Annotated in this window: 49 protein-coding genes and 2 tRNA genes (1 of these 51 running past the window's edge); 33 read left to right on the top strand and 18 right to left on the bottom strand. The window is 73.5% G+C overall.

Annotation, left to right across the window (positions count from 1 at the left end; all coding sequences use genetic code 11):
• Positions 1–76 precede the first annotated feature (76 nt).
• Together ACWGSR_RS26850 and ACWGSR_RS26855 are read right to left on the bottom strand one after the other, a co-directional pair.
• A complete protein-coding gene (locus ACWGSR_RS26850) occupies positions 77–1651 on the bottom strand; it encodes an alpha/beta hydrolase (RefSeq protein ID WP_376328236.1) in 1575 nt (524 codons plus the stop codon).
• Positions 1652–1825: 174 nt separating this feature from the next.
• Positions 1826–4537, bottom strand: a complete 2712-nt coding sequence (locus ACWGSR_RS26855; protein WP_453569680.1) for a flippase-like domain-containing protein — start codon at positions 4535–4537, stop codon at positions 1826–1828.
• A 230-nt stretch (positions 4538–4767) separates the two neighbouring features.
• Here ACWGSR_RS26855 and ACWGSR_RS26860 point away from each other — a divergent pair, with 230 nt between their 5' ends.
• The 6 genes from ACWGSR_RS26860 (at position 4768) to nudC (ending at position 15917) form a co-directional block, all read left to right on the top strand.
• The gene (locus ACWGSR_RS26860; protein ID WP_453569683.1) at positions 4768–5193 is read left to right on the top strand and encodes an MGMT family protein; all 426 of its coding nucleotides are present in this window, start codon (positions 4768–4770) and stop codon (positions 5191–5193) included.
• A gap of 185 nt (positions 5194–5378) precedes the next feature.
• On the top strand, positions 5379–8870 hold the full coding sequence (locus tag ACWGSR_RS26865; RefSeq protein ID WP_453569686.1) for an ATP-dependent helicase: 3492 nt from the start codon (positions 5379–5381) through the stop codon (positions 8868–8870).
• Between the two features lie 125 nt (positions 8871–8995).
• Entirely contained in the window at positions 8996–9790 is a 795-nt protein-coding gene (locus tag ACWGSR_RS26870; protein ID WP_453569689.1) for a hypothetical protein, read from the top strand.
• A 158-nt stretch (positions 9791–9948) separates the two neighbouring features.
• On the top strand, positions 9949–13422 hold the full coding sequence (locus ACWGSR_RS26875) for an ATP-dependent helicase (protein ID WP_453569692.1): 3474 nt from the start codon (positions 9949–9951) through the stop codon (positions 13420–13422).
• Positions 13423–13432: 10 nt separating this feature from the next.
• Positions 13433–14851, top strand: a complete 1419-nt coding sequence (locus ACWGSR_RS26880) for a dipeptidase (protein ID WP_376243129.1) — start codon at positions 13433–13435, stop codon at positions 14849–14851.
• A gap of 154 nt (positions 14852–15005) precedes the next feature.
• The gene (nudC, locus tag ACWGSR_RS26885) at positions 15006–15917 is read left to right on the top strand and encodes an NAD(+) diphosphatase (RefSeq protein ID WP_376243147.1); all 912 of its coding nucleotides are present in this window, start codon (positions 15006–15008) and stop codon (positions 15915–15917) included.
• Between the two features lie 96 nt (positions 15918–16013).
• Here nudC and ACWGSR_RS26890 read toward each other — a convergent pair whose 3' ends face one another.
• A complete protein-coding gene (locus ACWGSR_RS26890) occupies positions 16014–16409 on the bottom strand; it encodes a MerR family transcriptional regulator (RefSeq protein WP_376243127.1) in 396 nt (131 codons plus the stop codon).
• A gap of 66 nt (positions 16410–16475) precedes the next feature.
• Here ACWGSR_RS26890 and ACWGSR_RS26895 point away from each other — a divergent pair, with 66 nt between their 5' ends.
• Positions 16476–17645, top strand: coding sequence for an alkene reductase (locus tag ACWGSR_RS26895; RefSeq protein ID WP_453569696.1), 1170 nt, complete (start codon positions 16476–16478; stop codon positions 17643–17645).
• A gap of 47 nt (positions 17646–17692) precedes the next feature.
• On the opposite strand, the gene ACWGSR_RS26900 is transcribed toward ACWGSR_RS26895, so the two are convergent.
• Complete coding sequence (locus tag ACWGSR_RS26900; protein ID WP_366371716.1) at positions 17693–17935, bottom strand: mycoredoxin; 243 nt, start codon at positions 17933–17935, stop codon at positions 17693–17695.
• A 190-nt stretch (positions 17936–18125) separates the two neighbouring features.
• Between ACWGSR_RS26900 and ACWGSR_RS26905 the strand changes: the two genes are divergently transcribed.
• From ACWGSR_RS26905 to ACWGSR_RS26925, 5 genes are all read left to right on the top strand, one after another.
• On the top strand, positions 18126–20309 hold the full coding sequence (locus tag ACWGSR_RS26905) for an ATP-dependent DNA helicase UvrD2 (protein WP_453569699.1): 2184 nt from the start codon (positions 18126–18128) through the stop codon (positions 20307–20309).
• Between the two features lie 172 nt (positions 20310–20481).
• Positions 20482–20829, top strand: coding sequence for a hypothetical protein (locus tag ACWGSR_RS26910; RefSeq protein ID WP_376243120.1), 348 nt, complete (start codon positions 20482–20484; stop codon positions 20827–20829).
• A gap of 194 nt (positions 20830–21023) precedes the next feature.
• Entirely contained in the window at positions 21024–21392 is a 369-nt protein-coding gene (locus ACWGSR_RS26915; RefSeq protein WP_376243118.1) for a WhiB family transcriptional regulator, read from the top strand.
• Complete coding sequence (locus ACWGSR_RS26920) at positions 21389–21712, top strand: hypothetical protein (protein WP_383329622.1); 324 nt, start codon at positions 21389–21391, stop codon at positions 21710–21712. The genes ACWGSR_RS26915 and ACWGSR_RS26920 overlap by 4 nt, the downstream gene beginning before the upstream one ends.
• A gap of 107 nt (positions 21713–21819) precedes the next feature.
• Complete coding sequence (locus ACWGSR_RS26925; protein ID WP_366371725.1) at positions 21820–22002, top strand: hypothetical protein; 183 nt, start codon at positions 21820–21822, stop codon at positions 22000–22002.
• A 6-nt stretch (positions 22003–22008) separates the two neighbouring features.
• Here ACWGSR_RS26925 and ACWGSR_RS26930 read toward each other — a convergent pair whose 3' ends face one another.
• Complete coding sequence (locus ACWGSR_RS26930; RefSeq protein ID WP_453569704.1) at positions 22009–23382, bottom strand: ABC1 kinase family protein; 1374 nt, start codon at positions 23380–23382, stop codon at positions 22009–22011.
• Positions 23383–23424: 42 nt separating this feature from the next.
• Positions 23425–24651, bottom strand: a complete 1227-nt coding sequence (locus tag ACWGSR_RS26935; protein ID WP_453569707.1) for a TOMM precursor leader peptide-binding protein — start codon at positions 24649–24651, stop codon at positions 23425–23427.
• Positions 24652–24974: 323 nt separating this feature from the next.
• Here ACWGSR_RS26935 and ACWGSR_RS26940 point away from each other — a divergent pair, with 323 nt between their 5' ends.
• From ACWGSR_RS26940 to ACWGSR_RS26955, 4 genes are all read left to right on the top strand, one after another.
• Complete coding sequence (locus ACWGSR_RS26940; protein WP_376243110.1) at positions 24975–25586, top strand: M48 metallopeptidase family protein; 612 nt, start codon at positions 24975–24977, stop codon at positions 25584–25586.
• A gap of 132 nt (positions 25587–25718) precedes the next feature.
• Positions 25719–27356 (top strand): TerD family protein, encoded by a 1638-nt coding sequence (locus ACWGSR_RS26945; RefSeq protein ID WP_376243108.1) that lies wholly within the window; start codon positions 25719–25721, stop codon positions 27354–27356.
• A 14-nt stretch (positions 27357–27370) separates the two neighbouring features.
• A complete protein-coding gene (locus ACWGSR_RS26950; RefSeq protein ID WP_453569711.1) occupies positions 27371–28051 on the top strand; it encodes an AIM24 family protein in 681 nt (226 codons plus the stop codon).
• A gap of 19 nt (positions 28052–28070) precedes the next feature.
• Positions 28071–28826 carry an AIM24 family protein gene (locus tag ACWGSR_RS26955; RefSeq protein ID WP_376243104.1) on the top strand — a complete coding sequence of 252 codons (756 nt, stop codon included), beginning with the start codon at positions 28071–28073 and terminating at the stop codon, positions 28824–28826.
• A gap of 58 nt (positions 28827–28884) precedes the next feature.
• Here the strand turns inward: ACWGSR_RS26955 and ACWGSR_RS26960 are convergent, their stop codons facing one another.
• Positions 28885–29406, bottom strand: coding sequence for an NUDIX hydrolase (locus ACWGSR_RS26960; protein WP_383331557.1), 522 nt, complete (start codon positions 29404–29406; stop codon positions 28885–28887).
• On the bottom strand, positions 29403–30899 hold the full coding sequence (locus ACWGSR_RS26965) for a zinc-dependent metalloprotease (protein WP_453569716.1): 1497 nt from the start codon (positions 30897–30899) through the stop codon (positions 29403–29405). The genes ACWGSR_RS26960 and ACWGSR_RS26965 overlap by 4 nt, the downstream gene beginning before the upstream one ends.
• A gap of 214 nt (positions 30900–31113) precedes the next feature.
• Between ACWGSR_RS26965 and ACWGSR_RS26970 the strand changes: the two genes are divergently transcribed.
• From ACWGSR_RS26970 to ACWGSR_RS26985, 4 genes are all read left to right on the top strand, one after another.
• Positions 31114–32223, top strand: a complete 1110-nt coding sequence (locus ACWGSR_RS26970) for an SDR family oxidoreductase (protein WP_453569719.1) — start codon at positions 31114–31116, stop codon at positions 32221–32223.
• Positions 32224–32334: 111 nt separating this feature from the next.
• A complete protein-coding gene (locus ACWGSR_RS26975; RefSeq protein ID WP_453569722.1) occupies positions 32335–32796 on the top strand; it encodes a molybdenum cofactor biosynthesis protein MoaE in 462 nt (153 codons plus the stop codon).
• 201 nt (positions 32797–32997) lie between these two features.
• Positions 32998–33276 (top strand): hypothetical protein, encoded by a 279-nt coding sequence (locus tag ACWGSR_RS26980; protein WP_453569840.1) that lies wholly within the window; start codon positions 32998–33000, stop codon positions 33274–33276.
• A gap of 66 nt (positions 33277–33342) precedes the next feature.
• On the top strand, positions 33343–34431 hold the full coding sequence (locus tag ACWGSR_RS26985; RefSeq protein ID WP_376245126.1) for a YlbL family protein: 1089 nt from the start codon (positions 33343–33345) through the stop codon (positions 34429–34431).
• Positions 34432–34511: 80 nt separating this feature from the next.
• Here ACWGSR_RS26985 and ACWGSR_RS26990 read toward each other — a convergent pair whose 3' ends face one another.
• Complete coding sequence (locus tag ACWGSR_RS26990) at positions 34512–35063, bottom strand: PPA1309 family protein (protein WP_453569726.1); 552 nt, start codon at positions 35061–35063, stop codon at positions 34512–34514.
• A gap of 170 nt (positions 35064–35233) precedes the next feature.
• Between ACWGSR_RS26990 and ACWGSR_RS26995 the strand changes: the two genes are divergently transcribed.
• From ACWGSR_RS26995 to ACWGSR_RS27010, 4 genes are all read left to right on the top strand, one after another.
• Positions 35234–38140 carry a UPF0182 family membrane protein gene (locus ACWGSR_RS26995; protein WP_376245160.1) on the top strand — a complete coding sequence of 969 codons (2907 nt, stop codon included), beginning with the start codon at positions 35234–35236 and terminating at the stop codon, positions 38138–38140.
• 45 nt (positions 38141–38185) lie between these two features.
• Positions 38186–38259 (top strand) — tRNA-Met (locus ACWGSR_RS27000).
• 207 nt (positions 38260–38466) lie between these two features.
• Positions 38467–40431, top strand: a complete 1965-nt coding sequence (locus tag ACWGSR_RS27005; RefSeq protein WP_376245132.1) for a tetratricopeptide repeat protein — start codon at positions 38467–38469, stop codon at positions 40429–40431.
• Positions 40432–40505: 74 nt separating this feature from the next.
• A tRNA-Met gene (locus ACWGSR_RS27010) sits at positions 40506–40579 on the top strand.
• 111 nt (positions 40580–40690) lie between these two features.
• Here the strand turns inward: ACWGSR_RS27010 and ACWGSR_RS27015 are convergent.
• The 3 genes from ACWGSR_RS27015 to hisN form a co-directional block, all read right to left on the bottom strand.
• On the bottom strand, positions 40691–41110 hold the full coding sequence (locus ACWGSR_RS27015) for a Fur family transcriptional regulator (protein ID WP_121832781.1): 420 nt from the start codon (positions 41108–41110) through the stop codon (positions 40691–40693).
• 236 nt (positions 41111–41346) lie between these two features.
• Positions 41347–41736, bottom strand: coding sequence for a CBS domain-containing protein (locus ACWGSR_RS27020; protein ID WP_366371754.1), 390 nt, complete (start codon positions 41734–41736; stop codon positions 41347–41349).
• A gap of 147 nt (positions 41737–41883) precedes the next feature.
• Positions 41884–42696 carry a histidinol-phosphatase gene (gene hisN, locus ACWGSR_RS27025; protein ID WP_376245137.1) on the bottom strand — a complete coding sequence of 271 codons (813 nt, stop codon included), beginning with the start codon at positions 42694–42696 and terminating at the stop codon, positions 41884–41886.
• Between the two features lie 156 nt (positions 42697–42852).
• Between hisN and ACWGSR_RS27030 the strand changes: the two genes are divergently transcribed.
• Positions 42853–43515, top strand: a complete 663-nt coding sequence (locus ACWGSR_RS27030) for a TetR/AcrR family transcriptional regulator (protein ID WP_376245139.1) — start codon at positions 42853–42855, stop codon at positions 43513–43515.
• Here the strand turns inward: ACWGSR_RS27030 and ACWGSR_RS27035 are convergent.
• The 4 genes from ACWGSR_RS27035 to ACWGSR_RS27050 form a co-directional block, all read right to left on the bottom strand.
• A complete protein-coding gene (locus tag ACWGSR_RS27035) occupies positions 43407–43730 on the bottom strand; it encodes a DMT family transporter (protein WP_125658544.1) in 324 nt (107 codons plus the stop codon). The two genes, ACWGSR_RS27030 and ACWGSR_RS27035, sit on opposite strands and share 109 nt — an antisense overlap.
• Before the next feature lie 92 nt (positions 43731–43822).
• On the bottom strand, positions 43823–44836 hold the full coding sequence (rsgA, locus tag ACWGSR_RS27040) for a ribosome small subunit-dependent GTPase A (protein WP_453569731.1): 1014 nt from the start codon (positions 44834–44836) through the stop codon (positions 43823–43825).
• A gap of 3 nt (positions 44837–44839) precedes the next feature.
• Complete coding sequence (gene aroA, locus ACWGSR_RS27045) at positions 44840–46171, bottom strand: 3-phosphoshikimate 1-carboxyvinyltransferase (RefSeq protein ID WP_376245146.1); 1332 nt, start codon at positions 46169–46171, stop codon at positions 44840–44842.
• Positions 46172–46191: 20 nt separating this feature from the next.
• Positions 46192–46878: a M50 family metallopeptidase gene (locus ACWGSR_RS27050; protein ID WP_376245149.1), complete on the bottom strand. Its 687-nt coding sequence runs from the start codon at positions 46876–46878 to the stop codon at positions 46192–46194.
• Positions 46879–46928: 50 nt separating this feature from the next.
• Here ACWGSR_RS27050 and ACWGSR_RS27055 point away from each other — a divergent pair, with 50 nt between their 5' ends.
• From ACWGSR_RS27055 to def, 8 genes are all read left to right on the top strand, one after another.
• Positions 46929–47744, top strand: a complete 816-nt coding sequence (locus ACWGSR_RS27055) for an SOS response-associated peptidase (protein WP_453569736.1) — start codon at positions 46929–46931, stop codon at positions 47742–47744.
• Between the two features lie 28 nt (positions 47745–47772).
• A complete protein-coding gene (locus tag ACWGSR_RS27060) occupies positions 47773–48450 on the top strand; it encodes an alpha/beta hydrolase family protein (RefSeq protein ID WP_453569739.1) in 678 nt (225 codons plus the stop codon).
• Positions 48451–48733: 283 nt separating this feature from the next.
• Positions 48734–49390, top strand: a complete 657-nt coding sequence (locus tag ACWGSR_RS27065; RefSeq protein WP_030207302.1) for a sigma-70 family RNA polymerase sigma factor — start codon at positions 48734–48736, stop codon at positions 49388–49390.
• Positions 49387–49701 carry a mycothiol system anti-sigma-R factor gene (rsrA, locus tag ACWGSR_RS27070; RefSeq protein WP_376245158.1) on the top strand — a complete coding sequence of 105 codons (315 nt, stop codon included), beginning with the start codon at positions 49387–49389 and terminating at the stop codon, positions 49699–49701. Before ACWGSR_RS27065 ends, rsrA begins: the two co-directional genes overlap by 4 nt.
• A gap of 169 nt (positions 49702–49870) precedes the next feature.
• Entirely contained in the window at positions 49871–51244 is a 1374-nt protein-coding gene (locus ACWGSR_RS27075; RefSeq protein WP_453569822.1) for an HD-GYP domain-containing protein, read from the top strand.
• A complete protein-coding gene (locus ACWGSR_RS27080) occupies positions 51241–52521 on the top strand; it encodes an HD-GYP domain-containing protein (RefSeq protein ID WP_376247230.1) in 1281 nt (426 codons plus the stop codon). Before ACWGSR_RS27075 ends, ACWGSR_RS27080 begins: the two co-directional genes overlap by 4 nt.
• 79 nt (positions 52522–52600) lie before the next feature.
• Positions 52601–53581 (top strand): tetratricopeptide repeat protein, encoded by a 981-nt coding sequence (locus ACWGSR_RS27085; RefSeq protein ID WP_053646821.1) that lies wholly within the window; start codon positions 52601–52603, stop codon positions 53579–53581.
• A 67-nt stretch (positions 53582–53648) separates the two neighbouring features.
• On the top strand, positions 53649–54284 hold the full coding sequence (gene def / locus ACWGSR_RS27090; RefSeq protein WP_376247226.1) for a peptide deformylase: 636 nt from the start codon (positions 53649–53651) through the stop codon (positions 54282–54284).
• 72 nt (positions 54285–54356) lie between these two features.
• Here the strand turns inward: def and ACWGSR_RS27095 are convergent, their stop codons facing one another.
• Positions 54357–55370, bottom strand: coding sequence for a ribonucleotide-diphosphate reductase subunit beta (locus ACWGSR_RS27095; protein WP_376246287.1), 1014 nt, complete (start codon positions 55368–55370; stop codon positions 54357–54359).
• Positions 55370–57671, bottom strand: partial view of a ribonucleoside-diphosphate reductase subunit alpha gene (locus ACWGSR_RS27100; protein ID WP_453569745.1) — the 3' portion only. The gene runs 74 nt beyond the window's last position; the window shows 2302 of its 2376 coding nt (coding positions 75–2376); its start codon lies beyond the right edge, outside the window — the gene reads right to left on this strand; it ends in the stop codon at positions 55370–55372. Before ACWGSR_RS27100 ends, ACWGSR_RS27095 begins: the two co-directional genes overlap by 1 nt.

Consider the following 57671-nt stretch of genomic DNA (forward strand, 5'->3'; position numbering starts at 1 on the left):
GCCGGAAACCATCACGGTTTCCGGCCGGCCGGCATTGCGCTTTCGTATTCTCCTTTTCGCTTTTCGCGATTCCGCCCTACTTGCAGACGGTCCCGGACTTCGGCACCTTCCCGTCGAGCAGGTACGCGTCCACCGCCTTCTTCACGCACGCGCTGCCGCCGTTGTAGGCGCCGTGCCCCTCGCCCTCGTACGTCAGCTCCACGCCGACGCCCTTGCCGAGCGCGTTCACCATGGCCCGGGCGCCCTCGTACGGCGTGGCCGGGTCGCCGGTGTTGCCGACCACCAGGATCGGCGCCGAGCCGGGCGCCGAGACGTCCGGGTGCTCCCAGGTCCCCGGCACCGGCCACTGCGAGCAGCCCGCGAGCGACCAGCCCATGAAGTCGCCGAAGACCGGGGAGGCCTCGCGGAACTCGCCGAGCCGCTCCTTCGCCTGGCCGAGGGTGTAGCGCTCCTTGAAGTCCACGCAGTTGATGGCGGCGTTGGCGGCCTGGATGTTGCTGTACGAGCCGTTCTGGCTGCGCCCGTTCATCGAGTCGGAGAGCGAGAGCAGCAGCGCCCCGTCGCCGCCGTCGGCCGCGTCGAGCCCCTGCTCCAGATAGGTCCAGAACTCCTTCGAGTACAGGGCCTGCGCGATGCCGTTGGTGGCCTGCGTCTGGGTCAGCTTGCGGTCCCCGATGCCGGCGATCGGCTTCTTGTCGAGGGAGGCCAGGAGGTCGGTGATGAAGGTCTCGATCTCGGCGACGCTGGAGCCGGGCAGCGTGCACTCGTCGCCCCGGTCCACGCAGTCCTGGGCGAAGTTGTCCAGGGCCAGCTGGAAGCCCTTCGCCTGGCCGAGGGCGCCGTCCTCGACGCCCGCCTCCGGGTCGACGACGGCGTCGAAGAGGGCCCGGCCGACGTTCTTCGGGAAGAGGTGGGCGTAGACGCCGCCGAGCTCCGTGCCGTACGAGATGCCGAAGTAGTGCAGCTTCTCGTCGCCGAGGACCTGGCGCATCAGGTCCATGTCCCGGGCGGCGTTCTCGGTGCCTACGTGCGGCAGCGAGGGCCCGGAGTCCTTCTCGCAGCCGGCCGCGTACCTCTTCTGCGCGTCGGACAGGGTCCGCTCCTCGGCCGCGTCGTCGGGCGTGAAGTCGAGGGCGTAGTACGCGTCGAGCTCCTTGTCGCCGAGGCACTCGACGGGGTCGCTGCGGCCCACCCCGCGCGGGTCGAAGGAGACCAGGTCGTAGCGGCCGCGCAGGGTCTCGTAGTCCTCGGCGAAGCTGGGCAGGCCGGTGACGCCGGAGCCGCCGGGGCCGCCGAAGTTGAAGACGAGCGAGCCGATCCGGCGGGAGGCGTCCCGGGCGCGCGCCCGGATGAGGGCCAGCTCGATGGTCTCGCCCTCCGGCTTCGACCAGTCGAGCGGGGTCTGGAGGAAGGAGCACTCCCAGGAGCCGCCGCCGGGGAGCGCGGACGGCGCGGGCCCGCCGCCCTCGGCCGCGGACGGCGGCGGACAGGGCGCCCAGGACAGCTTCTGCGCGGTCAGCGCCGGGCGGCCGCTGGGGCCCGACTCCTTCGGCGGCTCCGTGGCGTCGTCCCCGCCGTCCGAGCACCCGGCGGCGAGCAGCACGGCGGTGACGGCGAGCAGGGCGGCGCGGCGGGCTGCGGAGGTCGGCATGGATCCATGGTGGGCCGTCGCCCGCGCGTTCGCGCGGGAAGCGGGCCAAGCGGGTGGCCCGGGCGCGTCGGACCGCCCGCGACGGCCTTCACGGGGCCTGGCTCACGGCCCCTCCCGCTTCCTCCCGGTCCTCACGGCGCCTGGCTCACGGCCCCTTCCGCTTCCTCCCGGTGCTCACAGCGCCTCGCGCTTCGTCAGCCAGTTGAAGCAGAGCCAGCCCGGCAGGACCGGCAGCCACAGGGTGAGGAGGCGGTAGAGGAGCACCGCCGGGGTCGCGACCTCCAGCGGGAGGTTCCCCACCGTCACCAGGCCGCCGATCAGCGCGCCCTCGACCGCGCCGACACCGCCCGGCGTCGGCGCCGCCGAGCCGAGCGCGTTGCCCGCGAGGAAGACGACGGCCACGCTCGCGTAGCTGATCGACTGGCTGTCGTGCCCGAAGGCCCGGATCGAGGCGTCCAGGCAGAACACGAACGCGCCCGTCAGCAGGAGCATCCCGCTGATGCCGGTCACCAGCTTCACCGGCCGCTGGAGCACGTCCAGCATGCGCGGCACCACGCCCGCGAAGAGCGAGCGCAGCCGGGTCGACACGAACTTGCGCATGAACGGGATCGCCGTCACCACCAGGACGAGGACCGCGACCGTGAGCAGCCCGGCGATCACCGTCCTCGACGGGGTGAAGGACTGCGACTTCTCCGTCCCCGTCAGATAGCCGAAGGAGAGCAGGAGCAGGATGTGCGCCCCGAGCCCGAAGAGCTGCGAGGCGCCGACGCTGGCCACCGCGAGACCCGGCCTGACCCCCGCCCGCTGGAGGAAGCGGGTGTTCAGGGCGACGCCGCCGACCGCCGCCGGGGCGACGATCTTCACGAACGAGCCGGCGACCTGCGCCACCACCGTCCGCCGGAACCCGACCCGCTCGGGCACGAAGCCGAGCAGGCTCATCGCCGCCGCGACGTAGCTCAGCGCCGAGAACAGCACCGCCGCCGCCACCCACCGCCAGTCCGCCTCGCTGATCGTCGACAGCGGGGTGCTGGCGATCTGCGAGAGCAGGAAGTACGCGGCGACCGCGCCCGCGATCAGACTGACCAGGGTCCGGGGCTTGATCCGCTCCAGGCGCACCGGCTCCACCGGGGCCTGCGGGCGGATCAGCAGCACCTGCTGCCGGATCTGGGCGAGCAGGTCCTCCTCGCGGGCCTCGTCGAGCGCCGTGTCCAGGGCCCGCTTCTCGGCCTTCTTGTCCGCCTTCTTCTCGGCCTTCTCCGCCTTGGTCCCGGCCTTGGCGACGGCCTTCGTCCCGGCCCTGGTGCTGCCGGCCCCGGCCGGTACGACCGCGTGGTCCGCGGCGGTGCCGACGGAGGCGGCGGCCTCGGCCTTGGCGAGCTCCCGCTCGCGCTTGGCCGCCTGGGAGGCCTCGAGGACGGCCTCCCGCTCCCGCGCCGACCGCTCCCGCGCCAGTTTCCGCAGCGTCGCGCGCGTGGAGCGGCTCAGCGCGATCGGCTGGAGCAGCGGCAGACAGTCCGCGACGGTGTCCGGGCCGAGCACCTCGACGGCCGCGGCGACCGCCCGCTCGGCCCCGACCCGCAGGCCGAGGGTGGTGAGGAGCTGTGCGACGTCCATCCGCAGGACCAGGTCGCCGGCCGCGATCTCACCGCCCCGCAGATCGGTGAGGACCACCCTGCCGGAACGATCCACCAGAATGGCGTCCCCGGTGAGCCTGCGGTGTGCGATCCGGCGCGACTGGAGCGCCTTCACCTGCCGCCAGGCGCTGCGGACCAGCTCGTCGGTGATCTCGTGGTCGTCCAGCGCGTCCAGGCTGCGGCCGCCGATGTGCTCGTACACGAGCATCACGGCGTCCGGGCCGAGCTCCGAGGTGGCGATCAGCTTCGGCGCGTTCGCCCCGGCCGCGATCGCCGCGTACGCGAGGAGCGCCTCCTGCTCCAGGGCCTGGCGCAGCGAGACGATGGAGCGGCGGGTGGTGATCGTCCGCAGGCTGATCCGCCGCCACGCGCGGTAGAAGAAGCCGTGCGCCTGCTGCTCCCGGTCGACCACGGTGACGTCGAGCGGCGGCCCGTCCTCCAGGGTCACGATGTACCGGCGGCCCCGGTCCCCGCTGTCGACGGAGTCGGGCACGCCCTCCGCGCGCAGCGCCGTCACCGGCCGGAAGCCGACCCGGCGCAGACCGGCGAGCAGGGTCTGCCCGGTGGGCCGCACGTTCGGGGAGCCGACCGCGTACAGCGTGCCGTACGCCACCGTCCAGCCGATGAGGACGGTCAGGACGATCGAGAGCGCCGTGGTGTACCCGGCCACCAGCATCGTGAACGCGTCGAGCAGCAGCACCGCCCACAGCGACACCCGCCAGCGGGGTCTGCGGGCCATCCCGACGGCGGTCATGTACGCGATCACGGGGGCGAGGTAGTTGTGCACCGGGTCGGTCAGACCGCCCCCGGACTGCGGCTGGGTCAGGGCGTCCCGGATCGTGCCGGGCGCGGCCTCGGCGACCCAGAGGTCGGTGGCGAGCGTGACGCCGTGCGCGAGGACGGCGGCGAGGACGCCGTCCGCGATCCGCAGGCCGTCGCGTTTGATCAGCCGCTCGATGGCGAAGGCGACGGGGACGAGGAGGACGGCGATGGAGGAGACGAGACCGGCGATCTTGACGAAGACGTCCGGGGCGCCGACGGCGCTCTCGTTGATGTCCTTCTCCAGGCCCGAGGTGGTGGCGTGGGCGAACGCCGCCACGGCGAGGACGAGCCCGATCGCGAGCAGGCCGCCGAGCAGCCGCATCAGGTCGGAGGGCCGGTGGACACGGGCCGCGAGCAGCGGCTCGTCGCCGGAGACCCGCTCGGGCACGTCGGCCCTGCCCTCCTCGGGAGGCTGCGTGTCCTGCCCCATCATCCTGTCCGTCTCTGCCTGCGCGCCGTGTCGTTCCCGTCCCCGTACGCGTTCTTCTACGTGTCGCTCGTGCCGCTCTTGATCTCGTATCACCAGTCACCGCCCGCACGATGGTGGCACGAAGAGCCGCCGGGCGGAGGCATCAGGGCCATGTCGGCGCCGTGAGGCAGGATGGGGCGGACGGGCCCGGAGGGGCCCGCGGGACGGGACGGACGAGGGTGGAGGGGCCCGTGGGAGAGGCCGGAGGAGTGCCGGGGGGACGGCCGGGGGACGCGGAGGAGCTGCCTCCGTACGCGGAGCGGGTGCTCGACGTCGCGGACGCGATCCCGCCGGGCCGCGTGATGACCTACGGCGACATCGCCGAGTGGCTGGGCGAGGGCGGACCGCGCCAAGTCGGCCGGGTGATGGCCCTGTACGGCGGGGCGGCGCCCTGGTGGCGCGTGGTCCGCGCGGACGGCACGCTGCTGCCCGGCGCCGAGCTCCGGGCCCTCGCCCACTACCGCGAGGAGGGCACGCCGCTGCGGCAGGCGGGCCCGGCCTCCGAGGGGCACGTGCCCAGGGTCGACATGCGGCGGGCGCGGTGGGACGGCGTGACGGGCGCGGACGGGGACGGCGGCGGTGACGGCGCCCCCGGAGGTGCCGGAACTCACACGTGAGGGCATCGGCCCAGGAGGCGCGGGCCGGGCGGGGCGGACGGGCCGGAAGCGGTCCGGGGAGCGGTACGGAGTACGGCTCGCCGCCGCCCCGCTTCGCGTAACGTCGTCGTTCGCGTCTTCCGGGGCGGCCACGGCACACGGCCGCCTCACCCGCACCACCACACCCACCAGGACCGGCGATCCACGTGAGCTCCTCCTCCACCACCCGGCGTACGCCGCCGCACCAGGGACAGCCGCACCCGGGTCCGGGACGGCAGCGGACCCCGGGCGCGTACCGACTGGTGCGCACCGCGCCGGCCCCGCTGGATCCCCCTCGACTGGACGCGGCCCAGCGGGAAGTGGTTGAGCACGACGGCGGACCCCTCCTCGTCCTCGCCGGACCCGGCACCGGCAAGACGACCACGCTCGTCGAGTCGGTCGCGGCCCGCATGGAGCGGGGCGCCGACCCCGAACGCCTCCTGGTCCTCACCTTCAGCCGCAAGGCCGCCGTCGAACTCCGCGACCGGATGGCGGCCCGGCTCGGCGGCCGCCGCCCCCCGCAGGCGACGACCTTCCACTCGTACTGCTACGCCCTGATCCGCGCCCACCAGGACGCCGGGCTCTTCGCGGAGCCCCTCCGTCTGCTCTCCGGACCCGAACAGGACCTCGCGGTGCGCGAGCTGCTCGCCGGACAGATCGAGCTGGAGAGGAACGGCCTCGGCGGGATCCGCTGGCCCGACGAGCTGCGCGCCTGCCTCACCACTCGGGGCTTCGCCGACGAGGTGCGGGCCGTCCTCGCGCGCTCGCGGGAACTGGGCCTCGAACCGGACGCCCTCGCCCGCTTCGCGGACCGGGTCGGCCGCCCCGACTGGAAGGCGGCGGCCGGCTTCCTCGCCGAGTACCTCGACGTCCTCGACCTCCAGGGCGTCCTCGACTACACGGAACTGGTCCACCGGGCCGTGCTGCTCGCCGGGAGCGTCACCCTGCCCCGGTACGACGCGGTGTACGTCGACGAGTACCAGGACACCGACCCGGCGCAGGTCCGGCTCCTGCACGCGCTCGCGGGCGGCGGCCGGAGCACGGTCGTCGCCCTCGGCGACCCGGACCAGTCCATCTACGCGTTCCGGGGCGCCGACGTGAACGGCATCCTCGACTTCCCCGACTCCTTCGGCGGCGACTCCTTCGGCGGCGCCGAGGTCCGCGTCCTCGGCACCTCCCGCCGCTCCGGCGCGCGGCTCCTCGCCGCGACCCGGGAGCTCGCCCGGCGGATGCCGGTGCCCCGGCTCCCCGCCGACCGGGTCCGCGCCCACCGGGAGCTGACGGCGGTACGGGACGGGGGCCTGGCGGAGGCGTACACCTACCCGACGGCCTCGGCGGAGTCGGAGAACATCGCCGACCTGCTGCGGCGCGCGCACCTGGAGGACGGCGTCCCCTGGCAGGACATGGCCGTCCTCACCCGCGCCGGCGCCTCCCTGCCCGCCCTCCGCCGCGCCCTCACCTCGGCGGGCGTCCCGGTCGAGACGGACGCGGCGGACACACCCCTCCGCCACGAACCGGCGGTGGCGCCGCTGCTCCTCGCGCTCCGGGCGGTGTCGGGGGCGGGGGCGGCCTCCGGGGCGGGTGATCAGGACGGCCGGGCTTCGGAGGGGGGTGTCGGTGCCGGTGTCGAGGCCGATGTCGATACCAGTGCTGATGCCGGTGCCGGTGCCGGTGCCGCTGCCGATGCAGGTGTCGGTGCCACCGCCGATGCCAGTGCTGACGCCGATGCCGTCGACGTCGAGGAGCCGTCGGTTCACGCCGGTGCCGGTCGGCACGGCGACGGCGGGTGGCTCGACACCGAGACCGCGCTCGCGCTGCTCGCCTCGCCGCTCGCCGGGGTCGACCCGGCCGACCTGCGGCGGCTCGGGCGGGCGCTGCGGGACGAGGAGCGGGCGGCGGGCAACAAGGTGCCGCCGCCCTCCGACGTGCTGCTCGCCCGCGCGCTCGCCGAGCCCGAGCGGCTCGTCGCGCACGACCCCGCGTACACCCACGGCGTGCAGCGGCTCGGCCGGCTCCTCCGGGACGCCCGGACGCTGCTCGCCGCCGGCGGCACCGCCGAGGAGGCCCTCTGGGAGCTCTGGAAGGGCACCCCCTGGTCCGGCCGGCTGGAGCGCGCGGCCCTGCGCGGCGGTCCCGCCGGGCGGAACGCCGACCGCGACCTCGACGCCGTCTGCGCCCTCTTCGAGACCGCCGCCCGTGCCGAGGAGCGCGTCGGCGGCCGGGGCGTCGTCAACTTCCTCGAAGAGCTCGACGCCCAGGACATCGCCGCCGACACCCTCACCCGCCGCCACACCCGCCCGGACGCCGTCCGGCTCATGACCGCGCACCGCTCCAAGGGCCTGGAGTGGAGCCTCGTCGTCGTCGCCGGGGTCCAGGAGGGCCTCTGGCCCGACCTGCGCCGCCGCGGCTCGCTCCTCGAAGCCGACCGCATCGGCCGCGACGGCCTGGCCGAACCCCTCACCCCCGGCGCCCTCCTCGCCGAGGAGCGCCGCCTCTTCTACGTCGCCGCCACGCGCGCGCGTGACCGGCTCGTCGTCACCGCCGTGAAGGCCGCCGCCGAGGACGGGGACCAGCCGTCCCGCTTCCTCACCGAATTCGGCGCCGAGCCGAAGGACGTCCCCGGCCGCCCGCGCCGCCCCCTCGCCGTCTCCGCCCTGGTCGCGGAGCTGCGCGCCACCACCGTCGACCCGGACGCCTCGCCCGCGCTCCGGGACGCCGCCGCCCACCGCCTCGCCCGGCTCGCCGCCCTCACCGACGACGAGGGCCAGCCGCTGGTCCCGGCCGCGCACCCGGACCGCTGGTGGGGCCTGTTCGAGCCGACGCGCGCCGCGGCCCCGCTCCGCGAGCGCGACCGGCCGGTCGCGCTCTCGCCCAGCTCCCTCGACAACCTCGTCAGCACCTGCTCCCTCCAGTGGTTCCTGGGCCGCGAGGTCAGGGCCGCGGAACCCGCCACCGTCGCCCAGGGCTTCGGCAACGTCGTCCACGTCCTCGCCGACGAGGTCGCCTCCGGCCGCACCCCGGCCGACCTCGACGTCCTCATGGCCCGCCTGGACTCCGTCTGGGACGCCCTCGCCTTCGACGCGCCCTGGAAGTCGGCCCAGGAGAAGCAGAACGCGCGCGTGGCGCTCGAACGCTTCCTGAGCTGGCACGTCATGGACCGCGCCGGCCGCACCCCCGCCGCCTCCGAGCACGACTTCGACGTGACCCTGGAGGCGGGGGAGTACGAGGTCCGCATCCGGGGCTCCATGGACCGCGTCGAGACCGACGCGCAGGGCCGCGCCTACGTCGTCGACTTCAAGACCGGCAAGTCGGCCCCCACCAAGGACGAGGTGGCCCGCCACCCGCAGCTCGCCGTCTACCAGCTCGCCGTCCGCGAGGGCGCCCTGGACGAGGTCTTCGACGGCCGCCGTCCGGAGCCGGGCGGCGCCGAGCTCGTACAACTGCGGCAGGCCGCGCCGAAGAAGGAGGGCGGCGACGCCCTGCCGAAGGTCCAGGCGCAGGAGGCCCTGTCCGGGGAGTGGGTCGGGGAGCTGCTGGCCGGCGCCGCCGGCCGGGTCCTCGACGAGCGCTTCACCCCCACCACCGGCCAGCACTGCGCGACCTGCTCCTTCCGCGCCTCGTGCAGCGCCCGGCCGGAGGGCCGGCACGTCGTGGAGTGAGGGTGCGGGAGGACGCCGGAGCGTCGCGTTCCGCACCCCGGCGCGTCCGCCGCCCCGCGCGCGTGCCACCCTCGGTGCGGTGCCGTACGGGGGCACGTGGTGAACCGAACAGGGGGAGCGCGCGCGTGAAGGCCGACCGGAAGCTCTGGACGCGGATGACGGCGGTGGCGGTCTGCGTGGCCGTCGCCGTGGGGGCCACGGGCTGCTCCCGGGGCGGGGGCGGGCAGGCCGCTCCCGCCCCGGGGAACTCCGCCGCGGGGAGCTCCGTCACGGGCAGCCCCGCCGCGGGAGACCCCTTCGCGGGGCTCTCCGCCGACGCCATCGCCGAGAAGGCGTCGGCGAGCGTCAAGGCGGTCACCGCCGTCCGCATGACCGGCCACCAGGAGGAGGACGGCACGAAGGTCGTGATGGACGTCCGCGTCGACGGCAAGGGGATCTGCGAGGCGGAGCTGACCAACGAGGACGGGGGCAAGGGGACGTTCCTCCGCATCGACCGCTCCGTCTACACGAAGGGCGACGAGGCCTTCTGGAACACCTCCGAGCAGAACCGCACCATCGGCAGGCTCCTTGCCGGCCGCTGGGCGAAGACGTCCTACGAGGAGGGCAGCTCCCTCAGCGGGTTCTGCGACCTCCGCAACGTCTTCGAGGGCGACGACACCACCGGGCTGACCCGGGGCGAGGACACCGAGGTCGGCGGCGTCCCCGCCGTCACCCTGACCGGGAAGGCCGACGGGGGCGGGACCCGGACCCTGCACATCGCCAAGGACGCGGACAAGCCGTACTTCCTCCGCGTCGTCGAGACCGGCGGCGAGGAGACGGGCGAGATCACCTTCGGCGACTTCGGCAGGCCGGTCTCCGTCACCGTCCCGCCGGCCGACAGGACCGTGGAGATGGACGAGGTCCTGAAGGCCCTGGACTGACCTCCTCCTCCCGTCCCGCCGGACACCGGCCACGCGCGCGTGACGCCCCGTCGGAAAGAGAGGTCGGTCACGCGCGTGCGGGCCCCGCCCCCGGAACTCCCGGCACCGGGGCCCCGCACCCGGCCCGCGCTGTCGGACCGCCCCGCTAGCCTCTTCCGGTGACCGCACGCATCAGCGACCCCGAGGAGCTCAAGGAGCTGCTCGGCATCCCGTTCACCCCGGAGCAGACGGCCTGCATCACCGCGCCGCTCGCCCCGCAGGTCGTCGTGGCCGGCGCCGGCTCCGGCAAGACGACGGTGATGGCCGCCCGCGTGGTCTGGCTGGTCGGCACGGGCCAGGTCGCCCCCGAGCAGGTCCTCGGTCTCACCTTCACCAACAAGGCCGCCGGCGAACTCGCCGAGCGCGTCCGCACCGCCCTCGTCCGCGCCGGCGTCACCGACCCCGACGTCATCGATCCCGACAACCCGCCCGGCGAACCCCGCATCTCCACCTATCACGCCTTCGCCGGACAGCTCCTCACCGACCACGGCCTCCGCATCGGCCTGGAGCCCACCTCCCGGCTCCTCGCCGACGCCACCCGCTACCAGCTCGCCGCCCGCGTGCTGCGCGAGGCCCCCGGCCCGTACCCGGCGCTCACCCGGTCCTTCCCGACCCTCATCACCGACCTGCTCGCCCTCGACGCCGAGCTGGCCGAGCACCTCGTCCCGCCCGACCGGCTCCGCGCACACGACTCCGACCTGCTCACGGCCCTCGCGGGCGCCAAGCTGAGCAACGCCGAGCTGCGCAAGGTCCCCGAGGCCGCCGCCGCCCGCCGCGAGCTGCTCGACCTCGTCGTCCGCTACCGCGCCGCCAAGCGCTCCCGCGACCTGCTCGACTTCGGCGACCAGATCGCCCGCTCCGCCGAACTCGCCACCACCCGGCCCGAGGTCGGCACGATCCTGCGCGACGAGTTCCGGGTCGTCCTCCTCGACGAGTACCAGGACACCTCCGTCGCCCAGCGGCTGCTGCTCTCCGGCCTCTTCGGCCAGGGCACCGGGCACGCCGTGACCGCCGTCGGCGACCCCTGCCAGGCCATCTACGGCTGGCGCGGCGCCTCCGTCGCCAACCTGGACGACTTCCCCGAGCACTTCCCGCACCGCGACGGCAGCCCCGCGAGCCGTTACGCGCTCTCCGAGAACCGGCGCAGCGGCGGCCGCCTCCTCGACCTCGCCAACGGCCTCGCCGCCCCCCTGCGCGCCATGCACGCGGGCGTGGAGGCGCTGCGGCCCGCGCCCGGCGCCGAGAACGACGGCACCGTGCGGATCGCCCTGCTGCCCACCCACGCCGAGGAGATCGACTGGCTCGCGGACTCCCTCGCCCACCTCGTCCGCACCGGCCGCGAGCCCGGCGAGATCGCCGTCCTGTGCCGCACCGCCACCGACTTCCCCGCGATCCACGCCGCCCTCGTCGCCCGGGACGTGCCCGTCGAGGTCGTCGGCCTCTCCGGCCTCCTCCACCTGCCCGAGATCGCCGACCTCGTCGCCGTCTGCGAGGTCCTCCAGGACCCGGGCGCCAACGCCTCCCTGGTACGGCTCCTCACCGGCCCCCGCTGGCGGATCGGCCCCCGCGACCTCGCCCTCCTCGGCCGCCGCGCCCGCCTCCTGGTCCACCGGGGGAGCGAGGAGCCCGACCCCGAGCAGCGGCTCGCCGCCGCCGTCGAGGGCGTCGACCCGGCCGAGGTGATCTCCCTCGCCGACGCGCTCGACACCTTCCTCGACTCCGGCGGCGCCCCCGACGACGGCCTGGCGTTCTCCGCCGAGGCCCGGGTCCGCTTCGCCCGCCTCGCCGCCGAACTGCGCTCCCTGCGCAGCTCGCTCGCCGACCCCCTCATGGACGTGCTGCACCGGGTCCTCACCACGACCGGCCTGGAGGTCGAGCTCTCCGCGTCCCCGCACGCCCTCGCCGCCCGCCGCCGCGAGACCCTCGGCCACTTCCTCGACGTCGCCGCCGGCTTCGCCTCCCTCGACGGCGAGGCCACCCTCCTCGCCTTCCTCGGCTTCCTGCGCACGGCCGTCCAGTTCGAGAAGGGCCTCGACAGCGCCCTCCCCGGTGGCGAGAACACCGTCAAGGTCCTCACCGCCCACAAGTCCAAGGGCCTGGAGTGGGACGTCGTCGCCGTCCCCGGCCTGGTCGCCGGACAGTTCCCCAGTGCACGCGCGCGCGAGGCGTGGACCTCCCAGCCGCAGGTCCTGCCGCACGCCCTGCGCGGCGACGCCGCCACCCTGCCGCCGATCGACACCTGGGACGCCAAGTCCCTCGCCGCGTTCAAGACCGACATGCGCGAGCACCAGCACACCGAGGAACTGCGCCTGGGGTACGTCACCTTCACCCGCCCCCGCTCCCTCCTCCTCGGCTCCGGCCACTGGTGGGGCCCGAGCCAGAAGAAGCCCCGCGGCCCCTCGGACTTCCTCCTCGCCCTGTACGAGCACTGCGCGGCCGGGCACGGCGAGATCGAGGCCTGGGCGGACGAACCGGAGGAGGACGCGGAGAACCCGACCCTGGCGTCCGCCGACCGGGACGAGGCCTGGCCGCTGCCCCTGGATCGGGCGTCCTTCGAGCGCCGCAGGAAGGCGGCGGACCTCGTCCGGGACCGGTTGTGGACCGTCGTTCCGCAGGGGGGAACGGGGGAGCACCACCCCACGAGCGCGGCGCCCGAGCCCCGGGACCCGCGCCCCGAGGACCTCTGGCCGGACGACGAGGAGCCCGTCTGGGACGAGGAGTCCCTCCCCGAGGACACCCACGCGGACGCGGTGCCGGGTCCGAGGGCCCCGGAGCCGGAGGAGCCCGGGGCCCCGGAGCCGGAGGAGCCCGAGGAGGCGGGGGCCCCGGAGGACCCCGAGGGATCGGAGGAGACCGGCGCCCAGGAAGGCACCGGCGCCCTCACCCCCGAGGACGCCAGGACCATCGCCTCCTGGGACCGCGACCTCACCTCCCTCACCACCGAACTCCGCCGCGCCCGCGCCACCACCCGGGACGTGCTGCTGCCCGCGTACCTCTCCGCCTCCCAGGTGCTGCGCCTCGCCGCCGACCCCGACGGCTTCGCGCGGGAGCTGGCCCGGCCCCTGCCCAAGCCGCCGCAGCCCGCCGCCCGCCGGGGCACCCGCTTCCACGCGTGGGTGGAGTCCCGCCACGAGGAGCTGCCGCTGCCCTTCCTCGGCCCGGACGAGCTGCCCGGCGGCGAGGACTTCGCGGGCGAGCCCGAGATCCTCGACGAACGGGACCTGGAGGAGCTGAAGGAGGCCTTCGCCCGCACCCCGTACGCCCGCCGCACCCCGTACCGCGTCGAGGTCCCCGTCCACCTCACCCTCGCGGGCCGGGTCGTCCGGGGCCGGATCGACGCCGTCTACCGGGACCCGGAGACCGGTGCGTACGAGATCGTCGACTGGAAGACCAGCCGGACGCGCAGCGCCGACCCGCTCCAGCTCGCGATCTACCGGCTCGCCTGGGCCGAGCAGCACGGCCTCGCGCCCGAGGAGGTGGCCGCCGCCTTCGTGTACGTCCGGACGGGTGAGGTCGCCCGGCCCGCCCGGCTGCCCGGCCGGACCGAGCTGGAGGCGATCCTGCTGGGCGGGGCACCCCCGGACGCCGGATAGGCTCATACGTATGAGCGAGACCCCGGACAGCGCCGTCCACGCAGTGCGCACGTACGTCGAGCGGCACCGCGCCGCCTTCCTCGGCGACCTCGCCGAGTGGCTGCGCATCCCGTCCGTCTCGGCGCAGCCCGAGCGGGCCGGTGACGTGCGGCGCAGCGCCGACTGGCTCGCCGCCAAGCTCACGGAGACCGGCTTCACGACGGTCGAGGTCTGGGAGACCGCCGGCGCCCCCGCCGTGTTCGCGGAGTGGCCCTCGGACGACCCGGGCGCCCCGGCCGTCCTCGTCTACGGCCACCACGACGTGCAGCCCGCCGCCCGCGAGGACGGCTGGCACACGGACCCGTTCGAGCCGACCGTGGTCGACGGCCGGATGTACGCGCGCGGGGCGGCCGACGACAAGGGCCAGGTCTTCTTCCACACCCTCGGCGTCCGCGCCCACCTCGCCGCCACCGGCCGCACGGCCCCCGCCGTCCACCTCAAGCTGCTGATCGAGGGCGAGGAGGAGTCCGGCTCCCCGCACTTCCGCGAGCTGGTCGAGGCCCGCGCGGAGCGGCTCGCCGCCGACGCCGTGATCGTCTCCGACACCGGCATGTGGTCCGAGACCACCCCCACCGTCTGCACCGGCATGCGCGGGGTCGCGGACTGCGAGATCGAGCTGTACGGCCCCGACCAGGACGTCCACTCCGGCTCCTTCGGCGGCGCCGTGCCGAACCCGGCCACCGTCGCCGGCCGGATCGTCGCCGCCCTCCACGACGCCGACGAGCGCGTGGCGATCCCCGGTTTCTACGACGGGGTGACCGAGCTGACCGACACCGAGCGGGCCCTCGTCGCCGAGCTGCCCTTCGACGAGGCGGCCTGGCTGCGCACCGCCAAGTCCCACGCCACCCTGGGCGAGGCCGGCTTCTCCACCCTGGAGCGGGTCTGGGCCCGCCCCACCGCCGAGGTCAACGGCATCGGCGGCGGCTACCAGGGCCCCGGCGGCAAGACGATCGTCCCCGCCTCCGCCCACCTCAAGCTCTCCTTCCGGCTCGTCGCCGGCCAGGACCCCGCCACGATCGAACTCGCCGTACGGGACTGGCTCGCCGGACTCGTCCCGGCCGGGATCCGGTACGAGATCGTCTTCGGCGCCCCGACCCGCCCCTGCCTCACCCCCCTCGGCCACCCCGCCCTGAAGGCGGTGGCCGGGGCCATGAGCCGGGCCTTCGACGGCGCCGAGGTCCGCTACACCCGCGAGGGCGGCTCGGGTCCGGCCGCCGACCTCCAGGACGTCCTGGAGGCACCCGTCCTGTTCCTCGGCATCTCCGTCCCGTCCGACGGCTGGCACGCCCCGAACGAGAAGATCGAGCTCGATCTCCTCATGAAGGGCGTCGAGACGACCGCTCATCTCTGGGGCGACCTGCCCGTCGCCCTCCAGGCCGCCGAGCGCTGAACCCACCACACCGAACCGGGGGAGTTGGAAGCAACCTGTGAGCACCTTGAAGAACGCGCCGGCCCTGAAAGACACGTCGGCCCCGGAGAACGCCCCGGACTCCCCGGACGCCCCGGACTCCCCGTTCCCGGCGGACGCCCCGGCGGACCGCCCGATCTCGCTCACCGCCCCGAGCGGCGTCGACCGCGCCGCCCACCACCGCCTCGACGAGGCGTGGCTCGCGGCGGCCTGGAGCCACCCCACGACCCGGGTCTTCGTGGTCTCCGGCGGCCAGGTGCTGATCGACGACCGGCCCGACGGCACCACCGAACTCGTCATGACCCCGGCGTTCGAGGCCCCGGTCACCGAGACCCACCGCTACTTCCTGGGCACGGACGCCGACGGGGTCTCCTACTTCGCGCTCCAGAAGGACTCCCTGCCCGGCCGCATGGACCAGTCCGCCCGCCCCGCCGGACTGCGCGAGGCCGGGCTGCTGCTCTCCGACCGGGACGCCGGTCTGATGGTGCACGCCGTGGCCCTGGAGAACTGGCAGCGCCTCCACCGCTTCTGCTCGCGCTGCGGCGAGCGCACGGTCATCGCCGCGGCCGGGCACATCCGCCGCTGCCAGGCCTGCGGCGCCGAGCACTACCCGCGCACCGACCCCGCGGTGATCATGCTCGTCACGGACGATCAGGACCGGGCCCTGCTCGGCCGCCAGGTCCACTGGCCGGAGGGCCGCTTCTCGACCCTCGCCGGCTTCGTCGAGCCGGGCGAGTCCATCGAGCAGTCGGTGGTCCGCGAGGTCTTCGAGGAGGCGGGCGTCACGGTCGGCGAGGTCGCGTACGTCGCCAGCCAGCCCTGGCCCTTCCCGTCCAGCCTGATGCTGGGCTTCTTCGCCCGCGCCACCTCCTCGGAGATCACCGTGGACGGGGAGGAGATCCACGAGGCCCGCTGGTTCTCCCGCGAGGAGCTGGCCGCCGCCTTCGAGACCGGCGAGGTCGTCCCCCCGTACGGCATCTCGATCGCCTCCCGCCTGGTCGAGCGCTGGTACGGCAGGCCGCTCCCGAAGCCGGGCGACGTGCTCTGACCCGCCCGACCAGCCCGGGGCCCGGTCCCGAATCCGGACCCTGATCCGGACCTCGATCCGGACCTCGATCCAGGCCCGGACCCCGACCCGAACCCGTCAGGACGAAACCGTTTCCCCCGCGCGGACGGGCGCGAGGGAGGCGGCGGCCGTGGAGATGACCTCGTCCAGGACGTCGCGGGAGCGCACCAGGTCCGCGATCGTACGGTCGATGCGGTCGCGCTCCGCGCTCAGCTCGTCGACGAGCCGGGGCGTGGCGATCTCGCTCGCCGCCCCGTCCGCGTCCCGCATGCAGGGCAGCAGCAGCGCGATCTTCCTGCTGGTGAGCCCGGCCGCGTACAGCGCCTGGACCCGGATGACGCGGTCCACCGCCCATTCCCCGAAGTCGCGCTGCCCTCCCGGCGTGCGCTCGGACGCCAGGAGGCCCTGCGTCTCGTAGTAGCGCAGCGACCTCTCGCTCACCCCGCTGCGCCGGGCGAGTTCACCGATCCGCATGTCACATCCCCGTTCGCCGGAACCGGACTTGAACCTGACACCAGTGTCAACTCCTACCGTACGGGCATGACGAACGCACCGGACGCACTCCGCCCCTCCCGCCTCTTCGACTCCGCCCGCCTCGGCCCGCTGGAACTGCCGAACCGCCTGGTGATGGCGCCGATGACCCGCAACCGCGCCACGGCCGACGGCGTCCCGAAGCCCGTCATGGCCACCTACTACGCCCAGCGCGCCTCCGCCGGCCTGATCGTCGCCGAGGCCTCCACGCCGAACGCCGTGGGCCAGACCTACCCGAACATCACGGCCATCCACAACGACGCCCACGTGGCCGGATGGCGGCGGGTCACCGACGCCGTGCGCGCGGCCGGCGGCCGGATGTTCCTCCAGCTCCAGCACGGCGGCCGGGTCGGTCACCCCGACAACAGCGGGCTCACGCCCGTCGCCCCCTCGCCGGTCGCCCTCCCCGAGCCGATCCACACGCCCGGCGGACGCCGGGACGCCGTCGTCCCGCGCGAGATGACCGTCGAGGAGATCCGCGCCACCGTCGCCGACTTCGCCGCCGCGGCCCGCAGGGCCGTCGACGCGGGCTTCGCCGGCGTGGAGGTCCACGCCGCCAACGGCTACCTGCTGCACCAGTTCCTGGCGAAGAACACCAACCGCCGCACCGACGCGTACGGCGGCTCCGTCGCCGGGCGGATCCGCCTCACCGTCGAGGTGGTCCGGGCCGTCGCCGACGCGATCGGCCCCGAGCGGGTGGGCGTGCGGCTCGCCCCCGGCCTGACCGTCAACGGCATCGAGGAGGGCGACACCGAAGACATCTACCCGGCCCTCGTCGCCGCCCTGGCCCCCGTCGGCCCGGCCTATCTGCACCTCGTCTTCGCCGACCCGGACCAGCCGCTCTTCCAGGACATCCGGAAGACCTGGGAGGGAACCCTGATCGCCAACCCCGTCCTGGGCTGGGGCGGGCCCCTGCCCGCCGACGGCGGCCGCCGCGCGGCCGAGCGGCTTCTCGCCGCCGGGGCCGACCTGATCTCCCTGGGCCGCCCCTTCCTCGCCAACCCCGACCTCGTCGAACGCCTCCGGACCGGGGCCGCGATCAACCCCGTCCGCGAGGAGGGCCTGATGTACACGGGCGGCGAGAACGGCTACACCGACTACCCGACCCTCGCGGACGTCCCCCCGGCACGCGAGGCCGTTTCCCCGGAGCACGAGAACGCCCCCTCCGGTCGGGTGTGACCGAAGGGGGCGTGATGCGAGCGGCGGCCGCAGTGGCCGAAAATCGATCAGGCGCCGATCTTCTGCTTGACCTGCGCGAGGCTCGGGTTCGTCAGGGTGGAGCCGTCCGGGAAGAGCACGGTCGGCACGGTCTGGTTGCCGCCGTTGGCCTTCTCGACGAACGCCGCCGAGTCCGGGTCCTGCTCGATGTTGATCTCCGTGTACGCGATGCCCTCGCGCTCCATCTGGCTCTTCAGCCGACGGCAGTAGCCGCACCACGTGGTGCTGTACATCGTCACAGTGCCCTGCATGGCCAGGCGCTCCTCTGGTTCTTCGCTTGCGTTCGCTGACGGGTCCGAGAAGGAGAACGTACGCCCCGCCCGTCCCATTCCCGCAACCGGTCCCGGGCCCGGTCCCGCGCCCCGCGATTCGTATGACCGGAGCCTCCCGCCTGTGGACAACCCGGCGCACCGGCCCCGCGGGACCTGGCAGCATGGCGGGGTGACAGCAGCGACGCACTCCACTCTCTTCCCCCGGGTCCCGGAGACGGCCGACGCGGTGCTCGACGGGCTCGACCCCGAGCAGCGCGAGGTCGCGCTCGCCCTGGGCGGCCCGATGTGCGTGCTGGCGGGAGCCGGCACGGGCAAGACGCGGGCCATCACGCACCGGATCGCGTACGGGGTGCGGGCGGGCGTGCTCCAGCCCGCCGGCGTGCTCGCCGTCACCTTCACCAACCGCGCGGCGGGCGAGATGCGCGGCCGGCTCCGGCAGCTCGGCGCGGGCGGCGTCCAGGCCCGCACCTTCCACTCCGCCGCCCTCCGCCAGCTCCAGTTCTTCTGGCCGAAAGCAGTCGGTGGCGAGCTGCCCCGGCTCCTGGAGCGGAAGGTCCAGCTCGTCGCCGAGGCCGCCGCCCGCTGCCGGATCCGGCTCGACCGGAACGAGCTGCGGGACGTCACCGGTGAGATCGAGTGGGCCAAGGTCACCCAGACCGTCCCCGCCGACTATCCGGCCGTCGTCGCCAAGGCCCACCGGGACGCCCCCCGCGACCCGGCCGAGATCGGCCAGATCTACGCCACGTACGAGCAGCTCAAGCGCGACCGATCGGTGATCGACTTCGAGGACGTGCTGCTGCTCACCGTCGGCATCCTCCAGGACCGGCACGACATCGCCGACCAGGTCCGCCGCCAGTACCAGCACTTCGTGGTGGACGAGTACCAGGACGTCTCCCCGCTCCAGCAGCGGCTGCTCGACCTGTGGCTCGGCGACCGCGACAGCCTCTGCGTGGTCGGCGACGCCAGCCAGACGATCTACTCCTTCACCGGCGCCACCCCCGACCACCTGCTGAACTTCCGCACCCGGCACCCCGGCGCCACCGTGGTCAAGCTGGTCCGCGACTACCGCTCCACCCCCCAGGTCGTCCACCTGGCCAACGGACTGCTCTCCCAGGCCCGCGGCCGGGCCGCCGAGCACCGCCTGGAGCTGATCTCCCAGCGCGACCCGGGCCCCGAGCCGGTCTACGCCGAGTACGCCGACGAGCCCGCCGAGGCCGAGGGCACCGCCCGCCGGGTCCGCGACCTCGTCGCCGCCGGCGTGCCGGCCGGCGAGATCGCCGTCCTCTACCGGATCAACGCCCAGTCCGAGGTCTACGAGCAGGCCCTCGCCGACGCCGGAGTGCCCTACCAGCTCCGCGGCGCCGAGCGCTTCTTCGAGCGCCAGGAGGTCCGGGAGGCGGGCATCGCCCTGCGCGGCGCGGCCCGTGCCGGGGGCAACGACTCCCTCCTCGACGACGCCGAGGACCTGCCCGCGCAGGTCAGGGCGGTCCTCTCCACCAAGGGCTGGACCACCGAGCCGCCCGCGGGCTCCGGCGCCGTCCGCGACCGCTGGGAGTCCCTCGCCGCCCTCGTCCGGCTGGCCGAGGACTTCGCCCGCGCCAGGCCGGGGGCCACCCTCTCCGACCTGGTCGCCGAGCTCGACGAGCGGGCCGCCGCCCAGCACGCCCCGACCGTCCAGGGCGTCACCCTCGCCTCGCTGCACGCGGCCAAGGGCCTCGAATGGGACGCCGTCTTCCTGGTCGGCCTCACCGAGGGCATGATGCCGATCACCTACGCCAAGACCGACGAGCAGGTCGAGGAGGAGCGGCGCCTGCTGTACGTCGGCGTCACCCGCGCCCGGGTCCACCTCGCGCTCTCCTGGTCCCTCTCCCGCTCCCCGGGCGGCCGGCCCTCCCGGCGCCCCACCCGCTTCCTCAAGGGCCTGCGCCCCGGCTCCGGCGCCCTCGGGGCCCTCGGCCACGGCGGCGGCGTCCGGAGCTCCGTCGAGCGGGGGAGCGCCGACGGCCGGCGCAGGACGCGCGGCCCCGTCCGCTGCCGGGTCTGCGGCACGACCCTCACCGAGGCGGGCGCGATGAAGCTGATGCGCTGCGAGGACTGCCCCTCGGACATGGACGAGGGGCTGTACGAGCGGCTCCGCGACTGGCGCGCCGAGCGGGCGGGCGAGCTCGGCCAGCCGGCCTATTGCGTCTTCACCGACAAGACGCTCATGGCGATCGCCGAGCGCGTCCCCGCCACCGGCGGGGAGCTCGCCTCGATCTCCGGCGTCGGCACCCGCAAGCTGAACCGCTTCGGAGCCGACGTCCTGGCCATCTGCGCAGGTGAGGAGGGAGGGACGGGGGCCGGTGAGGACTGAGGAAAACTCGTCGGAAAAATAGTTTGCGCCCGCCCCGTCAAGCCCCATAGGTTCTTAACCACGGAAACGACGGCTTCTTCGAAGCCCTGTCTTCGTGCTGTACTTGTCCAAATAAACATGAGGGTCCGGCTCGCACCCGAGCCCTCCGAGACGCCGAGAGGAGGCGATTCCAGTGATCAGCAGCACCATTCAGACCAGCACCGCCAGCTTCGTCAGCACCGCCAAAATGACCGATCGCTCGGTCGTCTCCGCCTGCTCGCTCGGCCTCTCCGCCGTGTCGTTCATTGGCACCGGTCTGCCTACCTCCGGTCTCTCCGGCCTCGGCATGCCCGCCGCCGTAGAGCTTCGGGCCTCCGTGGACCTGCGCAATGAGCGACCGACCAAGGCACTGGAAGCAGGAGCAGCGGGCAAGGCCAAGGCCTATGCCTTTGCGGCGACCGGTGCCGGCACCCAGCAGCAGACGATTCACCACACGATGTGGGCCTTCCGTGGGCTCGAACCCTGGAGTGATCCAGCCTGATCCAGGATCAGGCAGGCGCCTTCAGGGCCGCGGAACCCCACCCGGGATCCGCGGCCCTTCTGTTTGTCCCCGAACGGGGACGGTTCGTCTCCGAACGGGGACGGGCGGGAGAAGGGGCCTCGGGACAGACACGACCCGGTACCAGCCGAAACCCCGGCCAACAGGCCGGAAAGACCAGACGAGGAAAGAACACCGTGCAACTCGAAGCGCACGCCCCGTCCGTACCGCTTTCCGATTCGATCCCCCAGCCCGGCCTCACGGAGGACCCCGCTTTGACCCCCCTCACCGCGCTCACCGCGCTCGACGACGCCATCGAGAACCTCGGCGTCCCCGTCCCCTGTCGCTCCTACGACCCCGAGGTCTTCTTCGCGGAGTCCCCGGCGGACGTGGAGTACGCGAAGTCCCTCTGCCGGACCTGCCCGCTCGTGGCCGCCTGCCTCGCCGGCGCCAAGGAGCGGCGCGAGCCGTGGGGCGTCTGGGGCGGTGAGCTCTTCGTCCAGGGCGTGGTCGTCGCCCGGAAGCGGCCCCGTGGCCGTCCGCGCAAGAACCCGGTCTCGGCATGAACGCCACCGGAACCATCGACCGCCCCCACACGCACGATCCCCAGAAGCAGGCCCCGATGACCTCTTCCACCAGCGAGCCCGCCGGCTCCGCGACCTCAGCCTTCTCCCCCGCCGCCGCTCCCGTGGCGCGTCAGAACAGGACCCGTGAAATGCAACTCATCCCCGAAGCCCTGGCTCGTGCCCATATGCACGACCGACAGCGCGAGGCCGAGGCGGAACGCCAGGCCGTGCGCCTGGTCGCCGCCCGGCGCATGCAGCGCCGCGCCGAGCGCGTCTCGCTGCGCGCCCGCCGCGCGCTGGCCATGGCCGTCATGCACTGAGAACCCGCGCCCTCCGGGGCGCCGTCGCGGGGGCCGGTCCGTCAGGACCGGCCCCCGCGGTGCGTTGTGCGGGACCGCGGACGCCCCGCCGGGCTATCGTCGCGAGGGTGAACGACGCCGGTGCCCCCGAGGAGCCCTTCACCTGCGCGCGCTGCGGCAGGACCGCCGACACCCTGCCGCTGACCTGGACCTGTTCGGTGGAGGACGACCGCCGGGTGTACTTCTGCGAGGAGTGCTCCCGGGCCAACCTCCGCGCCATCGAGGGCAGACTCGACTCCTCCTGGTGGTGACGGTTCCTAGCCCGCCTCCACCGCTGTCTCGGCTTCCGCTTCCGGCTCGGCGAAGCCCGGGAGCCATGCGACCAGTTCGTCGCGCAGGCGGACCGTCGCGTTCAACTGGCACAGCACCCCGATGGTGCTCAGCGTCACCCGGTGGATCAGCAGGTACGAGGGCGGCAGGTTCAGCTGCTTGCCCAACTGGTGGGCGGGGGAGCGGGGGTCGGCGATCCGGGCCGCCTGGGTGCGCATCCAGGAACGCGTGAAGACGAAGGACTCCGCCTCGGCCGGCTCGATGATCGGCAGCAGGTACTCCAGGACCGCGTCCGGATCGAGCGAGACGGTCTCCTTGACGAAGCCCTCCTCGCGCAGCAGGTCGTAGACCGTCTCGGCGTCACCGGCCAGCGTCATCCGCAGACAGGTGCCGATCGTCCCGGGCAGCCCGCCCGGCAGCCGGTCCACGGTGCCGAAGTCGAGGACGCCGAGCCGCCAGCCCTCCGGGTCCCCCTCCCCGTCGGCCCCGGGCAGCAGCCGGAAGTTCCCCGGGTGCGGATCGGCGTGCAGCAGACCGGTGCGCGCCGGGCCGGAGAAGAGGAAGCGGGCGAGGAGCTGGCCCGCCCGGTCCCGCTGCTCCCGGGTGCCGTCCGCGATCACCTCCGCGAGCGGAAGCCCCTCCATCCACTCGGTCACCAGGACCTGTTCCGACTGGTGCACCACCGCCGGGACCACCACGTCCGGATCGTCCGCGAACTCCTCCGCGTGCTTCCGCTGGGCCGTGGCCTCCAGGCCGTAGTCCAGCTCCTCGGAGACCCGGTCCCGCATCTCGGCGATCAGTGGCTTGATGTCCATGCCCGGGACCAGCGGGCCGAGGAGCCGGGCGAAGCGGCTCAGCTGGGTGAGGTCCGAGAGCAGCGCCTCCCCGGCGCCCGGGTACTGCACCTTGACCGCGACCTCGCGCCCGTCGTGCCACACGGCCCGGTGCACCTGTCCGATCGAGGCCGCGGCCGCCGGCTTGTCCTCGAACTCCAGGAACAGCTCCCGCCAGTCGGCGCCGAGACGCTCCTCCAGGACCGCGTGCACCGTCCGCGTCGGCATCGGGGGCGCCGCGTCCTGGAGCTTCGTCAGGGCCGCCCGGTACGGACCGGCGACCTCCTCCGGCAGGGCCGACTCGAAGACGGAGAGCGCCTGCCCGAACTTCATCGCCCCTCCCTTCAACTCACCGAGCACCTTGAAGAGTTGGTCGGCCGTGCGCTGCTGGAGCTCGCGGGCGACGATCTCCGCCGATCTGCCGCCGATCCGCTTGCCCAGGCCCCAGGTGGCCCGGCCCGCGAAGCCCAGGGGCAACGCGGCCAACTTGGCGGTCCGGGTGACCGCCTTCCGGGGAAGATCAGACATGCGCCCCTCCAAAACCCAGACTGCAGTGCCGCGCAGGGCCCGTTACCCCGCCATTGTGTCGTGCCTGTCCTCCGCTGCCGAGGCGCGTTCCCCCTCTCTTCCGCGCGCTGCCCCGCAAGGGCAGGCCGGATGGGGCCTCAGCCGCTCCGCCCGCCACTCCAGGAACGGCAGTGACGCCTCCCAGCGGGTGCCCGTGCTCGCCGGCAGGTCCCCGTCCAGGAAGGCGAGGGCGTGCGCGGCGGCCAGCCCCGCCACCGCCGTGGCCAGCCCCAGGTCGCAGGCCGGCAGCGGGTGCGGGGCGCCGGAGCGCCACTGGGCGAGCAGCCGGGGCCGTACCGGATCCCGGTCCGTCCGCTCCTCCTGGAGGCAGCGGGCGCAGGCCGTGCCGCCCGGCAGCACGAGCGGGCCGACCGTCCCCGTGGCCTCGACGACCCCGGCGTACAGGTGGGGGGTGCCGGTGGCGACCCACCGCTCGGCCGGGAGCGGATCAGGGACGTACGCGCCGAGACCGTCCCTCGGCGTCACCACCACGAGTGAAACCCCGGCCCCACCCCTCCCTTCACCCGGCCCGTGACGACCCACCCCCGCCCGGCCGCCCGGCCCGACTCCGCTTCCGCCCCGGCCACCCGGCCCGGCCCCGCTTCCGCCCCGGCCGCCCCCGTGCGCCGCGCCCCGTGACCAGCGCCCGACCAGGCGGCGGGCGGCCGTCGCCCGGCGTTCGCCGACGGACTCGGGCGGCAGGCCGCCCGGTGCGGTCTCCCAGGGCTCGACCCGGCCCGGGTCCAGCACCTCGACCCGGCCCACGCCCGCCGCGGCGAGCAGGGCCGCCACCGTCGCCCCCACCCGTCCCGCGCCCCGGACCTGGACGCGCAGGGCCCGCCGGGCCGCCAGGACCCCCGCCGCCCGCTCCGGCTCGGGGTGGACCACGGACAGGGAGGCCAGGTCCGCCCGGAGCGGATCGAGGGCCGCGTCCGCCGCCCCGGCGGCCGGCCCCGCCCTCCCGGGCCGCCCCGCCGCGGCGTCGGTGAGGAGCCCCGCCGACTCCAGCCGGCCGAGGAGCGCGTCGAGGCGTCCGTCCGGTAGACCGAGCGCCCGCGCCTCGCCCCGCAGCAGCTCGACCCCGCGCGTCCCGTCGAGCAGCCCGAGCACCGCCTCCGTCTCCGGGCCGACCGGGTCGAGCACCACGGCATGGGCCGGAGTGACCCCGAACTGGACGCACCGCAGACTCCGCCAGGCCCGCCGCAGCGCCGGTTTCACCATCGGATGCATTTCCCCGCCCCCGTCCGCACTCACTCGACCCGTACTCACTCGACCCGCACTTACCTGACCCGCACTTACCTGACTCGCACTCACTCGACCCGCACTCACTGACCTGCGCTCATGCCCCGTACTCGTGATTCGCACGCACGATCCGCACGCACGATCCGCATTCATGATCGACAACGGATTTCCGTCGCCCGGAAGTGAGAATGCCCCGTCGCCCCGGCCGGTGCCGAAAGTTGTCCACAGGCCGGGGGATTAGTCATTCAAATGGGGCGGGGCACGGCCGGACCGTTCCCGAAACGGCTCCGGCAGCGGGTAACGTCGGGGCCGTGCCCGCCGACCCACGACGCAGCGTGACCAGCAAGCCGCCCCACGGCGCGGGGACGAGCGAGGTCGAGGTCCGCAGGAGCGCGCGGCGGAGCAGGACCGTCTCGGCCTACCGCGAGGGCGACCGGACCGTCGTGCTCATCCCCGCCCGAATGTCGGAGGCGGAGGAGCGCCGCTGGGTCGGCGTCATGCTGGAGAAGCTCGCCGCCAAGGAGAGCCGCGGCGTCCTCGGCGACCGCGAGCTCACCGAGCGGGCGCGGCGCCTCTCCGACCAGTACTTCGGCGGCCGGGCCCGCCCGGACTCGGTCCGCTGGGTGACCAACCAGAACACCCGCTGGGGCTCCTGCACCCCCTCCGAGGGCAGCATCCGCCTCTCCCACCGGCTCCGGGGCATGCCCGAGTACGTCGTCGACTACGTCCTCCTGCACGAGCTGGCCCATCTGCTCGTGCCCGGCCACGGCCCCCGTTTCTGGCGGCTCCTGGAGGCCTACCCCCGCACCGAGCGGGCCCGCGGCTACCTGGAGGGCGTGGTCGCCGCCGACCGCCTCCCGAACCTCTCGGACCACCCCGGCCACGCGGACGACCAGGACCTTCCGGACGTTCGCGAGGAGTGACGGCGCCGCCACGCGGCGGCACACGGATTTCCCGATTCCGTACCGAAAACACCCTGGCCTGTCTCAATGTCGCACACAGCGGTTAGCCTGACGCGAGCATTCGCCATTCGGGATGGGGGACGGACGTTACGCATGGCCAGGGAATTCCAACGCGGCCACAAGGCCAAGATCAGCGATCTGACCGCGGGGACCGATCTGTACGTGGGCGTGCAGATCGCGGCGCCCGGACTGACCTTCGACATCAGCTGCTTCGGCCTCGACGCCGACGAGCGGCTCTCGGACGACCGCTACTTCGTCTTCTTCAACCAGCCGAAGTCGCCCGAGGAGTCCATCCAGCAGCTCGGCGCCCAGGCCGGTGACACCGAGTCCTTCCGCGTCACCCTCGACCGCATCCCGGCGCACATCCACAAGCTGTCCTTCACCGCCACGATCGACGGCGCCGGCCAGATGTCCCAGATCGGCCCCGGCCACCTGCGGATCGTGGCCGGCGGCGAGGAGGTCGCCCGGTACGCGTTCACCGGAGCGGAGTTCTCCACCGAGCGCGCGGTGATGCTCGGCGACTTCTACCTCAAGGACGTCTGGCGGTTCGCCGCCGTCGGCCAGGGCTTCGACGGAGGCCTGGAGGCGCTCCTGCGCAACTTCGGCGGCGAGGTCGCCGAGGAGGAGTCCGCCGCCCCGCAGCAGCAGGCGCCCGCCCCCGGCTTCGCCCCGCCGCCCCGGGCCGCGGCACCCCCGGCCTTCGCCGCCCCGGCCCCCGCGCCCGCCCCGGCCCCCGCGCCCGTGTTCGGCGCCCCGCCCGGCCCGCCCGCTCCGGCCCCCGCCCCGCCGGCGCCGCCGGTCCACACGGCGCCCACGATGGTCGCGCCCCTGGCCCCGGCCCCCGTGCCCCCGCCGGCCCCGGCACCCGCCCCGTACGGGCAGACGCCGCCGCCGTACGGCCAGGTCCCCGGGCAGCCCCCGGGCCAGTACCCCGGCCACGGCCAGCCGCCGCACACCCCGCCCCACGGCCAGCAGCCCCCCTACGGGCAGACCCCGCCCCCGTACGGCCAGCAGCCGCCCGCCTACGGCCAGCAGCACGCGGGCGTGCCCCAGGGCGCCCCCGCCGCCGGCGCGGGCCTCGCCGCCGCGCTCGCGCCGTACAAGGAGGCCCCCACCGGCTCCCGCTGGACCCCGCAGAACCAGCAGCTCATGCGGGTCGACCTCGCCATGGGCGGCACGCCCGTCCTGGCCCGGCAGGGCTCCATGGTCATGTACCAGGGCAAGGTCGACTTCGGCTACAAGGGCGCGGGCTTCGCCGGCCGGATCGTCGGCAACGCCACCGGCCAGGAGATGCAGCTCATGCGCTGCACCGGCCGCGGCCAGGTCTTCCTCGCCGAGGAGGGCGCCCAGCTGCACCCGATCGAGCTCCAGGGCGACGGGATCTGCGTCTCCGCCGAGAACGTCCTCGCGTTCGACGAGACCCTCCAGTACGAGGTCCGCCGCATCGAGGGCCACGGCATCCCCGGCGGCGCCCTCTTCACCATGCAGTTCCAGGGCAGCGGCACCGTCGTCGTGAAGACCCGCGGCATCCCCGTGGTCCTCCCGGTCACGCCGACCACCTTCGCCGACTGCAACGCCGTCGTCGCCTGGTCGTCGGCCTCCCAGGTCGTCCTCTCCAGCCAGGTGCGCCTGCGCCGCAACGCCTACCCCGGCCACAGCGGGGAGACCGTGAACCTGCAGTTCCGGGGCGCCCCCGGAAACTTCGTCGTCGTCCAGCCCTACGAGGTCTGAGGGAGCCCGAAGCCATGAACCAGCAACTCGCGGGCTACGTCCCGACCCCCGTCGCGGCCCGGATGGAGAACCACGGCAGCGCCATGCTCAAGGTCGCCATGTCGAGCGGCCAGGACCTCTACGCCCGGTCGGGCTCGATGGTCGCCTACGAGGGCTTCATCACCTACGAGCCCAACCCGCCCGCCGTCCGCCAGTACGCACAGCAGTGGGTCACGGGCGAGGGCGCGCCGATCATGAAGTGCTCCGGCGACGGACTGCTCTACCTCGCCGACTACGGCGCCGACGTCGTCGTGATCAACCTGAACAACGACTCCCTGTCGGTCAACGGCACCAACCTCCTCGCCTTCGACGCGCACCTCCAGTGGGGCGTCGAGCGGGTCAAGGGCCTCGCCAAGTTCGCCGGACAGGGCCTGTTCAACGTGACGATCGCCGGCACCGGCTGGGTCGCGCTGACCTCGCGCGGCACCCCGATCGTCGTCGACTGCGGCCGCGGCGAGGACGAGACGTACGTCGACCCGGACGCGCTCGTCGCCTGGTCGCCCGCGCTCAAGGTCAAGGGCAAGCGCAGCTTCAAGGCCTCCTCCCTCATCGGACGGGGCAGCGGCGAGGCGTACCAGATGGCCTTCTCGGGCCAGGGCATCGTCGTCGTACAGCCGAGCGAGGACAGCACCGACCGCCTGCGGATCCGGGGCTGAGGGGGAGCGAGAACACACCATGCAGAGCCCGCTTTTCAACCACGCCGAGCAGCAGAGCCAGGAGCGGTACGTCGTCCAGAACCCGCAGCTCCTGCGGGTCAGCCTGACCGGGCAGGACGACGTCCTCGCCCGCAAGGGCGCCATGGTCGCCTACCAGGGCCTCATCGACTTCGACGGCGAGTACCAGAGCGCGAGCCGGCGCCGGGCCCGCGCCCGCACCGGGGAGGGCCTCGACCTGATGCGCTGCTCCGGGCAGGGCACGGTCTACTTCGCCAACCTCGCCCAGTACGTCCACGTCGTGGAGGTCGAGCAGGAGGGCCTCACCGTCGACAGCGCCTACGTCCTGGCGCTCGACTCGACCCTCCACACCGAGGTCATCGCCGTCGACAGCCAGTACGGCATCTCCGGCTCCGGCAAGTACCAGCTCAACATCTCCGGCCGCGGCAAGGTCGCCCTGATGACCTCCGGGCAGCCGCTGATGATGCAGGTCACACCCGAGAAGTACGTCAGCGTCGACGCGGACGCGATCGTCGCCTGGTCCACCGGGCTGCGCGTCCAGATGCAGGCGCAGACGCACAACTCCAGCGTCCGCCGCCGGCGCGGCGACACCGGAGAGGGCTGGGAGCTCAGCTTCCTCGGACAGGGCTTCGCCCTCGTCCAGCCCAGCGAGGTCATGCCCCCGCAGCACGCGGCCATCGGCCAGGGCATCGCCGCCCAGTACGGGGCCGGACAGCACGGGGCCCACGGCCAGAACCAGAACAACGCCTGGAACTAGGCAGGGGTACGGGGAAGAGGGCGGGCGCCGGTCGGGCGCCCGCCCCCTTCCCCCGTCCTCACAGCCGGGCCAGCGTGCCCTCCAGGAGACGGACCACCGACGTGTCCGCCACGCCGGCCACGTCCTCGTACGCGAACCAGCGCAGGTCCAGCGACTCCTCGCTGATCCGCTCCACCGCGTCCGCCGGCGCCAGGGCCGCGTACTGCACGTCCAAGTGCCAGTGGCAGGGCGCCGGGATCGGGTGCCGGTCGAGCCGCACCGGGCCGCCCGGCAGCAGGACGAGCCCGGGGATCCCGGACTCCTCCGTCGCCTCCCGCAGCGCGGCGCCCTCGACCGTGACGTCACCCGGCTCGCAGTGGCCGCCCATCTGCAGCCACATGCCCAGCTTCTTGTGCAGGGTCAGCAGGACCCGCCCCCGAACGGGGTCGACCACCAGCGCGCTGGACGTCAGGTGACCGGCCGAGCAGGGCTTGTACATGCCGTCCGGGTGCGCGTCCAGGTGGTCCAGATAGACCTGGCGCAGCTCCTCCTGGCCCCCGTACTCCTTCAGTACGAGGACCGCGTCGTCGTGCAGGGTCACTCCTTGCCGTCCCCGCCGCCGTTGCCGTCCCCGCCGCCGTTGTTTCCGTCCCGGCCGTCGTCCTCCGGGGAGTCGTCCTTCGGGGCGCCGCCCTTCGCCGCCTCGCCGAGCATCTTGTCCAGCTCGGAGAAGTCCAGGTGCTCGCGGTGCACGAAGCCGTCCGGGTCGTCCAGGTCGGTCGCCGTCGGCAGCATGTCCGGGTGCTCCCACAGGCCGTCCCGGCCGTCGACCCCGCGCGCGTCGGTGAGCGAGGCCCACAGGCGCGCCGCGTCCCGCAGCCGCCGCGGACGCAGCTCCAGACCGATCAGGGTCGCGAAGGTCTGCTCGGCGGGACCGCCCGAGGCCCGGCGCCGGCGCAGCGTCTCGCGCAGCGCGTCCGCCGAGGTCAGACGGGACTTGGCGGCCTCGTGGACCACCGCGTCCACCCAGCCCTCGACCAGCGCGAGCGCCGTCTCCAGACGGGCCAGGGCCGCCTTCTGCTCCGGGGTGTCCTCCGGCTGGAACATGCCCTGCTGGAGCGCCTCCTGAAGCTGCTCGGGATGCGTCGGGTCGAGCTGGCCCACCGCCTCCTCCAGCTTCGAGGTGTCGACCTTGATCCCGCGCGCGTACCCCTCGACCGCGCCGAACAGGTGCGCCCGCAGCCACGGCACGTGCGCGAAGAGGCGCTGGTGGGCGGCCTCGCGCAGGGCCAGGTAGAGGCGCACCTCGTCCGAGGGCACGCCCAGGTCCTTGCCGAAGGCCTCGACGTTCAGCGGCAGCAGCGCGGCGCGCCCGGCCGGGCCCAGCGGCAGGCCGACGTCGGTCGAGCCGACGACCTCACCGGCGAGCGCGCCCACGGCCTGCCCGATCTGCTGGCCGAACATGGCGCCGCCCATGGAGCGCATCATGCCGATCAGCGGGCCCGCCATGGCCTGCATCTCCTCCGGCAGGACGTCGCCCATCGCCGCGCCGACCCGCTCGGCGACCGGGTCCACGAGCTGCTGCCACGCCGGCAGCGTCGCCTCGACCCACTCCGCGCGGCTCCACGCCACGGCGACGTTCGCGCCCGAGGGCAGCGAGGTCGCCTGGTCCAGCCACAGGTCGGCCAGGCGCAGCGCCTCCTGGACCGCCGACTTCTCGGCCGGGCCCACGCTGGCGTCCTTGGTGCCGTCCGGGGTGCCCTGGGCCACCACCTGGCGCGCGATCTGCTTGGCCATGTCCCAGTTGACGGGACCGCCCTCATAGCTCAGCATCTGCCCGAGCTGCTGGAAGGCCGCGCCCAGATCGTTGGGGTTCAGCGAGCCGAACATGGCCGCGAACGGATTGTCCGCGCCGCCCGGCCCGCCGGCCCCGCCCATGCCCGGCAGTGCGCCGAAACCGAACGGGTTCGCCCCGAACGGGTTGCCGCCCTGGCCACCGGACCCCTGGCCACCTCCGGCGGGGTCCTTCTTCTTGCCGTCGCCGTCCTCCGGCTCCTCCGGCGGAAGGCCGAATCCGAATGGGGTGTCACTCACAGGTTTCCTCGGCTCGTAGGGCCGCCGGCCTCCTGCCGACGGCGACTGCCCGACCAGAGCCTGCCCACGACAGGCTCCGCACACCACCAGCGTAGACATCCGGGCCGGAAACGGGCTCGGTGCTCCGCCGGGGCGTGCCCTGCGGCAGGATGGACGCCACCTGGTCCGTACGTCGTGCGGCGTACGTACTGAAGACAACCTCTGGAGACGCCCGGTGAGTTCCCCAGATCCACAGGTTCGCGGAGCGCGAAACCACTCGACCCGGCCCGTCGCGCGCGGGCCCGTCGTCGCGGTCACCGGCGCCGCATCCGGCGTCGGCGACCTGCTGACCAGGCGTCTCGCCGCCTCCGACGAGGTCAAGCGGGTCGTCGCCATCGACGAGCGCCGGGGCGAGGTCCCGGAGGCGCACTGGCACGTCCTCGACGTGCGCGACCCGGCCATCGCGGAGAAGCTGCGCGGCGCCGACGTCGTCGTGCACCTCGCCGTCGACCTCGACCTGGAGACCGACCCCGCCGCCCGGACGGCCTACAACGTGCGCGGCACGCAGACCGTCCTGACCGCCGCCGCGGCCGCCGGGATCCACCGGGTGGTGCTCTGCACCTCCGCGATGGTCTACGGCGCCCTGCCCGACAACGACATCCCGCTCTCCGAGGACGCCGAGCTGAAGGCCACGGCGGAGGCCACCGGCGTCGGCGACATGCTGGAGATCGAGCGGCTGGGCCGCCGGGCGCCCCGCGCGCACCCCGGCCTCAACGTCACGGTGGTCCGCCCGGCCGTCCTCGTCGGCGGCACGGACACGGCGCTGACCCGCTACTTCGAGTCGCCCCGGCTGCTCGTCGTCGCCGGTTCCCGGCCGACCTGGCAGTTCTGCCACGTCGAGGACCTGGTGAGCGCCCTGGAGTACGCGGCCCTGGAGAAGGTCGACGGCGAGTTCGTGGTCGGCTGCGAGGGCTGGCTGGAGCAGGAGGAGATCGAGGAGCTCTCCGGGATCCGGCGCATGGAGCTGCCCTCCGCCGTCGCCCTCGGCACGGCGGCCCGCCTCCACCGGATCGGCCTGACCCCGTCCCCGGCGGGCGACCTCGCGTACACCATGCACCCCTGGGTGGTGAGCGTCGGGCGCCTGCACGACGCCGGCTGGCGGCCGAAGTGGACGAACGAGGAGGTCCTCGCCGCGCTCCTGGAGGAGGTCGAGGGCCGCCACACGGTCGCGGGCCGCCGCCTGGGCCGCAAGGACGCGACGGCGGCCGGTGCGGCCGGCGCGACGGTGGCACTGCTCGGCACGGCGGCGCTCGTACGGCAGATGCGGAAGCGGCGCGGGATCTGATCCCCTTCGTCCCTGTTGCGCGCGGAACTGTAGGACCCTCCTACGGAGGGTCCGGAGCGCCGGTCGAAACCGCTATTCCGGGTTGTCGGCGGCGTACGGCACGATGGGCTCATGGCACTGACGTCTGACCACCCCGGCGAGCGGGCCGCGGCCGACCCCATCAAGCTCCTCGCGATCCGGGAGAGCCCGCTCTCCGTCGACGAGGTCTTCCGGGCCGTCGGGGACGACGCCTCCGGCGGCACGACCCTCTTCGTCGGCACCGTGCGCAACCACGACGGCGGCGCGGACGTCGACGGGCTCGGCTACTCCTGCCACCCCTCGGCCGAGGCGGAGCTGCGCCGCGTCGCCGAGAAGGTCGTCGCGAACCACCCGGTCCGCGCCCTGGCCGCCGTCCACCGCGTGGGCGACCTGCGCGTCGGCGACATCGCGGTCGTCGTGGCCGTCTCCTGCCCCCACCGCGCGGAGGCCTTCGCGGCCTGCCGCACGCTGATCGACGACCTCAAGCACGAAGTACCCATTTGGAAGCACCAGACCTTCTCGGACGGAACGGATGAGTGGGTGGGTTCCTGTTGAGCCTCCGCCCCGAAGTTTGGGGGTCCCCCCGGCCGAAGGCTGGGGGAGGGTGGGTTCCTGCTAGGGAGCACGGGGAAGCAAGGCGACGCGCCGACACGGCGTAGCCGAACGCCCGATTTGCGTAACCGACCCCCGCGCGCGAGCGTTGACGACACGGATGAAACAGTCTGCTGATCAACTCACTGGGGATGGGAGGTCGGGATGGCGGCGCTGGCCTGGTTGCTGATTCCGCTTTTCGCAGTCGTCGGCGCGGCGATATGGGGAAGCTGGGCTTCGAGGAGCAAGACCATAGGTGACGTGGCCGAACTCGCCGGCTACGCCCGCTTCCGGGACGCGATGGAACGCGCCCACCCCACGTTCTCCGATTCCGCCCACCCCACGTTCTCCGATTCCGCTCCCCACGCGTTCTCCGATTCCGCTCCCCACGAGCGTGAATCGGCCGCGGCCGCCACCGCCGTCACCTCGTCCTCCTCCGGCTGACGCGGGCCGCCCCGTACGGACCCGCCCCGGGGGTGTATCCACAGGCGAGTCCCGTACTGTCGTTCCATGCCACGCCGCACCGCGACGATGCTCGCCTCCACCCTGGTCCTGATCTGCCTGCTCATCGCCGGCGTTCTGATCCCGGTGCCCTACGCGGAGATGAGCCCCGGACCGACGGTCAACACCCTCGGCGAGGCCAGGGGGGAGCCGGTCCTCCAGATCTCCGGCCGCAAGACGTACCCGACCGACGGCCACCTCAACATGACGACGGTCCGGGTCACCGGCGCGGACTACCGGATGAACGCCGTCGAGGCCGTCTACGGATGGCTCGCCCACGACAACGTGGTGGTGCCGCACGACACGCTCTACCCGGACGGAAAGACCGAGGAGCAGTCGAGCCAGGAGAACGCCGAGGAGTTCAGCCAGTCCCAGGAGAGCGCCAAGGTGGCGGCCCTCGGCGAGCTGGGCATCCCGGTGGTCTCCCGGGTCGTCGTCGCCACGGTGGTCAAGGGCGCCCCGGCCGAGGGCAAGCTGCACGCCGGGGACGTGATCAAGGCCGTCGACGGCGTGCCGATCACCGAGCAGAGCAACGTCGCCGCGCAGGTGACGAAGCGGAAGCCCGGCCAGGACGTCGAGTTCACGATCGTCCCCGCCAAGGAGGCGGCCGCCGCGGAGAAGGCGGGCAAGGAGCCGACCGTCACCCGGAAGGTGGTCATCACGACCACCACCTCCGAGGAGGGCGACCGGGCCGTCGTCGGCATCCAGGCCGGCACCGACCACGTCTTCCCGTTCACGATCGACATCAAGCTGGCCGACGTCGGCGGCCCCAGCGCCGGACTGATGTTCGCGCTCGGCATCATCGACAAGCTCACCCCGGAGAGCCTCACGGGCGGCCGGTTCGTCGCCGGCACCGGCACCATCGACGACAAGGGGAAGGTCGGCCCGATCGGCGGCATCGAGATGAAGCTGGTCGGCGCGCGCAACGCGGGCGCCCAGTACTTCCTCACCCCGGCCGACAACTGCGCCACGGCCGCCTCCGACATCCCCGACGGGCTCACCCTCGTCAAGGTCGGCACCATCGACGACGCCACGAAGTCCCTGGAGAAGCTCCGCAAGGGCGACACGGCGTCCCTGCCGAGCTGCGCGAAGGGCTGAGCGGCCCCGCGCGGGCACGAGCGGACACGAAGGGCGGCGCCCCGACCGGGGGCGCCGCCCTTCTCCGTACGTAGGGGTCCTCAGCCCTCGAAGGTGGCCGCGAGCGCCTCGGCGAGCCCCGGCACCAGGTCGGGGCCCGTCAGGACCTCGGTCGCCGAGTCCTTCTCGCGCAGCCGGATCGCCGCCTCGCGCGCACCGCTCCGCAGCACCGCCACGGTCATCCGGACCTCCTGGCGGTCCGGATGACCGGCGACCCACTTGGCGAGCTGCTTCTCGTTCAGCCCCTGCGGCACCTGGGCCTCCGCCGACGGGGGCAGCATGAGCCGCTCCACCGTCATGGCGCAGCCGGCGACGCCGTCGGGCCAGGCGATCGTGCCGAGGAACTCGTCGAGCGGCTTCCCGCGCGGCAGCTTGTCCTGCTCGATCGGGGTGTAGGAGGCGGCGTCGTCGCCCAGGCCGAGCTGGGAGGCGAGCCTGGGCTCCCGGGCGCGCAGTCGGGCGGTGTCGACCAGGGCGAACAGGCGGGCGGGCTGGTCCCAGCCGAGACCCGACGCGTACGCGTCGATCTCGAGCACCGCGCGGGTGAGGGGGCTCGCGGCCATCGCCGGGCCGGAGGGGGAAACGTTGGACATGACCAATATCCTGCCTCCTCTTTCCCCGAAGCCGGGAACTAGGTAAAGCATCGGTAAGTTGCATCAGTGGGGCCCTACGATCGCGGGGCCTGCTTTCAGACCCACCAGCACGCATCGACACATCGACACCGAGACGCATCAACACCGAGGGGCGTACGTTGGCTTTCCAGATGCCGGACCGCGGCGGAGGCCCGTCAGGGCCAAGGATGAGAGTCGGCCGGCCGTCCCGGCGGGCCCGTACCCTGCTCATGACACTCGGGGTCCTGGCCGTCCTTGCCATGGCCTTCGTGATGTTCGCCGGGTTCTGGACGGACTGGCTCTGGTACCGCTCGGTCGATTACTCGTCCGTGTTCACCACCACCCTGTGGACCAAGATCGGCCTCTTCGCGGTCTTCGGCCTCCTGATGGGGCTCGCCGTCGGCTTCAACATCTGGCTGGCGCACCGGCTGCGGCCGCCGCTCAGCGCGATGTCGCTGGAGCAGCAGAGCCTCGACCGGTACCGGATGGGCCTCGCGCCCTTCAAGAAGTGGGTGCTGCTCGCGGTCACGGCCCTGGTGGCCCTGATCGCCGGAGCCTCCGCCTCCGGCCAGTGGCGCACCTGGCTGATGTGGGTCAACGGCGTGAAGTTCGGCCAGAAGGACCCGCAGTTCGGGCTCGACGTGTCGTTCTACGCCTTCGACCTGCCCTGGTACCGCTTCCTCCTCGCGTTCGGCTTCGCCGCCGCCGTCCTGTCGCTGATCGCCGCCGCGCTCACGCACTACCTGTACGGCGGGCTGCGGGTCACCAGCCCGGGCGCCCGCGCCACCGCCGCCGCCACGGGCCACCTCTCGGTGCTCCTCGGCGTCTTCGTCTCGCTGAAGGCCGTGGCGTACTGGCTCGACCGGTACGGCCTGGCCGTGAAGTCCAGCGACTTCAAGGCCACCGGCAACTGGACGGGCCTGCGGTACGTCGACGCCAACGCGTACCTGCCGGCGAAGACCATCCTCTTCTGCATCGCCGCGATCTGCGCCGTGCTGTTCTTCGCGACGCTCTGGCGCCGCACCTGGCAGCTCCCGGTGATCGGCTTCGGCCTGATGGTGCTCTCCGCCGTCCTGATCGGCGGTCTGTACCCGGCCATCGTGCAGAAGTTCCAGGTCCAGCCGAACGAGCAGGCCAAGGAAGCGCCGTACATCCAGAAGAACATCGACGCGACCCGCAAGGCGTACGCGATCGACGGGACGAAGCCCGAGAACTACTCGGGCAAGTCGACGGTCAAGGACAAGGACAAGCTGCGGGCGGACGCCGACACGGCGGCCAGCTACCGCCTCCTCGACCCGAACATCGTCTCGCCCACGTTCCAGCAGCTGGAGCAGAAGCGGAAGTACTACCAGTTCCCGACCACCCTGGACGTGGACCGCTACCAGGGCAAGGACACCGTCATCGGTCTCCGCGAGCTCAACATCCGGGGCATCCCGAAGCGGAACTGGATCAACGACCACTTCACCTACACCCACGGCTACGGCGCGATCATGGCCACGGGCACGCAGACGGACGCCAACGGCTCCCCGGTCTTCACCGAGTCCGGCCTGCCGACCACCGGCCAGCTCCCGAAGTACGAGCAGCGGATCTACTACGGCGAGAAGACCGACCAGTACTCGATCGTGGGCGGGCCCCAGCGGGAGCTCGACTACGAGGAGAACGGCGAGAAGACCACCAGCTACAAGGAGAAGAGCGGCGTCAGCCTCTCCAACACCTTCAACCGCGCCGCGTACGCGGTGGCCTTCAGCGAGCCGCAGATCCTCTACTCGGGGGCCATCGGCGACGGCTCGCGGATCCTCTACAACCGCACGCCCAAGGACCGCGTCGAGGCGGTCGCGCCCTGGCTGACCATCGACGGCGACGCCTACCCGGCGGTCGTCGACGGCCGGATCCAGTGGATCGTCGACGCGTACACGACGACGAACGGCTACCCGTACGCCTCGCGCACCACGCTCGGCGACACCACGGCCGACTCGCTGACCGTCGGCAACCAGCAGCGCACGGTCGTCGCCCAGCAGAACCAGGTCAACTACATCCGCAACTCGGTGAAGGCCACCGTCGACGCCTACGACGGCACGGTGAAGCTGTACCAGTGGGACACCGAGGACCCGGTCCTGAAGACCTGGATGAAGGCGTTCCCGGACACGGTCGAGCCGAAGTCCGAGATCAAGGGCGACCTCCTGGAGCACCTGCGCTACCCGCAGGACATGTTCAAGGTCCAGCGCGAGCTGCTGACCCGCTACCACGTCACCGACCCCGCGCAGTTCTACAGCGGCTCGGACGCCTGGCAGGTGCCGGACGACCCGACCAACAAGGACGGCAACGCGGTCCCGCCGTACTACCTGAGCATGAAGATGCCCGGGGACACGACGCAGCGCTTCTCGCTGACGACGACGTTCACGCCGAACGGGCGGCCCAACCTGGGCGGCTTCATGGCGGTCGACGCCGACGCCACCAGCAAGGAGTACGGCCGGATGAGACTGCTGAGGGTCACCCAGGACGTGCCGGGCCCGGCCCAGGTGCAGAGCAAGCTCAACGGCCTGCCGTCCGTGGCCCAGTTCGTCCGGGACCTGAAGGGAGCCGACTCCGACATCCAGTACGGCAACCTGCTGACGGTGCCGCTCGACGGCGGGTTCCTGTACGTGGAGCCGGTGTACGCCCAGGGGCGGAACGCGCTCTACCCGCTCCTGAAGAAGGTCGCGGTGTCCTACGTGGACGCGGACCAGCCCGCGGGTGACACGACCAAGGACACCACGGTGTTCGAGGACAACCTCACCAAGGCGCTCAACGCGGTCTTCGGGGTGGACGCGCCGACGCAGCCGACGCCGGAGCAGCCCACGCCGGAGCAGCCGGGCACCACGCCTCCGCCGCCGGCGTCGAACGACGAGGCGCTGAAGCAGGCGATCGCCGACGCCCAGAAGGCGTACGACGCGGGCGAGGCGGCCCTGCAGAAGGGCGACTGGACCGCGTACGGCAAGGCGCAGGAGGACCTGCAGGCGGCCCTCCAGAAGGCCGCCGACGCCGGGGCGAAGCTCAAGGCCCCGGGAGCAGGCGGCTGACCTGAGGTTTTCCACCTCCGCGTCGTGATACTGTTACGTCACCGACGCGGGGTGGAGCAGCTCGGTAGCTCGCTGGGCTCATAACCCAGAGGTCGCAGGTTCAAATCCTGTCCCCGCTACTCTGTGGCAAACGAGGGCCCGGATCCATAAGGATCCGGGCCCTCGTCGTGTGTCGGCGTGCCAGGGGGTACCGAAGAGCGGTAGGGAAGGGGCGAGTTGGCGTGAGTCGTGTTTGACTTGTCTCTCTGTGGGCATGTCGACAAAACGCTGAGTGACCTCACTGGCTGCGGTTTACCAGGTGTGCTCGGGTGGCGGGTGGTGCGACGATGGTATTTATGGGGGACAGGGCAACTCTGTTGGAGACAGGGCGGTTTGTGCAGCGGCATGCCAGGAACGCCGCGGACGAGATCATCGAGGCAGCGGGGGCCGTCGACGCGGTCCTCGGCACCACCGCCGAGACCGATGCCGTCACCGAGAACGAGACCGAGACGGAGGCCCGGCACCGCCGCGCCGCCGAGCGCGGCGACCTCGCCTCCATGAGCGCCCTCGGCGCGCTGCTGCTGCGCCGCGGCGACCTCGACGGCGCCGAGCCCTACCTGCGCGGCGCCACCGCCGAGGGGGACCGGGCCGCCGCCAACAACCTGGGCGTCCTGCTGCACCAGCGCGGATACGCCGACGAGGCCGCCGGCTGGTGGCGGGTCGCCGCCGTCGCCGGCTCCGCCCCCGCCGCCCACGCGCTCGGCCGCCACCACCGCGAGCGCGGCGACGAGCCCGCCGCCGAGTACTGGCTGCGCCAGGCCGCCGAGCAGGGCCACGCCCTCGGCGCGTACGCCCTCGCCGACCTCCTGGAGCACCGCGGCGACGTCGGCGCCGAGCGCTGGCTGCGCGCCGCCGCCGAGCAGGGCCACCGCGAGGCCGCCTACCGGCTCGCCATGGCCCTGGAGCGGCGGGCCACCGAGGCGCCCCGCGGCCCGCACGCCACCGGCACCCGCCTCCCGGTTCCCGGCGCCGCCAGGAGCGCCGCGGGCGCGGCCCCCGGCGCCCTGCTGCCCCCCGGCCCCCCGGCCGCCGAGCCCGTGGGCGAACTCGCCGAGGCCGAGCAGTGGTTCCGGCAGGCCGCCGCGCGCGGTCACCGGCGGGCCGCGCTCCACCTCGGCGCCATCCTGGAGCAGCGCGGCGAGCTCAAGGAGGCCGGCCGCTGGTACCTCAGCTCCGCCAAGGAGGGCGAGGCCAGGGCCGCCTGCGCGCTCGGCTTCCTGCTCCGCGACGCGGGCGACGAGGAGAGCGCCGCCGTGTGGTGGCTGCGGGCCGCCCAGGACGGCGACGGCAACGCCGCCAACGCCCTGGGGGCCCTGCACGCGGCCCGGGGCGAGCAGCAGACCGCCGAGCGCTGGTACCGGGCCGCCATGGACGCCGGCGACGTCAACGGCGCCTACAACCTCGGGCTGCTCTGCGCCGCCCAGGACCGCATCCCGCAGGCCGAGCAGTGGTACCGGCGGGCCGCCTACGCGGGCCACCGCGAGGCCGCCAACGCGCTCGCCGTGCTGCTCCTCCAGGCCGGCGACGCGAACGGCGCCGAGCCGTGGTTCTCCAAGGCCGCCGAGGCCGGCAGCGTGGACGCCGCCTTCAACCTGGGCATCCTGCACGCCGGGCGCGACGACGACCGCACGGCCCTCGTCTGGTACGAGCGGGCCGCCGCCGCCGGGCACACCGAGGCCGCCCTCCAGGTCGGCATCGCCGCCCTGCGCGACGGCGACGAGCAGACCGCCGAGCGGCACCTGCGGTGCGCGGCGGGCGGCGGCAGCGCCGAGGCCGCCTTCCGGCTCGCCTCGGTGCTCGACGCGCGCCGCCCCGAGCCCGGCCCCGCCGTGCTCGGCGCGCCCCGCGAGGAGAAGAGCGAGTGCGAGGAGTGGTACGAGCGGGCCGCCCGGCAGGGCCACCGGCGCGCCCAGGTGCGGGTCGGGATGCTCGCCGCCGCGCGCGGCGACCTGGCCGAGGCCGACCGCTGGTACCGCGAGGCCGCCGAGGCCGGCAGTCGCAACGGCGCCTTCAACCTGGGGCTGCTGCTCGCCCGCGAGGGCAGCGAGCGCGAGGCCTCCCTCTGGTGGACCCGGGCCGCCCGGGCCGGCCACGGGCGCGCCGCGCTCCGGCTCGCGCTGCTCGCGGCGCGCCGGGGCGAGCTCACCGAGGGGCGCCGCTGGTGCGCCCGCGCGGTGGAGCTGGGCCCGGCGGAGGTCGCCGAGCGGGCGGCGCGGCTGAGCGAGGCGCTGCACCAGGAGCTCACGGCGTGACGGCCGGGCCGGGAGCGGCGGACGCCAACGGATTTGCACCGGTGACGGAAGAGCCGTAAGGTTGGGTTCACCGACGCGGGGTGGAGCAGCTCGGTAGCTCGCTGGGCTCATAACCCAGAGGTCGCAGGTTCAAATCCTGTCCCCGCTACTCAGTAGCAAACGAAGGCCCGGATCCGATGCACTCGGATCCGGGCCTTCGTCGTACCCGGACCGGGTCATGAAGAAGCCCCCGCCGGAGCGGGGGCTTCTCGCGCAGGTCTCAGGCCGTCGTCGCGCAGCTCGGGCAGATGCCCCGGTACGTGACCTCGACGTCGGAGATCGTGAAGCCGAAGCGCTCGCTGTCCGGCAGGTCCGCCAGCGGGTCGCCGCCCGGGTGCACGTCGCGGATCGCGCCGCACCGGCCGCAGACCAGGTGCTGGTGCGGACGGTGGGCGTTCGGGTCGTACCGCTTGGCGCGCCCGTCGGTGGCCACCTCGATGACCTCGCCGAGGGTGACCATCTCGCCCAGCGTGTTGTAGACGGTCGCGCGCGAGATCTCGGGCAGCCGCGTCACGGCGCGCGCGTGGACCTCGTCGGCGGTCAGGTGTACATGGTCCCCGTCGAGCACTTCGGCCACGACGCGCCGCTGTGCGGTCATACGCCAGCCGCGTCCGCGCAGGCGTTCCAACAGGTCGCTCATGAGGGTCAGCCTAACAGTCGGGGACAAGATCCCGAACAAGTGTGACTTCGGACCCTAAATCGACTTGGACTTTGTCCAATGTAGGATCGTGCTCGGTGGTGAGCGGCCTCGACTTCGGCGAGCGGCCGGAGGCCGCGGTCCAGGCCCTGCGCGGCCGGCGGCCGCCCGCCGAGGAGAGGAGGGCCGGTCTTCCACCCGTATCCGTACGGGTGGAAGACCGGCCCTCCCGCACGTGCTCAGGCGGCGGCGCTGTGCACCGGGATCCAGCAGCGGACGATGTCGCGTACGGAGACGATGCCGACCGGCCCGTTGTCGTCGAGGACGACCAGGTGGCGGAAGCCGCCGCGGGTCATCGCCTCGGCCGCCTCCGCCAGGGTCCAGGTGGGCGCGGCGAAGACGACGTCCCGGGTGGTGTGGGCGTCGGCGGTCTCGTGGTCGGGGTTCCGGTCGGCGCCGACGGCGTCGAGGATGTCGCGCTCGGTGAGGATGCCGAAGCCGCCGGCATCGCTGTCCTGGACGACGGCGGCGCCGACGCGGCGCGCCGACATCAGCCTCGCCGCCTGGCGGAGGGTGTGGGCCGGGCCGATGGTCAGGATCACGGGACTCATGGCGTCGCGGACGAGCATGGAAGGGACCACCTCCTGTTCGAGAACTTTTTCACAAGTTCACAAGTGGGGGGAGTCTCAGAGTGGCACCGGGGGAGGGGGCCGACAAGGGGGCGCGCGAGGCGTCTCCGGGAGCGCCGGGGGCGCCCGGCGCTCCCTGAAGGGCGGTCAGCCCTCCTCGGGCGTCCGCTGGTTCAGGTACGAGAGCAGCTCGCCGTGGAGCAGTCCGTTGGACGCCGCCGCGTTCCCGCTGTGCGGCCCGTGCCGCCCGTCCAGGCCCGTGTACGTGCCGCCGGCCTCCTGGACCACGATCGACACCGCCGCCATGTCCCACAGCGACAGCTCCGGCTCCGCGCAGAGGTCCACGGAGCCCTCCGCGACCATCATGTACGGCCAGAAGTCGCCGTACGCCCGCGTCCGCCAGCACGCGCGCGTGAGGTCCAGGAAGCCGTCGAGGCGGCCCCGCTCCTCCCAGCCGCTCAGCGAGGAGTACGCGAACGAGGCGTCCGCCAGGGAGGAGACCTTCGAGACCCCGATCCGGGTCGCCGAGGCCAGGCTGCGGCCCGTGTACGCCCCGAGGCCCTTCGCCGCCCACCAGCGGCGGCCGAGCGCCGGGGCCGACACCACGCCCACCACCGGCTGGAACCCGGTCTCCCCGGCCTCCATCAGCGCGATCAGGGTCGCCCAGACCGGCACCCCGCGCACGTAGTTCTTCGTCCCGTCGATCGGGTCGATCACCCAGCGGCGCGGGCCCGAGCCCTCCACGCCGTACTCCTCGCCCAGGATCGCGTCGCGCGGCCTGGCCCGCTGGAGCTGACCGCGGATCAGCTCCTCCGCCGCCTTGTCGGCCTCGCTCACCGGGGTCATGTCCGGCTTCGTCTCGACCTTGAGGTCGAGCGCCTGGAAGCGGTCCATGGTGGCCGCGTCGGCGGCGTCGGCGAGGACGTGGGCGAGGCGCAGGTCATCGTGGTAATCGGCCATGGTCGGCACTCTATCCCCGGGCGCTCCCGGCCGGACGAACCGTCCACCGCGGCCCCGGGCTCCTTGACAGGGCGGGGGAGCCTGTCGACGCTGTGTACGGGTCCGCGCACGGAGCGTGCGGGACCCGTACCGACACGAACGGCCCGGGAGGCGCCGATGCCGACTGCCCGTGAGGCCCTGCTCGACGCGGCGCTCGCCGCGCTCGCGCACCGGCCCTGGTCCGCCGTGCGGATGGCCGACCTCGCCACCGTCGCCCGGGTCTCCCGCCAGACCCTCTACAACGAGTTCGGCAGCAAGGACGGGCTCGCCCGCGCGCTCGTGCACAGGGAGGCCGACGCCTACCTCCAGGGCGTCCGGAAGCTGCTCGCCGCCCCGGGGCCGCCCGCCCGGACCCTCGCCGCGCTCGCCGAGTGGATCGTGGCCCGGGTCGCCGCCCGGCCGGTCCTGCGGGCCCTGCTCACCGGAGCCTGGGACGCGCGGCTGCCGGCGCCCCGGCCGGCCAGACCGGGCGCCCGGCCCGCCGCCGTCCCCGCCCAGCGCCGCGCCGACGCCGGGCCGCCCGCGCCGGGGGAGCTGGTGGCGGCGACCGTGGCCTGCGCGGACGAGCGGTGGGCGGCGGGGTGCGAACTCGCCGTCAGGATCGCCCTCAGCCACGTCGTCGCGCCCCCGGTGCCGTGCGGGACGGCCGCGGGGGCGCGGGGCGCGGGAGGTCAGTGCGCGGAGCCGGAGAGCTGGAGCCCGATGACGCCCACGATCACCAGGGTGATCGAGACGATCTTGAGGGTGGAGACCACGTCGCCCAGGAAGACCATGCCGTAGATCGCGGTCCCGGCCGCGCCGATCCCCGTCCACACCGCGTACGCCGGACCCACGTCGAGCTTCCGCAGCGCCAGCGTGAGGAGGCCGAAGCTGCCCAGGGCGAAGGACGCGAAGGCGATCGTCGGCCACAGGCGCGTGAATCCGTGCGAGAGCTTGAGGCAGACCGCGAAGCCCGTTTCCAGGAACCCTGCCACCACCACCAGCAGCCACGCCATCGTCAGTGCCTCCCACGCCGTCGGTGACTGCTTCGTCGCACTTGGTGCGATTATGCACTTACCGGTACCGAACGGGCGTAAACGCGGACGGCTCAGTCGCCCTCGCGTCGCTCCCGGGTCGCCAGGAGCCGCCGCAGCGAGACCAGGCGCGCCGGATCGGCGTGCCCCTCCGCCACGTACGCGTCGAGGGCGCAGTCCGGCTCGTCGTGGCTGCACGCGCGCGGGCAGTTCTCCGTGCCCGGGACGAGGTCGGGGAAGGCGAGGATCACCCGGGACGGGTCGACGTGGTGCAGGCCGAAGGAGCGCACGCCCGGGGTGTCGATCACCCAGCCGCCCTCCGCGTCGTCGAGCGGCAGGGCGAGCGCCGAGGTCGTGGTGTGCCGGCCCCGGCCCGTGACCGCGTTCACCACACCGGTGGTGCGCCTCCGCTCCGGCGGGACCAGGGCGTTGACGAGGGTCGTCTTGCCGACGCCGGAGTGCCCCACGAACGCGGTGGTCCGGCCCTTGAGGTGCTCGTGCACCCGCTCGGCGGCGGCCCCGTCGACGAACTCGTCCCGGGTGGTCACCACATGGGGCACGCCGAGCGCCCCGTACATCTCCAGGAGCGCGTCCGGCGACGCCAGGTCCGACTTGGTCAGCACGAGCAGCGGGGAGAGGCCGCCGTCGTACGCGGCGACCAGGCAGCGGTCGATCAGCCGGGGCCGCGGCTCGGGGTCGGCGAGCGCGGTGACGATCGCCAGCTGGTCCGCGTTGGCGACGACCACGCGCTCGTACGGATCGTCGTCGTCGGCCGTGCGCCGCAGCACCGAGGAGCGCTCCCCGATCCGCACGATTCGGGCCAGCGTGTCCTTCTCGCCGGAGAGGTCGCCGACGATCGAGACCCGGTCGCCGACCACGGCGGCCTTGCGGCCCAGCTCGCGCGCCTTCATCGCCGTCACGGTCCGGTCGCCGACCAGACAGGTCAGCCGGCCCCGGTCGACGGTGAGGACCATGCCCTCGACGGCGTCCTCGTGCTTCGGCCGGATGCTGGTCCGGGGGCGGGTCCCCTTGCGGTTGGGCCGCTGGCGGATGTCGTCCTCGTCGGTGTGCTTGCCGTAACGCCGCATCGTTCAGGCCCCGAGCATTTCGGTCCACATCGTCGGGAAGTCGGGCAAGGTCTTGGCCGTCGTCGCCACGTCCTCGATCTCCACGCCCTCGACCGCCAGGCCGATGACCGCGCCCGCCGTCGCCATCCGGTGGTCGTGGTACGTGCGGAAGACGCCGCCGTGCAGCGGGCGCGGGCGGATGTGCAGACCGTCCTCGGTCTCCGTCACGTCCCCGCCCAGCTCGTTGATCTCCTTGGTGAGCGCCGCGAGCCGGTCCGTCTCGTGCAGCCGCAGATGGGCGACGCCGCGCAGGGTGGAGGGGGAGTCGGCGAGGGCCGCGACCGCCGCGATGCCCGGGGTCAGTTCGCCGACCTCGCCGAGGTCCACGTCGATGCCGTGGATCCGGCCCGTGCCGGTGAAGGTCAGACCCGCCTCGGTCAGCTCGCAGGAACCACCCATCCCGGTGAAGATCTCCCGCAGCGCGTCACCGGGCTGGGTGGTTCGCGCGGGCCAGTCCCGGACCGTCACCCGGCCGCCGGTCACCAGGGCGGCGGCCAGGAACGGCTGGGCGTTCGACAGGTCCGGCTCGACCACCAGGTCCCGGCCGCGCAGCGCGGACGGCGCCACCCGCCACACGTCCGGCTCGCCGCCGTGCTCCGGCTCGTCGACCCGGGCGCCGACCGCGCGCAGCATGTCGACCGTCATCCGGATGTGCGGCATCGAGGGCAGCCGCGACCCCACGTGCCGCACCTCGACGCCCTGGTTGAAGCGGGGCGCGGAGAGCAGCAGGGCGCTGACGAACTGGGAGGACGAGGAGGCGTCGATCTCGACCGTGCCGCCGTCCAGGCCCCCGACGCCGTGCACGGTCATCGGCAGCGCGCCCCGGCCCTCGTCGTCGATCCGGGCGCCGAGCGCGCGCAGCGCGTCGATCACGCCGTGCAGCGGACGCTCGTGGGAGCGGGGGTCGCCGTCGAAGCGCACCGGGCCCTCGGCCAGCGCCGCGACCGGCGGCAGGAAACGCATGACCGTGCCCGCGTTGCCGACGTCGACGGCCGCCGGGCCGCGCAGCGGCGCGGGGATGATCCGCCAGGCCTCGCCGGTCCCGTCCGGGCCCACCCCCTCCTCGATCCGCACGCCGAGGGTGCGGAGCGCCTCGGCCATCAGGAGGGTGTCCCGGGAGCGCAGCGGGCGGCGCAGCCAGCCGGGCTCGGCGGCGAGCGCGGCGAGGACCAGGGCGCGGTTGGTGACCGACTTCGACCCGGGCACGGTGACGGTCGCGTCGACGGCGCCACGCGCGTACGGAGCGGGCCAGAGGTCGGTGGACGGGTCGGTGTGCGGGGAAGCTGCTGCGGTCATGTCCTCACTGTACGGGGGTGTCAGAAGCGCAGGAGCCAGCGCCCGCCGCCGATCAGGCAGCAGATCGAGACCGTGTGGAAGAAGACCAGCCACACCCCGGCGGGCACGTGGGTGAGCCGCGCGAGCTGGTCCGCGTCGGAGTCCGGGGTGCCGCCCCGGCGCCGCTTCGCCTGGAGCTCGAAGGCCGGCCGGACGCCGCCCAGAAGGAGGAACCAGACCGCCGCGCAGGCGAAGGCGCCCTGCACGTCGGGCCCGGTGAACAGGGCGACGAGGAGGAAGGCGGCGCCCGTCACCAGGACGGTGAGGATCCCGTACGCGTTGCGGACCATCACGAGCAGCGCGAGGAGCAGCGCGGTCGCGGCCCACAGCAGCAGCGTGGTCCGGTGGGTGCCGAGCAGCGCCGCGCCGCCGAGGCCGAGCAGCGGGGCCGCCGGGTAGCCGGCGGCCAGGGTGAGGACTATCCCGAGACCGGTCGGGCGGCCCCGGGACACGGTCAGGCCGCTGGTGTCCGAGTGCAGCCGGATCGCCTCCAGGCGGCGGCCGGTGGCCAGGGCGACGATGCCGTGGCCGCCCTCGTGGGCGATGGTGATCGCGTTGCGGGCCGGCAGCCAGAGCCCGCGGAACACGACGAGGACCAGCGCGCAGCCGGCGGTGATCCAGACGATCCACTCGTCCGGGGCGGGCTGGGTGCCGAGGATGTCGTTCATTCGGCGGAAGGCTCCTCGGTCTCGGGCGGGATCGTGGCAGTGTGGCACGTATGTGCGGACGGTTTGCATCGAGTCGACGGCCCGAGGACCTGGTGGAGGTCTTCGGGGTGGAACAGTGGGAGCCCGAGGAGACCCTGGCCCCCGACTGGAACGTGGCCCCCACCAAACGGGTCTGGGCCGTTCTGGAGCGTCCTCTGAAGGACGCGGAATCCAAGGAGCCGGTTCGCCAGCTGCGCGCCCTGAAGTGGGGACTCGTCCCCTCCTGGTCGAAGAACCCCGACGGCGCCGCCCGGATGATCAACGCCCGGGCCGAGACCCTCCACGAGAAGCCCTCCTTCAAGCGCGCCTTCGCCTCGCGCCGCTGCATCATTCCCGCCGACGGCTACTACGAATGGGTGACCGGGACGGCGGAGCGGGACCTGGAGGTCGAGGGGAAGAAGAAGCGGCCGCGGAAGCAGCCGTACTTCGTGACCCCGGCGGACGGCTCGGTCTTCGCGATGGCCGGGCTCTACGAGTTCTGGCGCGACCGGACCCTCCCCGACGACCACCCCTCGTCCTGGTGGGTGACCTGCTCGGTGATCACCACGGAGGCGGAGACCGGGCCGCTGGGCGTGGCCCCGGCCGAGGGCCCCCGCTCGCTCGCCGAGATCCACCCCCGGATGCCGCTGATGCTGACGGAGGACCGCTGGGACGCCTGGCTCTCCCCGGAGAACGGCGAGCTCGAAGAGCTGCGCGGACTGCTCGCCCCGCCGCCGGAGGGCCTGATGCGGGCCTATCCGGTGCCGACGGCCGTCAGCAACGTCCGCAACAACGGCCCCGAACTCCTGACGGAGCTGGAGGGCCCGGAGGAGGGCACGCTCTTCTGAACCGCCGCCCGCGCGGCAGGATGAGGGCGTGACCGATGAAGCGACCGATGAAGCGACCGACGGAGCGACGCGCCGCGAGACCGTCCCCACCGACGCCGGGGACGCCCGCGTCACCTGGTACGAGCCGGACGCCGGGACGGAGCCGTGGACCGTCCTCGCCCTCGGCCACGGCGCCGGCGGCGGGATCGAGGCCCGCGACCTCCGGGCCCTGGCCGGGGCGCTGCCCGCCCGGGGCGTGACCGTCGCCCTCGTCGAACAGCCCTGGCGGGTCGCCGGCAAGAAGCTCGCGCCCGCCCCGAAGACCCTCGACACCGCCTGGCGCGGCCTCTGGCCCGCCCTCGCGGAGCCCGGCCTCCCCGTGGTCGCGGGCGGCCGCAGCGCCGGCGCCCGGGTCGCCTGCCGCACCGGCCGCGCACTCGGCGCGACCGCCGTCCTCGCCCTGAGCTTCCCGCTGCACCCGCCGGGCAGGCCCGAGAAGTCCCGCGCCGACGAACTCCTCGGCACCGGCCTGCCCACCCTCGTGGTCCAGGGCGGCAACGACCCCTTCGGTCGCCCCGAGGAGTACCCGGCCGGCCCGTACGCCCTCGTCGAGGTCCCGTACGGGGACCACGGCTTCGCCCTGCCCAAGCGCGCGCCCCTCGGCCGGGACGAGGCCCTCGGCCTCCTCGTGGACGGCGTCGCCGGGTGGCTCGACGCCCTGCGCTGACGCCCCGTCCGCCCCCGGCCCGGCCCGTTCCCGCCCCGGGAATGCCGAGCGGGGGGCCGCTGTTGTTCGGTACGTCGTACGACAGCAGGGAAGAGCAAGAGGAGAGGGAGTCCGTCGCATGGGTTCGACCATCTGCCCGGAGCGCGCACAGGGCGCTGACCTCGACTGGACGGTGCTGCCCGCGCCCAAGGGCGCCTCGATTCGGGCGGCGGGCGGAGCGGTTCCTCGTCTATCCTCCGAAACGAGCGGGTCCGCCCTCGGGCTCGCCGCCGCGCTGGAGGAGGTGGGTCCGGTCACTGGGACCGACACAGGGACCGACGACGGCCCCGAGGAGACGACCGAGGAGCGCAACGCGCGCTTCGAGCGGGACGCCCTCGGCTACCTCGACCAGATGTACTCGGCCGCGCTCCGCATGACGCGCAACCCCGCGGACGCGGAGGACCTGGTGCAGGAGACCTACGCCAAGGCGTACGGGTCCTTCCACCAGTTCCGCGAGGGCACGAACCTCAAGGCGTGGCTGTACCGCATCCTCACGAACACCTTCATCAACTCGTACCGCAAGAAGCAGCGCGAACCCCAGCGCAGCGCCGCCGAGGAGATCGAGGACTGGCAGCTCGCCCGCGCCGAGTCGCACATGTCGACCGGCCTGCGCTCCGCCGAGTCCCAGGCCCTCGACCACCTTCCCGACTCCGACGTGAAGGAAGCGCTGCAGGCGATCCCCGAGGAGTTCCGCATCGCCGTCTACCTCGCCGACGTCGAGGGCTTTGCGTACAAGGAGATCGCGGACATCATGGGGACGCCCATCGGTACGGTGATGTCCCGGCTGCACCGGGGCCGCCGCCAGCTGCGCGGCATGCTCGAGGACTACGCCCGCGACCGCGGGCTCGTTCCCGCGGGCGCCGGAGAGTCGTCGAACGATCTGAAAGGCTCGGGCTCATGAGCTGCGGAGAGCCGCACGAGACGGACTGCTCGGAGGTCCTGGACCACCTCTACGAGTTCCTCGACAACGAGATGCCCGACAGCGACTGCACCAAGTTCGAGGTGCACTTCGAGGAGTGCTCCCCGTGCCTGGAGAAGTACGGCCTGGAGCAGGCCGTGAAGAAGCTGGTCAAGCGCTGCTGCGGCAGTGACGACGTCCCCACCGACCTGCGGGCCAAGGTCATGGGCCGGATCGAGCTGATCCGGTCCGGCCGGCCGGCGCCCGAGCAGGACGTCACGGCGAGCGCGCCCGCGCCCGCCCCGCAGGAGTAGCACGCGCGGGAGTGACACGCCCCTCCCGCATCGACGGGAACGGAGGCCGCCGCGATCGCGATCGCGGCGGCCTCCGGCGTAAGTCGGGTTGTATCACTCGAAGGTGCTAATCGGTCCCGGCGCGCCGCCGCGGGCCGCCCGACTCGCTAGCGTGACGGGGATGACGGGTGTGAAGGTCGTCCCCCCGGCGGCCCGCGTGTACATCGGCTGCGCCCTGCTCGCCGCCGGCGCGTGCGTCCTGCCCGCGCTGTCGCGCCCCGGCGCGCCCTGGGGGACGATCGCGCTCCTCGCCGCCCTGTACGCGCTCTGCGAGCTGCCCGCCCGCTGCCCCCTCCTCCGCGCGCTCGGCGGCTCCGCCCCCGTGGGCACCGGCTCCTTCTTCCCCGTGCTCCTCGCCGCCGCGCTGCTCCTGCCGCCCGCCGCCGCCGCGCTCACCGCCGTGCCCGGCAGCCTCCTCGCCCGCGTCGAGGAACCCCCGGCCGGACCGCGCCGCGCCTGGCGGGCCGCCGCCACGGCCCTCGCCGTCTGGGCCGCCGCCCACGCCGCCGGGGCCCTGGGCGGCCCGGCCGCCCTCGGACACGGCGGCAGCGCCCCCGACCTCCCGTACGCGCTGCTGCCCGCCGGCGCCGCCGCCCTCGCCCTCTGCCTGGTCCTCACCGCCCTCGACGGCGGCATCCGCGCCACCGCCGACGGGGTGTCCCCGCGGGCCGCCTGGCGCGGACTCCTCGGCCGGGCGCTCGCCCCGCACCTCGTGCACGGCCTCGCCGGGCTGATGATGGGCGTCCTGTGGCGCGGCAGCCACGGGCCGGCCGCGGGACTCTTCGTGCTCCTGCCCATGTACGTCTCCTGCTGGGTCTTCGCCCAGTACCACCGCGAGCGCGCCGCCCACCAGGCCACCATCCGCGCCCTCGTCCAGGCCGTCGACATCAAGGACCGCTACACCCGCGGCCACAGCGAGCGCGTCGGCCACGCCTCCGTCCTCATCGCCCGCGAACTCGGCATGCCCGAGGACCGGCTCGACGCCGTCCGCTTCGCCGGCATCCTGCACGACGTCGGCAAGCTGGGCGTGCCCACCCGGGTGCTCCGCAAGGACGGGCCCCTCACCCCCGAGGAGCGCCGGGTCATCGAGCTGCACCCCGAGTACGGACACGAGATCGTCCGGGGCATCGGCTTCCTCGGCGAGGCGCGGGCCGCGATCCTCCACCACCACGAGCGCATGGACGGCAGCGGCTACCCCTACGGGCTGCGCGGCGAGCAGATCCCCGAGTTCGCCCGGATGGTCGCCGTCGCCGACGCCTTCGACGCCATGACCTCCAACCGCTCCTACAGCCGCGCCCGGCCGGTCCCGGCCGCCGTCGCCGAACTGGAGCGGTGCGCCGGCACCCACTTCGACCCCCGGATGGTCGGCGCCCTCGTCCGGGCCCTGGACCGGCACGGCTGGCACCCCGCCGTCACCGCCGACGAGACCCCGCTCGGCGGGAACGTGCCCAAGGCCCGGGAGGCGTCCGCCCCGTCCTCCGCCCCGTCCGGGGAGCGCACGTGAGGCCCGGCGTCCTCACCGTCGGCGCCGTCCGCACGGCCGCCCTGCTGCTCGGCCTCGTCGCCCTCGGCTCCACCCTCCGGCACGGGATCGACCGGCCCGGCACCGCCCTCGCCTTCGGCGCCCTCGTCGCCCTCGGCGCACTGGCCCGCCGGAGCGCCGCCCCCGCCGAGCGGGAGCCCGCGCCGCTCGCCGCCGCCGGGGCCCTGGCCTACGCCCTGCTCGGGGAGAGCGCCGGGAGCCCCGCCACCCACGGCGTCCTCCAGACCGTCGCCGTCACCACCGCCGCGGGCCTCGCCGGGACCGCCCCCCACCTCGCCCGGGGTCGGGGCCCGGGCCCCGACCACCTCGCCCGCCGCGTCCTCACCATCGGCTTCGCCGCGCTCTGCTTCCAGCCCCTCCACCACTCCGGCGCCGTCGTCCGCCACCTCGGCGAGGGCCCGCCGTACGTCCTCTCCCTCGGGCTCCTGCTCCTCCTCACCGCCCTGTGCGACGCCGTGCTCGCCGCCCTCCTGCTCCGCGCCCGTACGGGATTCCCCTACGGCCCCCTCCTCCGCGACGAGCTGCGCGCCCTCCTCGGCATCGGCTCCGCCGTCTGCGCCACCGGCGCCGTCATGGCCCTCGGCGTCGCCGCCGCCGGACCGTGGGCCCTGCCCGTGCTCGCCGTCCCGCTCCTGCTCACCCAGGTCTCCCACCGGCGCTACGAGGCCGTGCGGACCGTCAACCGGCAGACCATCGCCTCCCTCGCCCGGGCGACCGAGGTCGCCGGCTGCACCCCGCCCGGCCACGCCCGCCGGGTCGCCGCCCTCAGCACGGCCGTCGGACGCGAGCTGGGCCTCTCCGGAACCGAGCTGACCGTCCTCGAACACGCGGCGCTCATGCACGACATCGGCCAACTCTCCCTCGTCGACCCGGTGGAGGGCGGCGCCACGGCCCTCCTGCCGGCCGAGGAGCAGCGCCGGATCGCCCTCCTGGGCGGCGCGGTCGTCCGCAGGACCGGGGTCCCGCCGGCCGTCGCCGTGATCGTCGAGCGGCAGGCCGACCCGTACCGCGAGCAGCCGCTGCCCGCCCGGATCGTCCGGACCGTGAACGCCTACGACGACCTGACGAGTACCGGACCGGGAACCGGGGCAGGAGGGGGTGCGGGCGCGGCGCTCGACGCCCTGGAGAGGCTCCGGCTCGGCACCGCCCGCGACCACCACCCGGACGTCGTCGAGTGCCTGGCCAGGGTCCTGGCCCGGGGCGGAGCCTCCGGGATGACCCCGGTCGTCCCTGGGTAACCCATGGGTAATGAGCGCGCGTCCGACCGGGCATGGTTGGATGCGAACAAGAGGGTGAAGCGACCGGCAGGCGGGAATCGTGAAGATCTTCGGGAAGGTACGGCATCGGCCCTCCGCCTCGTGGCGGCAGGCCACCGACCGCGCGTTCACGCTGATCGGCGACGGCCGGTACGAGGACGCGGGCGCGCTCCTCACGCGCGCGGCGGACCTGGAGCCCTGGCTCTCCGAGTCCTGGTTCAACCTGGCGCTGCTGCACAAGTTCCGGCACGACTGGGAGCAGGCCCGGGCCGCCGGACTGCGCGCGGTCGCCCTGCTCGACAAGGAGACCGGCGCCCCCGACTGGTGGAACGTCGGCATCGCCGCCACCGCCCTCCAGGACTGGCCGCTGGCCCGCCGCGCCTGGCAGGCGTACGGACTGCGGGTGCCCGGGGCCGCCTCCGGCACGGGCGAGCCCGCCGGCATGGAGCTGGGCAGCGCCGCCGTCCGGCTCTCGCCCGAGGGCGAGGCCGAGGTCGTGTGGGGCCGCCGGCTCGACCCGGCCCGGATAGAGGTCCTCTCCATCCCGCTGCCGTCCTCCGGGCGCCGCTGGGGCGAGGTCGTCCTCCACGACGGCGTGCCGAACGGCGAGCGGACCACCACCGCCGGGCCCTCCTACCCGGTCTTCGACGAGATCGAGCTGTGGGCCCCCTCGCCCGTCCCCACCTGGGTGGTCCTCCTGGAGGCCGCCACCGAGGCCGACCGGGACGCCCTGGAGCAGCTCGCCGCCGAGGCGGGCTTCGCCGCCGAGGACTGGTCGTCCTCCGTGCGGCTGCTCTGCCGCGCCTGCTCGGAGTCGACCATGCCGAGCGCCGAGGGCGAGGGCGAGCACTCCGACCCCCACGACCACAGCGAGCCGGGGCACCCCGGGCCGCTCGGCCACCGCTCGCCCGGCGAGCTGTGGGTGCCGGAGCGGGAGTGCGGCATCGCGGCCCCGGCCGGGCTCGTGCGCGGACTCCTCGACGGCTGGGTGGCGGACAGCCCGGACAGCCGCGAGTGGCGGGATCTCGAAGAGGTCTGCTGAGCGGCCCGCCCCTTCCCCGTAGGCTGTCCTCCGACGGAATCGGGTTTTCAGGAAGGCGCGGCCGGACATGGCGCAGCAGGAGACGGACGAGCAGACGCAGATCAACGACGGCTTCGTCGTGGACACGGAGGACTGCGAGGCGCGCGAGCTCGCCCACCGCGAGCGCGGCAAGGCCCGCCCGATCACGGTCGTCGGCAACCCGGTGCTGCACAAGGAGTGCAAGGACGTCACCGCGTTCGACGACGAGCTCGCGGCGCTGATCGACGACATGTTCGCCAGCCAGAAGGCCGCCGAGGGCGTGGGCCTGGCCGCGAACCAGATCGGCGTGGACCTCAAGGTCTTCGTCTACGACTGCCCGGACGACGAGGGCGTCCGCCACACCGGCGTCGTGATCAACCCGGTGCTCCAGGAGCTGCCGGCGGACCGCCGCGTCCTGGACGAGTCCAACGAGGGCTGCCTCTCCGTGCCGACCGCCTACGCCGAGCTCGCCCGCCCGGACTACGCCGAGGTCCACGGCCGGGACCCGCAGGGCAACCCGATCAAGGTGCGCGGCACCGGCTACTTCGCCCGCTGCCTCCAGCACGAGACGGACCACCTCTACGGCCGCCTCTACATCGACCGCCTCTCCAAGCGGGACCGCAAGGACGCCCTGCGCCAGATGGAGGAGGGCACCCCGCGCTACGAGACGGTCCCGAACGACTGATCCACGCGCGCGTGCGTACGTGGAAGGGCCCCGCACTCCTCCGGAGGAGTGCGGGGCCCTTCCACGTACCGCCTAGAAGTCCTCGTCGAGGTCCACCGAGCCCTCGACCGCCACCTGGTAGGCGGACGGGCGGCGCTCGAAGAAGTTGGTCAGCTCCTGGACGCCCTGGAGCTCCATGAAGGAGAACGGGTTCTCCGAGCCGTACACCGGGGCGAAGCCGAGGCGCTGGAGGCGCTGGTCGGCGACGCACTGGAGGTACTCGCGCATCGACTCGGTGTTCATGCCCGGCAGACCGTCGCCGCACAGGTCGCGGCCGAACTGGAGCTCCGCCTCCACGGCCTCCTTCAGCATGTCCGTGACCTGCTGCTGAAGCGCGTCGTCGAAGAGCTCGGGCTCCTCCTTGCGGACGGTGTCCACGACCTCGAAGGCGAAGTTCATGTGCATCGTCTCGTCGCGGAAGACCCAGTTGGTGCCGGTCGCCAGGCCGTGCAGCAGGCCCCGGGACCGGAACCAGTACACGTAGGCGAAGGCGCCGTAGAAGAACAGGCCCTCGATGCACGCCGCGAAGCAGATCAGGTTCAGCAGGAAGCGGCGGCGGTCGGCGGCCGTCTCCAGGCGCTCGATCTTCTCGACCGAGTCCATCCACTTGAAGCAGAACTGCGCCTTCTCGCGGATGGAGGGGATCTCCTCGACCGCGTCGAACGCGGCGGCGCGGTCGTCCGGGTCGGGCAGGTAGGTGTCGAGCAGCGTCAGGTAGAACTGGACGTGCACGGCCTCCTCGAAGAGCTGCCGGCTCAGGTAGAGCCGCGCCTCGGGGGAGTTGATGTGCTTGTAGAGCGTCAGGACCAGGTTGTTCGAGACGATCGAGTCGCCCGTCGCGAAGAACGCGACCAGACGGCCGATCATGTGCTGCTCGGCCGGGGTCAGCTTGGCGAGGTCGGCGACGTCCGAGTGGAGGTCGACCTCCTCGACGGTCCAGGTGTTCTTGATCGCGTCCCGGTAGCGCTCGTAGAAGTCCGGGTAGCGCATGGGACGGAGGGTGAGTTCGAAGCCCGGGTCGAGCAGGTTCTTCTCGGTGGAGCTCATTACTGGCAGGCCTCGCAGGACTCGGGGTTTTCCAGGGAGCAGGCGACCGCGTCGGGGTCGGCGGCCTGCTGGACGGGAATGGGCGCGGCGGCGGCCGTCGACGCCTGGGCGGCGCGGGCGATCCGGGTGGCCGGGCGGGAGCGCAGGTAGTACGTCGTCTTGAGGCCCTGCTTCCAGGCGTACGCGTACATCGACGACAGCTTGCCGATGGTGGGCGTCTCCAGGAACAGGTTCAGCGACTGCGACTGGTCCAGGAACGGGGTGCGGGCGGCGGCCATGTCGATCAGGCCGCGCTGCGGGATCTCCCAGGCCGTGCGGTACAGCTCGCGCACCTCGGCCGGCACCCAGGTGAAGCCCTGCACCGAGCCGTTGGAGTCGCGCAGCGCCTCACGGGTCTGCGCGTCCCAGACGCCGAGCCTCTTCAGCTCGTCGACCAGGTACGAGTTGACCTGGAGGAACTCGCCCGACAGCGTCTCGCGCTTGAACAGGTTGGAGACCTGCGGCTCGATGCACTCGTACACGCCGGCGATCGAGGCGATCGTCGCGGTCGGCGCGATGGCGAGGAGGAGGCTGTTGCGCATGCCGACGGCGGCGATCCGCTCGCGCAGCGCGGTCCAGCGCTCCGGCCAGTTCAGCTCCACGTCGTAGTGGTCGGGGTGCAGCACGCCGCGGGCGGCGCGGGTCTTCTCCCAGGCCGGGAGCGGGCCGTTGCGCTCGGCCAGGTCGGCGGAGGCCTCGTACGCGGCGAGCATGATCCGCTCGGCGATCCGGGTGGAGAGCGCCCGCGCCTCGGGGGAGTCGAAGGGCAGCTTCAGCTGGAAGAAGACGTCCTGGAGGCCCATGGCGCCCAGGCCGACCGGACGCCAGCGGGAGTTGGAGCGGCCCGCCTGCTCGGTCGGGTAGAAGTTGATGTCGACGACCCGGTCGAGGAAGGTGACGGCCGTGCGGACGGTCGCGTCCAGGCGCTCCCAGTCGATGTCCGAACCGACCACGAACGCGCCGAGGTTGACCGAGCCCAGGTTGCAGACCGCGGTCTCGCCGTCGTCCGTGACCTCCAGGATCTCCGTGCAGAGGTTGGAGGAGTGGACGGTGTGGCCGGGCTCGGCGGTCTGGTTGGCCGTCCGGTTCGAGGCGTCCTTGAAGGTCATCCAGCCGTTGCCGGTCTGGGCCAGGGTCCGCATCATCCGGCCGTACAGGTCGCGGGCCGGCATCGTCTTGCGGGCCAGGCCGGCCGCCTCGGCCTTGCGGTAGGCGGCGTCGAACTCCTCGCCCCACAGGTCCACGAGCTCGGGCACGTCCGAGGGGGAGAACAGCGACCACTCGGCGTCGGCGTTCACGCGGCGCATGAACTCGTCCGGGATCCAGTGCGCCAGGTTCAGGTTGTGCGTGCGGCGCTGGTCCTCGCCCGTGTTGTCGCGGAGCTCCAGGAACTCCTCGATGTCCGCGTGCCAGGTCTCCAGGTAGACGGCGGCGGCGCCCTTGCGGCGGCCGCCCTGGTTCACGGCGGCGACGGAGGCGTCCAGGGTCTTCAGGAACGGCACGATGCCGTTGGAGTGCCCGTTGGTGCCCCGGATCAGCGAACCGCGGGCGCGGATGCGGGAGTACGAGAGGCCGATGCCGCCCGCGTGCTTCGAGAGGCGCGCGACCTGGTGGTAGCGGTCGTAGATGGAGTCCAGCTCGTCCTGCGGGGAGTCCAGGAGGTAGCAGGAGGACATCTGCGGGTGGCGGGTGCCGGAGTTGAAGAGCGTGGGGGAGGACGGCAGGTAGTCCAGCCGGCTCATCAGGCCGTACAGCGCGGCCACTTCGTCGAGCGCGCGGACGCCCTCGTCCTCGGCCAGACCGCAGGCGACGCGCAGCATGAAGTGCTGCGGGGTCTCGATCACCTTGCGGGTGATCGGGTGGCGCAGCAGGTAGCGCGAGTAGAGGGTGCGCAGGCCGAAGTAGCCGAAGCGGTCGTCGCCGGCGCGGTCGATCGTGGCGTCGAGGCGGTCGGCGTGCAGCGCGACGAACTCGGCGGTGCGGTCGGCGATCAGGCCCTCGCGGTGCCCGACGACGACCGAGGAGGAGAAGTCGACCGAGCCCTGGGAGGCCGCCTCGTCCGCGATGGTGATGGTGAGGAGCCGGGCGGCGAGCCGGGAGTACGCCGGGTCCTCGGCGATCAGGCCGGCGGCCGCCTCGGTGGCCAGCTCGCGCAGCTCCGCCTCGTCCGCGGCGGCGCTGCGGCCGCGGAGCGCGGCGGCGGCGACCTTGCCGGGGTCGGTGTCGGGGAGATCGGCGGTGAGGTCGGTCAGGGTCCGCAGC

This window comes from Streptomyces sp. NPDC055632, from assembly GCF_053618675.1.

Bases quoted from the DNA above. Each gene is read 5' to 3' on its own strand.
- ACWGSR_RS26850 (WP_376328236.1), bottom strand. From the start codon at position 1,651: ATGCCGACCTCCGCAGCCCGCCGCGCCGCCCTGCTCGCCGTCACCGCC.
- ACWGSR_RS26855 (WP_453569680.1), bottom strand. From the start codon at position 4,537: ATGGGGCAGGACACGCAGCCTCCCGAGGAGGGCAGGGCCGACGTGCCC.
- ACWGSR_RS26880 (WP_376243129.1), top strand. From the start codon at position 13,433: ATGAGCGAGACCCCGGACAGCGCCGTCCACGCAGTGCGCACGTACGTC.
- ACWGSR_RS26890 (WP_376243127.1), bottom strand. From the start codon at position 16,409: ATGCGGATCGGTGAACTCGCCCGGCGCAGCGGGGTGAGCGAGAGGTCG.
- ACWGSR_RS26895 (WP_453569696.1), top strand. From the start codon at position 16,476: ATGACGAACGCACCGGACGCACTCCGCCCCTCCCGCCTCTTCGACTCC.
- ACWGSR_RS26900 (WP_366371716.1), bottom strand. From the start codon at position 17,935: ATGCAGGGCACTGTGACGATGTACAGCACCACGTGGTGCGGCTACTGC.
- ACWGSR_RS26920 (WP_383329622.1), top strand. From the start codon at position 21,389: ATGAACGCCACCGGAACCATCGACCGCCCCCACACGCACGATCCCCAG.
- ACWGSR_RS26930 (WP_453569704.1), bottom strand. From the start codon at position 23,382: ATGTCTGATCTTCCCCGGAAGGCGGTCACCCGGACCGCCAAGTTGGCC.
- ACWGSR_RS26935 (WP_453569707.1), bottom strand. From the start codon at position 24,651: ATGCATCCGATGGTGAAACCGGCGCTGCGGCGGGCCTGGCGGAGTCTG.
- ACWGSR_RS26945 (WP_376243108.1), top strand. From the start codon at position 25,719: ATGGCCAGGGAATTCCAACGCGGCCACAAGGCCAAGATCAGCGATCTG.
- ACWGSR_RS26950 (WP_453569711.1), top strand. From the start codon at position 27,371: ATGAACCAGCAACTCGCGGGCTACGTCCCGACCCCCGTCGCGGCCCGG.
- ACWGSR_RS26955 (WP_376243104.1), top strand. From the start codon at position 28,071: ATGCAGAGCCCGCTTTTCAACCACGCCGAGCAGCAGAGCCAGGAGCGG.
- ACWGSR_RS26975 (WP_453569722.1), top strand. From the start codon at position 32,335: ATGGCACTGACGTCTGACCACCCCGGCGAGCGGGCCGCGGCCGACCCC.
- ACWGSR_RS26980 (WP_453569840.1), top strand. From the start codon at position 32,998: ATGGCGGCGCTGGCCTGGTTGCTGATTCCGCTTTTCGCAGTCGTCGGC.
- ACWGSR_RS26985 (WP_376245126.1), top strand. From the start codon at position 33,343: ATGCCACGCCGCACCGCGACGATGCTCGCCTCCACCCTGGTCCTGATC.
- ACWGSR_RS26990 (WP_453569726.1), bottom strand. From the start codon at position 35,063: ATGTCCAACGTTTCCCCCTCCGGCCCGGCGATGGCCGCGAGCCCCCTC.
- ACWGSR_RS26995 (WP_376245160.1), top strand. From the start codon at position 35,234: ATGCCGGACCGCGGCGGAGGCCCGTCAGGGCCAAGGATGAGAGTCGGC.
- ACWGSR_RS27005 (WP_376245132.1), top strand. From the start codon at position 38,467: ATGGTATTTATGGGGGACAGGGCAACTCTGTTGGAGACAGGGCGGTTT.
- ACWGSR_RS27015 (WP_121832781.1), bottom strand. From the start codon at position 41,110: ATGAGCGACCTGTTGGAACGCCTGCGCGGACGCGGCTGGCGTATGACC.
- ACWGSR_RS27020 (WP_366371754.1), bottom strand. From the start codon at position 41,736: ATGCTCGTCCGCGACGCCATGAGTCCCGTGATCCTGACCATCGGCCCG.
- hisN (WP_376245137.1), bottom strand. From the start codon at position 42,696: ATGGCCGATTACCACGATGACCTGCGCCTCGCCCACGTCCTCGCCGAC.
- ACWGSR_RS27030 (WP_376245139.1), top strand. From the start codon at position 42,853: ATGCCGACTGCCCGTGAGGCCCTGCTCGACGCGGCGCTCGCCGCGCTC.
- ACWGSR_RS27035 (WP_125658544.1), bottom strand. From the start codon at position 43,730: ATGGCGTGGCTGCTGGTGGTGGTGGCAGGGTTCCTGGAAACGGGCTTC.
- rsgA (WP_453569731.1), bottom strand. From the start codon at position 44,836: ATGCGGCGTTACGGCAAGCACACCGACGAGGACGACATCCGCCAGCGG.
- aroA (WP_376245146.1), bottom strand. From the start codon at position 46,171: ATGACCGCAGCAGCTTCCCCGCACACCGACCCGTCCACCGACCTCTGG.
- ACWGSR_RS27050 (WP_376245149.1), bottom strand. From the start codon at position 46,878: ATGAACGACATCCTCGGCACCCAGCCCGCCCCGGACGAGTGGATCGTC.
- ACWGSR_RS27055 (WP_453569736.1), top strand. From the start codon at position 46,929: ATGTGCGGACGGTTTGCATCGAGTCGACGGCCCGAGGACCTGGTGGAG.
- rsrA (WP_376245158.1), top strand. From the start codon at position 49,387: ATGAGCTGCGGAGAGCCGCACGAGACGGACTGCTCGGAGGTCCTGGAC.
- def (WP_376247226.1), top strand. From the start codon at position 53,649: ATGGCGCAGCAGGAGACGGACGAGCAGACGCAGATCAACGACGGCTTC.
- ACWGSR_RS27095 (WP_376246287.1), bottom strand. From the start codon at position 55,370: ATGAGCTCCACCGAGAAGAACCTGCTCGACCCGGGCTTCGAACTCACC.